This is a genomic window from Hyphomicrobium sp. NDB2Meth4, from assembly GCF_900117445.1.
GTDB lineage: Bacteria > Pseudomonadota > Alphaproteobacteria > Rhizobiales > Hyphomicrobiaceae > Hyphomicrobium_A.
In genome coordinates, this window is the sequence record NZ_FPEJ01000009.1 from 56,373 (window position 1) to 111,531 (window position 55,159).

A 55,159-nucleotide genomic window follows, 5' to 3' on the forward strand; every position below is an offset into this window, starting at 1 on the left:
GCACAGGCTGACCCGCATTAATCAAAAGAATACGCAGCAATCGCCACAATGTGTCCCAACGCCCGCCATGAACGGGGGCAACGATCCCAGAATGAAAAGCGTGTGGAATCATTCCCTGCGCAAGACGAGAAGGCCTCATGCCATGTCGAATTCGGGACCCTTGAGGTTGATCCTTAGAACAACAGCCGATGCTACTGTCGGTCTGCTGTTGTTTCTCACCTTCGCGGTGGCTCTGGGAGCAATTGAACGCAATTCGGTCGCGACGCAGCGCCTGAGCGGACTGCTTTCGGTCAGCTCGAGTGCCGGTGACCTCCTGAAATTCTCGTTGGATGACAACCCGCTGATCGCAGCGGCAGTTGTCGCAACGGCCGTTCCCGTGCCTCAGGCCGCGTCTTTCAGCGCCCCGAGGCAGATCACCCGAAATGTGGCGGTTGGCCTGCTGGCCGCGGTCTTCTCGGCCATGGCTGCACTCAACCTGGCTTTCATCCGACACCTTCGCCGCGAGTACGCCTCCCCGCGGTGAAGTGTCGTGGAGGGGAGACCCTGGTTCTGCTGGGAACCCTTGACGGTCTCCTCTCCACACCTAACATTCTGGTAAGGAAGGGAAGCTGTATTGTACCCTTCTAGGCGCCCGGGTTCGGGCACGGGGCAAGAAAGCGGGAGCACATCATGGGCACGGGCGCACTTCGCAAGAACCTCCCGATCGCCGTTCTGGGTCTTTCGGCCGCCGGTCTGGGCGCTGCCGCGGTGACCTTGGGCAATGGCGAAGCGGTGGTAGAGCGTGGATTTCAGCGCGCGATCGCCAATATGGATGCTGACGCTGGGGCCAAGCGGGCTGCGCCGGTTGTCGCCGGTACCGAAGAATTCTGGCTGACCCACGTTGTCCATGACGCCGGCACCGCAACGGCGAAGCCGGTATCGGTCGGCGATCGCATCACCATTTCCTCGAACGGCACCCAGCGCGTGCTCAACGTCGTTACGGTCGACCGGCTAGACAATCAGGTGTTGCCGGTTTCATCGACGGCTCATCCGACGCCGCTTATCCTTGTGACCTGCCGGGACGAGGCCAATCCTCAGGCGCGCCCGGTTCGCTTCCTGCTGGAGGCGGGCGAGGAGTTGCCGGCATTGTCGGCCGTCAAAGCTGCGCGGACCCTCTGATTTTCCGGTTGCACTAGCTGATACGAGCTCGTCGAGCAGCTAGCGACGATGCACGCGCGGTGAGCGGGCATTTGGCCCGGTGCCCTTCTGGCGTTTCCGACTGCCTCTTCCCAATGTCATCACTCGCGCATGGGCTGCCGTATTGCCTTCACGCTGGGGCCGCATGATAGGATCGCGCCGCGCCCGGAGCGCGCTTTAGCGACTTGGCGGCTGCAAGCGTCGCCGCTGCCAATGGGGGGTTATGCTATGCGTCTCAATCCGCCGACCATCGCCATTTTTCTTATTTCGCTGACGCTGGCGCTGCTGGCGCTTGTGACGAAGCTGGGCTTCGTCGGCGTGCCTCGCTATCTGCCGCACCAGGAATTCTGGCTGGCCATCACCGCCTACATCACACTGATGGTGGGCAATCTGGTGCGCGGGGTGTGACGCTCCATCAGGCGATCACCAGGGGATGGGCGCCTTATCACGGAAGAAGCCGCCGGTTGGCCCGGCATCTGGAAGCGTAGACAGCCAGACGGCCGTTTCGGCGCCCTGCTCGACCGTGCGGGTCGCGTTTGGACCGCCCATCTCGGTTCGAACCCAGCCCGGGCACATGGCATTGACCTTGATCGGGACTGGCCCCAACTCAGCTGCCGTCACGCGTGTCAGCGCATTGAGCGCTGCCTTGGACATTCGATAGGCGGGATAACCCGACTGCATATCGGAGAGCTGGCCGGCGCCCGATGAGACGTTGACGACGCGGCCGTACTCGCCTTTGAGCATGATGGGCACGACCGCCTTTATCATGCGAAGCGGGCCAACGGCGTTGGTGTCGTAGGTCTCGCGCACAAGCTGCGGAGATACGTCGAGCACTTTCGAATCGTCGGGCGACTGCCCTTCCCAAAGCACTCCCGCGTTGTTGACCAGCACGTCGATGCGGCCAAACAGGTTCATGACCTCGTCGACAGCCGCGCTGATGCTCTCGTCGCTCGTCACGTCTAGGGCCACGACCGGGGGTTCCAGCCCTTCCGAGGCGAGCTTGGCGGCCGCCTCACGCCCCTTATCGACGTCGCGCGAGCACAGAACCGCAAGCAATCCGACACGCGACAGTTGCCTCACGATCTCAAGGCCAATGCCACGGTTGGCTCCAGTAACGAGCGCAATTCGCGTTTCGGCCATGGGATCTCCTCGAACGGTTATGGGAACGTCGTTGTCGTGGTGCGAACCATAACTGCTTCAGGTGCGCCCCGAGAAGACAAAGAATGCGCCCAGCGCGATCAGTGCGAAGCCAATGACCTGATTGAGGGTGATCGGCTCCTTCAGATAAAGCACCGAAAAGACCGCGAACACGGTCAGAGTAATGACTTCCTGCATGGTCTTCAGCTCGGCCGCCGAATAGACCGCACTGCCATAGCGGTTCGCCGGCACGGCGAGGCAGTACTCGAAGAAGGCGATCAGCCAGGAGACGAATATGACCAGGTAGAGGGGCTGGTCCTTGAAGCGAAGGTGCCCGTACCAGGCGAACGTCATGAAGACGTTGGAGAGGGAAAGGAGCAGGATCGGGGTCAATTGGGGAGATATGTTCGCAAACGGCATGGGAAGTCTCGCTCCTCCGGATGTCGCCGCGAATAAGGCTTAGCCGCCACGCCTTGTCGAGCGGCAACGCTGCCGCTGCGGCCATCGCGATGCATATGCTCCAGCCGAGCGATGACCGGGAGGCAACACTGGCTGCCCTGCGATCGCACTCGACCTCAGGATGGCTAGTCCAACCATCAGGGCTGGCCTTAAAAGGATTGCACCGGGAATTCGTCGCGTCCCCGGACGACATTTCATCGACGTTAAGCGCGATGCGGGATGCTGCCCCTATAATCTCCGCCTTCCGCGTTGCCGCCCCGCTCACGGCCTTGGGCAAAGGATCGACGACTATGAGAATGCTGCTTCTCGCGACCGTTCTGACGCTCCCGGCCAGCCTTGCCGGCGCCGCGGAAAACATTCACCCGGTCAACGCCGATGCCGCTGCCGGCGTTGCGCAGCCATCGACGGACGACACGGCCAAGGCCGCGCCAGAAGCCAAGCCTGCTATCGACTGCACCGGTAAACTCGGGGTCTCGCGTGTTGCAGAGGTCGACACGACCGGGGGCGGCGATTATGGCGAGCAGTATCCGCCGACGAAGCTGCTAGAGAAGGGCGAGGTGGTCATCACCTTCGACGATGGCCCGCATCCAAAGTTCACGCGTCCGATTCTCGAGGCGCTCGCCGAGCAGTGCACGAAGGCGACCTTTTTCGAGCTCGGAGAGATGATCAAGAACTTCCCCGACATCGCGAAGGAGGTCCAGGCGGCAGGCCATACGGTGGGCACGCACACCTGGTCGCATCGCAACCTCGGCGCAATTTCCCTCGACCGGTCGAAGTCGCAGATCGAAAGCGCGATCAACCTCGCGGAGGCAACGCTGCCCGAGGGCGTCGCGCCGTTCTTCCGCTTTCCGTATCTCAGCGATCCAAAGCGCGTGCGTGACTACCTCGCAAAGCGCAACATCGCCGTCATGGGCATCGATGCCGATTCACTGGACTGGCGCTATCGCTCGCCCGACAGAATGTTCAAGAATATCTTCAATGCGCTCGACAAGTCTGGCGGCGGCATCATGCTGTTTCATGACATCCACCCGCAGACCGCCAAGGTGATCCCAGAGGTTCTCGCCGAACTCAAGAAGCGCGGCTACAAGGTCGTGCACCTGGTGCCAAAGGCGCGCGTCGAGACGGTGGCGATGTCGGAGCCCGAGCCGACGAGCAAGCCGCTCCGCCGCAGCCACAAGCATCGGCGCAGCAGTAAACAGTGATCCCTCATCACGGCCTACGAAGAGCCAGAGGATTTTTCGCGCGGTCGGCGCGGAAAAGAGGTCAGTTTCCGCGATGATGCGGCGTCCGTTCGACGTATCAGAAGACAGACTGGCCTCTCGGTGTCCGACTAAAGAAGAAGACGATTGCCACTGAGCGCGATTGCTCAATTAGGCGCGGGGTGCAGACTCGCAACTCAAGGCAGTAGTCGGCTAACAAGGCTGGCGTATTTCTAGACCATCGCGACGGCGACCGCCGACTTTATCGGCCGACGATCCCGCCGCTCCTTACGAGGAGTCGGAACATGGACGCGGCTGCTCGCAGCCAATTGAAACAGCCGCAGCCAACGTTCGCCGAGCTGTTCACGCCAAAGCTGGTTACGCTGCTGCGCGCTGGCTACACGATGGACGACTTCAGGGCCGATGCGATTGCTGGCCTCACCGTCGCGATCGTGGCTTTGCCGCTGTCGATGGCCATCGCTATCGGCTCCGGGCTGTCTCCCGAGAAGGGGCTGTTTACGGCGATCGTTGGGGGCTTCCTGATCTCGGCGCTCGGCGGCAGCCGCTTTCAAATCGGCGGGCCGGCCGGCGCGTTCATCGTGCTGATCGCCTCGATCGTGGAGCAGCACGGTTATGACGGCCTGGTGCTCGCTACGCTCATGGCAGGCGTCATCATGGTGGCCGCGGGCTTCCTGCGCCTCGGCACCTATATCAAATACATTCCGTTCCCGGTGACGGTCGGGTTCACGGCGGGCATTGCCGTGATCATCCTTGCCAGCCAACTGAAAGAGCTTCTGGGGCTCGACATGGCGAGCGAACCGGCGGCCTTGTTACCGAAGCTCGGCGCGATCTGGGACAGCATCGGCACCGTCAAGCCGGCAACCGTAGCGCTGGCCGGCATCGCCATCGGCACCATTGTGGGCCTGCGCGCTTGGCGGCCGCGGTGGCCGGGTATGCTTATCGCGGTGGCGCTCACCTCGCTGATCGCCGTGGCGCTTCATCTCGACGTCAGCACCATCGGAACGAAGTTCGGCGGCGTGCCGCGAATGCTGCCGGCTCCCACGCTGCCAAGTTTCGACCTGGCCAAGATGCGAGATGTCTTCCCTTCAGCTGTTGCCATCGCGTTGCTGGGCGCGATCGAAAGCCTGCTGTCTGCGGTCGTGGCGGACGGCATGAGCGGTCGCCGGCATCGGTCGAATTGCGAGCTGGTTGCACAGGGTGTCGGCAACATCGCTGCCGTGACGTTCGGCGGCATGTGCGTGACCGGCACGATTGCACGCACGGCGACGAATATACGAGCGGGGGCGCACACGCCTGTTTCGGGAATGATGCACGCGCTGTACCTGCTCGGCTTCATGCTCGTCGCGGCACCGCTCGCGGCCTACATTCCCCTCGCATGTCTCGGCGGCGTGCTTGCCGTCGTGGCCTGGAACATGGCCGAGAAGGAGGAATTCGCCAATCTGCTGCGCGCCTCGTGGGGTGACGCTGCTGTGCTGATGGCGACATTCCTTTTGACGATCTTTGCTGACCTGACGATTGCGATAGGCGTCGGCGTCACGCTCGGCGCCTTCCTGTTCCTGCATCGCATGGCCGAGGCTGTGCAGATCGAGAATGGCGGCGCCCTTGTTACCGAGGACGTCGCGGACGCCACTGGCAGCGCGCGAACAGCTTACGAGCCCGACGCATTCGGCAACAACGTTGCCGTGTACCGGATTTCGGGTGCCTTCTTCTTTGGCGCGACGGCGGCGGTGAGTGCAGTGCTCGACCGCATCGGTGCCCGTCCCAAAGTGTTCGTGCTCGATTTCGCGGAGGTGCCGCTCGTCGACAGCACGGCGGCAAATACGCTGGCAGGCTTCGTGCGCAAGCTGCGAGGCGAAGGAACGACGGTGTATTTCACAGCGGCACGGCGCAGCGTACGTCGCACTTTGCTGCAAGCCGGCTTGCGCCGTCCGCTGGTGGTCTACGCGCCCTCAATCGAGGAGGCCGTGGTCATGAGCCGTGCACCGGGATCGCGCGGCTGAGCTGCACTGCCCTCGCCTTGGTCGCTTCCGCCGTTTTGGGCGAGAGCGCTTCGGGAGGCACGTGCGCAATCGGCGTAGAAAGCTCTACAAATTCAAGGCAATTCATCGCTTCTCCTCAACACGGAACTATCTGGGCTCTCGTTTGTTTGCGGCCTCGGGGACGCTACGCTCGAGGAGAAGACAGATGAAAAGAGCTACCATTCTAACCGGCATCACCGGTGCGTTCGCTGCTTTCGTTCTGACTGTCGCTTCTGCTCCATCCGCGGAAGCCTGCGGCTGGAGGCGAACCTGCGCTTGCGGAGCTGCAGCCGTTGAGGCTCCAGTGCAGTACTACCGGCCGGTTAGGCACTATCGCGCCGCAAGGTACTACAGGCCGGTCAGGTATTACCGTCCTGCGAGATACTACCGGCCAGTGCGGTATTATCGGCCCGTGCGGTACTACCGTCCTTACCGCGCCTACCGCCCCGTAAATTATTACAGGCCCGCGCGCTTCTATCGGGCAGGGCACTGGAACCGCTAGCGGCAGTTCCAGCACAATAACTGCCCAGGCACTACGCGTGCATAGCGCGATGCCGCGATAGAACTCGTGTCTATCGCGGCATCGTGCCGAGCGCCTTTCCGTGACCCATCAGTGTGCTGCTCCAGCTGGCGGAAGGCCCGCCCCGCTGAAAAACCAACGTCTTGCCTACGCTAAAGGCAGTCGGATCAGATTTTGATCAGCCGGAGTGGGTCGATCTTGCGCGCGGTCTAACCGGAGCGACGCAGGGGTGCGACGCAAAAACTCTTTGCAGATCAACCCAGTGCGTTTCTTGTTAACGAAGCCGCTCCCCTCCCCTCGAAACCGGTACGCCCCTTGCACTTAGGTGAAATTACTTGCAGCTCGCGCAAATGCGGCTGGCAGGAGGGTTACCACGCACTCGATAGGTGGGAGAGGCGTATGGAAAATGAAACTACGGCGCTAACAACGCTGTTCACTGAGTTCTACTTCTTCATGACCGTCGTGCTGATGTTCTTCATCCACGTCGGTTTCTGCATGTACGAGGTCGGCGTATCGCGGACCAAGAACCTACAGCACACGCTGCTCAAAAATACGATGGCGATCCCGGTGGTCGGCCTCGCGTTCCTTCTGTTCGGCATGTGGCTCTACATCGCCCTGCAGGGTTGGCCAGTTGCAACATCGAGCGTCAGCCTCGAAACCGGCTTCGAGCCGTGGTCGAAGACACTGGCACCCAACCTCTCTGATCACATCTCGGGCGTCTTCTGGGCGGCGTTTGCGCTGTTCGGAATGACGGCTGCCTCAATCGTCTCCGGCGCCATCATCGAGCGCGCAAAGACGACGGGCTTTCTGATCATCGCGGTTTACGTCGGCGCGGTCGCATGGGTCATTCCCGCAGCCTGGGGCTGGGCCGGCAACGGCTGGATGACACAGTACCTCGGCTTCCATGATCAGTACTGCTCGGCGGTGCTGCACGCGCCCGCCGGCTTCGCCACGCTTGGTGTGCTCATGGCTCTCGGGCCGCGCATCGGCAAGTTTGGGCCTACGGGTCAGCCGCGTGAGATCCCGCTGCACAATCCATGGATGACCACGCTCGGCATCTTCTTCATCTACATCGGGTTCTTCGGCTTCTATGCAGCCTGCCATATCCCGATCGTCAACGTCGCTGCAGAAGGCCAGACGGCATTCTGGACGACCACAAACATCTACGGCGTTCCGATCACGCTGTCGGGTGTCACCCTCAACTTCCTGTTCTCGTTGTTCGGCGGCCTGATCACGGCGTATCTGATCTCCGGCGGCAACTCGTTCTGGACGTACTCGGGTGGCCTTGCCGGCATCATCAGCGCCAGCGCTGGCAACGACTTCTATCATCCGATCCTGGCTCTGGTCGTAGCCTCGGCCGGCACCGCGATGGCCTACACGCTGCACAACTTCGTCGAGCGCCGCTTCAAAATTGACGACGCGGTTGGCGCTGTCGCAGTGCACGGCTACTGCGGTGTGTTCGGCGGTGTCGTTGCGGGCTTCCTGCTGTGGGGTTACCCCGCCGTCATGCCGAGCCCCGGCGCGCTGATCACGCTGTCGGAAGGCGTCGGCTGGTTCGGCACCAACGCCGAAGGTCTGCCGATCGTCACGCCGATGGGCAACATCATCGTGACGCTCGTGTTCGCCCTCGGGTTCGGCCTGATCCCAGGGTACATCCTCGGCCAAATCCTCAAGGGTTTTGGACTGCTGCGAGTACCGGCGCCGGTGGAGGTCAAGGGCCTCGATGGCGAGATCGTACCGCTGACGTACCCGGCCATCTCGGGCACCGAAGCGGAGTTTGATGCGCTCGCAAAAAGCGAAGCCAAAGTCTAAGCGAGCAACGAAGGAGAAGTTCGCATGTCTACCGGATTGTCGTCACTCTCCAAGCTATCGGAGGTCTCCAGCGCCTATCCGTTCGCGGGTATGGAGTACATCTACAGTGTGATCCTGCTTGCCTTCATCATCCTCTTCTTCATGTGGCAAACCATCATGGAGCAGCGGCACATGAAGAAGATTATGGGACAGACGAGCGAGCGGGTGGAAAACCCTTCCTCCGCCCCCGCCTTCTCGCCCGCGGAATAATCTTCTGAGGGTACGCTGCGAAGATGGCCCGGACCTCGTGTCCGGGCCATTTTTTGTTGAACGCTCCAGCTGGGAGGCGGCAGGGTCGCAGCGCCAACTGTCGCGCTGTGTCAAAAAGACCGACATCGATCCGGCTATTATGCGATTCGTCTTGGGGGCCGGTTCCGAACCACGGAGCGCGACATGGAACGGACGTGGAGCTGCTTCGATTGCCAGTTCGAAGGCGCCGAACCGCTGTGCTTCAGCGAGGGGGGCGCGTTCGAGCCGCGGCGGCTCGCGCGCATTCTGCTGAAGATCCCGGCCCCGGGGACAGATCACGAGGAAAAAGGCGAGCGCATGCGCGCCTATGACTGTGTCGACGAAATGGTGCAGACCTCGCCGGAGGCAGCGGTAGTCTTCCTTCTCGTCGCGCTCGATGAATGCAGGACAGGCGAGCAGGTGGCCCTGCTCGGTGCTGGCGCGCTCGAGACCCTGCTCAAGGTGCATGGCCCGAAGGTAATCGGCGAGCTCGATGCGGCGGCGCAAAAGCACGCGAAGGTGCGCTATCTGCTTTCCGCCACGTGGGGTCAATCGTCGATCGTGCCCAAGGTCTGGGATCACCTCGTCGCGGCCGTCGCTCCTGGGCCGGTGATGGATGCTGACCCGCGCACTCCCGCGGCGGGCTTGATCGACAAGGTGCTCGACGCCGAGAGCGTTACCAAGCTGCTTGCCGAACCGATGAGCCGATGAGGCTGATCGCTGGCCGGTTGCGTCACGGTCGGAAACCGCTAAACAGCGATGCGTGAGCGAACTTCTCCCACCCGCGGTCTTTGTCGATGCCGACGCCTGTCCGGTAAAGGACGAGGCGGTGCGCGTCGCTGAACGGCACGGGCTCGTCATCCATTTCGTGTCCAACTCGTGGATGCGGCTGCCGGAAGGGCCACTGATAAAGCGGATGGTCGTTGCGGAAGGACCGGACGCTGCGGACGATTGGATCGCCGAGCGCATCGGAGCGCGGGACATCGCGGTTACCGCCGACATCCCCCTCGCAGCGCGCTGCCTGAAAGCGGGTGCGCAGGTGATCGGCCCAACGGGCAAGCCATTTACCGAAAGTGGCATCGGCATGGCGCTCGCCATGCGCGAGCTTTCCGCGCACTTGCGCGAGACAGGCGAAAGCAAAGGCTACAATGCCAGCTTCACGCGCCAGGACCGTTCCCGATTCCTCGAGGCCTTGGAGCACGCCGTGCAGAAGGCCTTACGAAACAAGGTTTGACCAACTCTGGCGATCCGCCGCATCCCAATGACTTGGTGCCGCCGCAGATATACGTATCGCATTCAGGAGCCAACCCAGCCCCGAGAGGTTATGTGAATCACGCGCTGCCGAGCAACCGCCTCGATCGCCCCGTCGGTGCCAACGATCATACATTGGGGGAAACACAGGCTCCGATCACACTCGTAGAGTACGGCAGTTATGCCTGCCCCTATTGCCGCGCCGCCAATGCGCGCATCGCCGAGGTGCGCGATGAGCTTGGTGATCGCTTGCGCTACGTCTTCCGGCATCGGCCGGTGACGGGAAGCACGCTGGCGCGGCGCGCGGCCGAGCTCGTCGAGCGCGCTCCAGATGCTGACGCCTTCTGGCACGCGCACGTCAAGCTGATGTCGAGGTCCGAGACGCTTACGGAGGACGACCTCAGCGCCGTCGCCGCGGATCTCGGTGTCGACGTGCCGCCGGTCGAGCCTGACGGCGAAGATTGGCGTGCGGCCGCTCGACGCGTTGCGGAAGACGAGCGCAGCGCCCGGGCGAGCGGTGTGATGATGACACCGACATTCTTCATGAACGGGCGGCGCTATGATGGCCCGTGGGACGAAAGCTCGTTTCTCGATGCGATGCTGGGCACGCTCGGTCATCGCGTGAGGTCCGCCGCAGTGGGCTTTGCAAGCTGGGGACCGTCGGCGGGCGTGCTGTTGCTGGTGTCGACCCTCATTGCGATTGCATTGACGAATTCTAGCTTCGGTCACGCCTATGAGGATTTCTGGGAGCAGTACCTCGGCATCTCGCTCGGCTCGGCCACTTTCAAGATGTCATTGCGGCACTGGGTGAACGATGCGCTGCTGACCATCTTCTTCCTGGTGGTCGGTCTCGAGATCAAACGTGAGTTCACGGTCGGGCATCTCGCTAGCCGGCGCTCGGCTGCGCTGCCGATTGCGGCTGCGATCGGTGGCATGGCCGTTCCCGCGGCGCTCTATGCCTTCGTCATACCGTCGGGCCCATGGGCGCACGGCTGGGGCGTGCCGATGGCGACGGACACCGCCTTTGCCGTGGCCCTCATAGTGATGATGGGCGCTCGCGTGCCCGTCGAATTGCGCATTTTCCTGACAGCAGCGGCCATCGTTGACGACATCGGCGCTATCGCTGTCGTAGCCGTATTCTATTCCGGCGCCCTGCATTGGGCATATCTCGCCTCGGGGCTGCTGGTCGTTGCCGGACTTGCGGCGCTGAACAAGGCGCATGTCTATCGCGTGGCGCCGTACGTGCTGCTTGGGATTGTGTTGTGGGCGTGCGTGCATGCAGGCGGATTGCACGCCACGCTTGCTGGCGTGATCCTGGCGCTGTTCATTCCGACGCGGCCGCCGCCGAACCTCGAAGCGCTGACGGCGCAGCTCAACAGTATCGTTGCGGCGGAGGCCGAGCACGGCGTTGAGGTGTTGCGGCATGGTCCTTCGGTTCCGGCGCTCAGAGCGATGGACGCTATCTTCGACCGGTTGGAGTCACCCGCGGATAGATTGTTGCGGCACATGGCGGCGCGATCGAGCTACGTCATCCTGCCGTTGTTCGCGCTCGCCAATGCGGGCGTAACGTTCAGCGGTGGCGTCATTGCCGGACACGAGCAGTTGATGGCGGCGATCATGGCCGGCCTGGTGATTGGGAAGCCTCTCGGTCTCGTGGCGGCGGCGGCGCTGGCGGTGTGGGTCGGCGTCGCTGCGAAGTCCGACGGATATACCTGGCGGCAGCTCGCGGGCGCGGGTGCACTTGCCGGCATCGGCTTTACGATGTCGCTGTTCATCGCCGGTCAGTCCTTTCCAGCGCCCCAAGAGTTCGACGCGGCGAAGATCGCCATTTTCGCAGCGTCCGTGCTTTCCGCGGTGATCGGCGTTGCGATCCTGTGGAAGCCCGCGGCCCGCGAGGATACGACGGCGGCCGATACACGATAGATCAGCGGCGCGCGTAGACAGGAATGGCGAAGCGCGCCTCGAACCTGTGCGGCGGCGGTGCGCCCGCTGCGGGCTTCGGCAGTCGCTCATGGTCGGTGCGAACGGCAAGTACCCACTGGATGCCGGCGCCCTCGTCATCGAGGTCGACCGGCGGTTTGCCCGCTGGCACCGGTACATCGATGGGGATCGTCGTGGTGCCGTCTTTGGTGCGCATGAGGCGACCGGCGTCGATCGGATGGGCCGACGACCAGGCCTTTTCAGTGACGAGCTCCTGCGAACGCTTCCCGTCACGCAAGCGGCGCACCCATAGGCGGCGTTCGCAAATGATCTCTGCTTCGAGTGGAACGAGCGACGGCATGCGCGCGATGACGTGGCCGCGGAATTTGTCGCCGAGATAGCCCGGCAGTGTATCGATGTGCAGCGTCGAAGGACCGTAGCGCCACCAGTTCAAGGTTGCGCCGGCGGCGCAGAGAATGCCGATCAGGCCGCACAGCGGAAAGATGACTGCAGCGGAGGCCTCGAGCCACGACGTATGAAACGCGGCGATGATCTTGTCGTAGTTCACGGTGTAGATGAACGCGCATAGGCCATTCCAGCCGATCGACCAGATCCAGAGAAAGGCGGCCACGACGAGGCTGCCGTGATCGGTAACCTTGCGCTCGGCCCAGGCTTCGTTGAGCAGCCAGGGTGCTTCGGGGTTGCGCTCGGCCTGACGCGCACTCCATGCGTCGCGCTTAGCCACGACGTGATAGCGGAAATAAAAATAGCCGAGGCCGATGACGGTGAGGATAAGACTGAACGCGAATATCAAGATCGCCGTCGGAAGGTCGGCGTCGCCGCGGCGATAGGCGCCGATGATGCCGACCTGCGCCATGATGCCGAGGATGGCGGCAAGAGCGAGACCGGCAACCACGAATATGGTGCCGAAGCCGCTGGCGATGCGCGTCGAAAAGCGACGCGAAGAGCTGTCATTACGCACTGATCGAAATCCCGTCTGCGCCCGATCGTGGGCGGCGGATTTGCTATCCTGTTGCGACGGGATTGGGAAGCGAAAGTGGCGGCTCCGATGACCTAATGCAGCGCGATGCGTCCGGCGCCGAGGATAGCGCCAGGCAATGCGGGCGTGCCTTCCTGGACGAGCACCACGGCGCCGTCGTAATGCGCGTCGGCGGACAGCTTGGTGCGATACTTGACCGGGCTGCCGGACCAGGCGCCGAGCGGAATGATCTCGCGCACGATGTTGGTGTAGGTGATCTTGGTGCCGGAGTTCTCGCCGCGGCCGACGGCAACATCGCGCGAAGCCAGATACGGCAGCACGACGACGGTAGCGGCCGGGCTGCCCGGGCGCGTGCCATCGACGGATACCTCGATGTCATCGCCATTGCGCTTCACGGCAACCGTCAGCTGGGGCGGCTTGGTCGTTTCTGCGGACGCGGCGATGCCGAGCATGTTGGCGCCGTTGGCGTGCTCGCTGCCGTTGACCACCGCTTGCGGCGTATAGACCTGCTGATCACCGCGCATGATGGCATAAGCACGCTGGCGCTCGGTGAAGGCGTGCTTGGCGAAAGTATCCTTCCAGCCGAGCCGATCCCAATAATCGACCGGCAGCGACAGGACGATGAAGTGATCGTCGTGCGCCAGCTTCTCGAACAGGCGGTCGGCGGGCGGACAGGATGAGCAGCCCTGGCTGGTGAACAGCTCCAACACTGTCGGCGGTGCGGCCGCTGCCGAGCCAGCGGCGAAGAACGAGCCGAGAAGAAGCGTTGCGATAGCGCGCGCGTGCATGGAGCCTCCGATGCCGTCCTTACTGCTAGTTCGCAGCGGGCGGGCAACCGTTACGCAGACTATCCTATCGCAAGAACCCCGCGGTCATCTTTTGCGAAAAACGGATTGTGCGCCACTTCCCACAGATGGCCGTCCGGATCGGCGAAGTAGCCCGAATAGCCGCCCCAGAACACCGTCTGGCCCGGCTTGACGACCCGGCCACCCGCGGTGGCGGCGCGCGCGATCATGGCATCGACGTCGGCTGAACTATCGAGATTGCAGGCGAGCGTGATGCCGGCGAAGCCGCTGCCCGCCGCATCGACGGTGGCGTCATCGGCCAGCGCCGCGCGCGAATAGAGCCCGAGCACGCCGCCCGGCATCTGGAAGAAAACGACGTTGTCGTTTCCTTGCGGCGAGGGAGCAAGCCCCATCGCCGTGTAGAACGCGCGCGCCCGGCTCAAATCGGCGACGCCGAGCGTGACGAGCGATAGCCCAAGAGGAGCGTTTGTCATCGATGCGATGCGCCAGGGTTCGCCCAAGATTTGCGATATCGATGGTCAGGTCTTGGCGCGGGGTGTGCGCAATGCGCTGAGCGGCACGCGCGCTGCCCCGATGATGGCGCCGGGCCGCTCGGACGTGCCCGCCTGCAGCAGCACGACGATGCCGTCGTACTGCGCAAAGTCGCGGGCCGACAGCCGCGCCTTCAGCGGTTTGCCCTCCCAGGTGTCGACCGGGATGATGTCGCGCACGAGGTTGGCATAATGCACGCTCTTGCGGCCGCGCATCGGCTCGGTGTGATCCTGCATATACGGCAGCACGGTGATGACGCCGGTCTTGGCGTTGGCGGTGCCCGCACCGCCGACCGATAGATTGATCTGGTCGCCGGCGATCTTCACGTCAACCGGCACCGACAGCACGCCCATCGTCTGCGCGATGCCTTCGCGGATCTCACCCGGATCGGAGCCCATCGCCTCGGCAGCGCCGTTGATCACCGCTTGCGGCGTGAACAGCATGTCCGAGTTGCGCCGCTCGGCATAAGCCGCCTGACGGTCGGTGAAGACGGGCTTCGCCAGCGGGTCCTTGCGCCCCGGCCCGTCGAAGGAGTCGACCGGCATGACGAGGGTGATGAGGTCGGGCTGGCGCGCCAGCTTTGTGAACAGCGCGTCGGCCGGAGGGCACGAGGAGCAGAAGGGGCTGGTGAACAGCTCGAGCACGGCGCGCGGGGCAGCCTCGGCAGCCGCGGCAGTTGCGAGAAGAGCCGCGATCGCCGCGGCGAGAGAATTCCGACGCATTCCAGACCCTTACATTAGAGGCCCCACCCGATGTGCAGTACTCGTCGCAAATCGCGGCCAGGATGGGGCAAAGCTTGGCACGCGAGTGGTTAAGGCCCTGGAACGGCGACGCACAGCGCCTCGGTCGCCCAGCGCTTTGCGGCGCGGGCGTTGATCGGCAGTGCGGAAACCAGGAGCGCGGGCGCCAAACGGCCGCCATCCTAAGTTCAAGTCCGGCAGCCTTTCGGCGCCCGCGTCGGCATTTTTCCATGCCGGGGGAGCGATACTCATCGGCGCGGGCTTACCGTCCCGGTCAGGCGTCCAACGGCCGGACCACATCGTCGGGACGTTCTGCTGCTGCGCTCGCGGAGGGGGCGTGCGCCGCTGCCGATGGGCGTCCGTGCGCGCCGTTGCCGGACATCGCACAGCCCCGATCGATGGCCCCGGAATATGAGGGAGCTACCCTCGCGTCAGACGCCGAGACGGGTCGGCATCTGCCTCAACCAGGCACCGTCTCCCGTCCCGCTTAGCCGCTCAGCTGTTGCGTCCCAGTCGGACAGGAGTGGGGGAAGTGTATGGCGGGCGTTGAGGGCGGGGATTAGTTGGGGGGGACCGGTAGGGCGTCTCTCACAGACGGATTTTCCCAGTGAGGTCAAGTTTCGTTCATTCCTGTTGAATGCATCGCAGGTTGCGCAAGCGAGCGCCCACACTCTGCGGTACACTGGGATTCGCAGAGACTTCGGAGCTGTCCAATGCCCGCTCAATTACCCTACATGGTGGCGCCCGGCCTAATCCCCAAGATACTCACCAAAATTGAGGAAGCGAAGCGTCCTGAGCGCTTCACTCAGGATTTCCTCGGAACCAAACTTGGCTATACAAGCGGCAGCGCGAAGCCCATTATCCCGCTGTTGAAGCGCATGGCGTTCCTCAACTCAGACGGATCGCCCACGGCTCTTTATGATCAATTCCGCAACTCCGTTACGCAGGGTGCAGCTGTTGCCGAGGGGATGCGCAACGCATATTCTGAATTGTTCGAGCGCAACAAAACGCGGGCGACTTGCCCAAAGACAAGCTCAAGTCGCTAATTATGGAAGTCACCGGCGGCGCGCACGACGACAAAACAGTAGAGTCCACCGTTTCCACATTTATAAAGCTCAAAGAGCTTGCAGACTTTGACGCCGACACGGATGCGGTGACAGAACTCCTTCCTTTCACAAAGGGCAGCGGCACCACACTTCCTTCTGAGAATCAAGCACAGCAACGCGTAGCGGAGGAACTAGATAGCGTAGGATTGAACCTAGCCTACACGGTCAACATAGTTCTTCCGGAGACAACCAATCCTGAAGTCTTCAATTCAATCTTCAAATCGCTAAAAGAAAACCTTCTCAAGAGATGAAGCGCGAGCACGCCCTCAGGTTATTTACCTTAAACAACTTGGCTCTAGAAGCTGATTTGCGCCGCGTGGCGACCGAACACAATATCGACATCGGCCGCAGTCGAGCGAGTAACGAAGATGTTGAACAAACTTACTATCCGCAATTCGCAGAGCGACTGCGAACTGAGGCGGCCTCCATGGCCACGCAATATGCTATCTTCTACTGCCTGGAAAATTCAATTCGAGAGCTTATTGTCGAGCGTCTTCAGGAGGTGCATGGCTCAGATTGGTGGAACAAGGTGGTACCTGACGCCGTCAAACAGAGCTGCGACAAGAACCAAAAGAAGGAGCAGGCGGCAGGCATTACTCCTCGGTCCAAGGATTTGATCGACTACAGTAACTTTGGCGAACTTGGTGAGATCATCAAGGCCAACTGGGACATTTTTGGAGATACGTTCCGAGATATTCGCGCGCTTGAGCGTGTCCTAGGGAATCTCAATACCCTGCGAGCACCGATCGCTCATTGCAAGGCGTTAGCAGAAGACGAGGTTACCCGCCTCCACCTAAGCCTCCGAGATTGGTTCCGCCAGATGGGGTGACGCCATCCGTTTTTGGCTCATAACATACTAAGTACCCCCTTGCGGACAGCCCCAACGTTTCGGTTTTATCGATACTCCGCAGCGGTTCTACTCGAACGAACTCGGCGCCCGATTGATCCGCCGTCAGATCGGAGGCAACAAAGGCTTTTCACCAATACCTCAGTCCGTGCATTGCGATTTTTCCGTTGGAGGTAGCAGGCGGCATGCCCGAAGACATTACGAAGTTGCCGACGAACAGCCGCATTGGAGTAGTTGGCGAGTGGTGTCTTCGCGGCGGACACTATAATTCGCTCCTAACTCCTCGGCACAACCAAGATGATCAAGCTCCAGAATTCGAAAGGCTATGCAAAGCCGTTCTCGTATTTGTTGATTTCTTTGCCACATCCGAAAGAGACAGTGTTCACGGATGGATCACCCAACCTGAGGAACGCAAAGGGTTAGAGTTAATATATCAGTTACTCGCAGTTGGACTTCTTAAAGAGATAGACGTGGACACGGCGGCATACAAGGTGCTGGGTTATTCTCCGGGGGAGTGGCCATTTAATGATGGTCTGCCCTCCAACGTTTGGACCTTTGAGCGAGAAACATTCAATGAGACCAAAAAAAAGGTCGCGCTCCTGAATCTACTTATCAACAATCAGCATGAGCCACTATACGTAGGCCGTCCGCTACCAGAATATCCGAACTATCAGCGATTTGTTGTTTGGCGCGCCGTGTTTCACGAATTTCCATTAATTGGCGACCGAGTTCCTTTTCATGACGTTATTTGCTACAAGAATGAGCCCAACACCCGCAAACTAATTCATCGCATCCGGCAATGGGTTGCCAAAATGCAATCATCGATCAATACAGAGCGCGAGCTGCGGGAAGAAATTTCAGACCTGCTTTTTCAGTATGAAGAGCACATTAAACACACGGTCGGAGAAAGGCATCCAGGGATAGTCGAGTTTTTGTTGAATGAAATCGAAACAATCCCGAATAGGCTACTTACCGGCGACTGGTCAACCCTGGGAAACATGATAAAATACAGACGGGAATATAGGTCTGATTTCTACAGAATTGAGAAGGCGGCGCCTGGTGCTGAGTTGGCGATCATTCTGGACGCAAAAAGAACGTTTCCTGCATGACGGCTTCTTATTTGGCCATAAGCAGTTAAAACCTGCGTTGGCGGATGGCCGTCGGAGGGCGCCGCACCTTTTGGGACGTCGGCGTGGATGTCCGTCTCCTGCTCGGCCGAGCAAGATGAGATGCTAGCCTGTCGTTGGGCTTGCCGAAGAAGCCGGCTAAGCTCGGCTGCCATGCGTTGCGGGTCGCCTAACCTATTGGTGGATGAGGCGGTCGATGCTGACGCCGAGGCGCAGGCGCACGATGTCCATCGTGTTGGATGTGTCGATGAAATCGACACCGCCCTCGACCTGGGTGAAGCGCACCGAATCTTCCGATAGGTCGGCGTGAATTGCCCGGCTCCGGCTTCGATGACTAAGATGCGATGCTGGCGTGTCGACGGGGAGGCCCGATGTCGGAGACAGGTTGCCCGGTCTGTGGGTACCCGAATTGTGTCGAGCTGAACGCGGATGGCGAAGCCACGTACGACTTGTGCCCCTGCTGCGGGTTCGAGTCCGGTGTGGATGGCATCGGGCGCGATCGCGAAGAGCGCAACAGCGATCTTCGCCAAAGGTGGCTAGCTGGCGGTGCGCTCTGGTGGTCGTCGGCGAGGCCGGCAGAGCCAGGGTGGAACGCAGCCGATCAACTTCGTGCGGCGGGCCTCACTCCCGACGATGATCCTTCTTGAGAGCGTAGCGGTCGGCGTGGGGCCGCCCGCACCTGAGATCACCAGAAGCGGGTAGGTCGGCGCGACGACGATTGGGACACGCGCGGGGCAAGCTAGTGGGGCGCGGCGGGTTCGGAGGTCACTGTTTCCATCGGCGCCTCGAGCGTCCAGACGAAGCCGCTCGGATCAAAGCGGCATTCGACCGCCGCGTTCAACGCAAAGCGCGGATTGCGGTCGATCATGACGGTGCCGAAGCCGGCTTTTTGCGGTGCGCTGACAGGCGGGCCGCCGGTCTCGCGCCACGACAGGCGGAACCTCTTTCCGCTTTGCTCGTGGCTGGTCGAGCAGGAGATCTGTAGCTTTCCTTCATTCGAGGACAGCGCGCCGTGCTTGGTCGCGTTCGTCGTCAACTCGTGAATGGCGAGCCCGATGGCTTCGGCGGCGGGGGGCGAGAGCATGGTGTCCAGCTCGCCGTCCAAGAGGATCCGCGTGCCGATCAGATCATCGACCGCTGCGAGCTGAGAGATGATGAGATCGCCGACCGTTACGCCGCGCCAGTTGCGGTGGGTGAGGAGGTCCTGGTTTCTCGCCAGTGCGCCCAGGCGCGCGACGAGCTTGGCGGAAGCTTCCTTATCGGTGGTGCGCGTGACGATGGCCTGGATGATCGAGATCATGTTCTTGGCGCGGTGGGCAATCTCGCGCATCAACAGATCGATCTGCTGCTCGCGGTCTCTTTGCTCGGTGATGTCGGTGTTCGTTCCGAACCAGCGCCATACTTTTCCATCGTCGCCGAACAGAGGCTTGGCGCGGGATAGAAACCAGCGATAGTCGCCGTCGCGGCTGCGCAGCGGGAACGTGTCCTCCCACTCCTGACCCGTGCTCCAACTGAGTTGGATGCGCTGCTTCACGCGTTCGATATGGTCGGGGTGGTGCACCGCGGTCCATCCCCAGCCTTGCATCTGCTCCAACGTGGTGCCGGTGTAATCGAACCAGCGGTCGTTGTACCAAAAGATCCAGCCGTCGCCGTCGGCGATCCATGCGAGCTGAGGGATGGTGTTGGCCAGCGCGCGGAACTGGCGCTCGCTTTCTTCCAGGCGCGTGCGCATCTCGACCATCGCGGTCGTATCGTGCGCGATCTTGGACGCGCCGATGATGGCACCGGTCTCATCCACCAGGGGGGAAATCGTGATGGCGACCGGGAAGATGCTGCCGTCCTTCCGGACCCGCATGGTTTCAAACTTCGGTACGATCTCGCCGGCCCGGATGCGCTGCAGAATGTGCTGCTCTTCGTGGAGGCGTCCCGGCGGAATGATGGTCTCGATCGAGCGGCCGATCATTTCTTCCGGAGACCAGCCGAAGATGCGGTGGGCAGCTTCGTTCCAGCTCAATACCGTGCCGGTCAGGTCCTTCGAGATGATCGCGTCGAAGGAGTTCGTGACAATGGATTTGAAATGAGCGGTGTTCATCGAAGCTCGAAGGGAGTCGCGGGAGTCAGGCATAAAGACCTAGAGCCGGCTCGTTAGCTTCAATTAACCTAAGGGCGGACTGGAGTCATCGCCATTCGCCGGCTGACCGGGGTCAGTCCGCGTGCCTTCAGGGAAGCGCGAGGGCGGTCATAAAGTCAAGGCGGGCCCGGATGGGCGCATGCCGACATCGCCACGAGCGCTCTCGACCGCAAGCCAAACTCGATGGGCGGGGCGGGGCGGGCGGCGCGTGGCCGCCCGCAGCCTGGATCACCAGAAGCCGGGTTTACCGGGTTTGGCGGGCTTGCGCCGGCGCTTTTGCTGCTGCTTCTGGCTGGGCTGGCCAAAGAAGCTGAAGAAGCTCGGCTGCCATTCATTTGCAGCAAATGAATCAACCGGCGGCGTGGGCTTGCGCGTCTTGAACCCGCCCTGCGGCTGGTTGCTCAGTACGGCGACGAACTCGGTCCGGTAGTTCGTCTCGCGGCTGAGCGGCTCGTCCGAGATGATGATCGAGGAGCGCGGCAGCGCGGTCGGCCCGATGCGATCGAGCACCTCCTGCGGGATGGTGATGCGGTCGAGCGCTTGCTTGGCTTCATCGCCGTGATCGATGGTGACCGCGCTCCAGCGCAGGCCGCCGTCGCCCTCGGACATGGCGGTGAAAACGTGCGTGCCGATGGGCCGTTCGGGGTCGCGGATGGTGACCGGGACCTCGATGCTCGAATCGAAGACCTCGCCGCCGTCCGACCACGGCTTGCCCGTGTTGCGACGAACGTAGAGCTTCTGCGTGGCGCGGCTGACGTAGATCGAGACCGGGACCAGCGCGAGCCTTGCATCCTCGGCCGCCTTCTCCGTCTCGGTCTTGCGTGCGACCGCTGCCTTGGCGGCATCGGCCGCCTTGGTGGCGGCATCGGCTTTCGACGTCGCGTCGGCGCGGGCGGCGTCGAGCTTGGCGGTCGTCTCCGTTACGCGGGTGGCGGCCTTGAGCTTGCGTTCTTCCGCGCGCGCTTTGGCCTCGTCGTTCTTTGCGGAGGCGATGGCCTTCTCGGCATCGGCGAGCGCTTCGTCGGCTGCCGACTTCTGCCTTTCGAGCTTACGTAGCGTCGACTTTGCAGAGGCCGCCTCGCGCGCGGTGAGCTTGGCCGCCTTCTTCGTCTCGACGACGTCCTTGGCTGCCTCGGCTGCTTCGCGTGCGGTAGCTTCGGCGCGCGCCGGGGCCGCGGCAACCGCCTCGGCGTTCGGCACCGGGAAGGCCGCGTGAGAAAATTCGACGGGCGCTGAATCCTCCGGCGAAATGATCACGCGCATGCCGATGCGCGTCTTGTCGAACATGTTCGCGGCAAATCCATACGGCATGCGCACGCAGCCGTGCGAGGCCGCGTATCCGGGCAGCGGGCCACCGTGCATGGCGATGCCGTTCCACGTGAGGCGCTGCATGTGAGGCATGTGCGCGTCGTCGTAGAGGTTGGAGCGGTGGTCGATGTTCTTCTGCAGGATGGCGAACACGCCGGCCGGCGTTTCGCGTCCTTTGACGCCGGTGGAGACGGGCGCCTTCACGATCCAGCCGTCCGCATCGTAGAAGGTGACCTTCTGGGACTTGATCGAAACGATCGCCATGATCGGCTCGCCAGCATCGCGCTCCGCGACTTCTTCCGCGGAGCGGCCCGATCTCGCCGAAGCCTCGTTCGTGAACGCCATCAGCGGGGCAATCGCCGCAATCGTCAAAATGGCGAACAGTTTCAAACGCCGTACAGTTGAATGCATCATCCTAAATCAATCTACCGTTCCAGTGCCGTGCCCCCTCCCCGGTTGATGCCAGTCCGCGGATGCATCAATCAAGTGTCAAATCGCACCATCTTGGTTAGGCGGCCCGTCGGCCACACCGATGTGCTCTGGGGGGCACTCGTGTCCGATCGATAAGGCCCGAGCAAAAGGCATGGTGCCGCCGCGGCTGAAGCGCGCTGGACAGCCGTAAACCCTGGCTTGAGCGGAGGCGCGCGCAGCGCCATATTCGGGCCATGCCGCCTCCCCCGAAGGACCCCGACAAGACACCCAAGCCGCGCCCCTCGCGCGTGCGCTCCGGCAAGCCGACGCCTCCGCCAGCGGAGACCGCGGCGGGCACGCCAGAGGTGCGCGCGCGCGGCAAGGGTAAACGAGCGGCCGCCAATGCCGCGGACACTGCGCGGGCTGAAGGCGCCGAAGCGCCAGGCCTGGGCGAATCCCCGCAGGCGGTGTTCGACACGCTGAGCGCCATCGCGTTTCCGGGCGGGCGGCCCGCCTACGATGGCGAGGCGGAGCACAAGCCGCTCCCGGCGCTGCGTCAGCAAGGGCCGCGGCCGCCGTTCGGCGGGGAGTCCATCGGGCAATATCTCAACGCCCTGCTGGCCAAACCGGAGCAGCGCTCGGAGCAGGCGCGGCAAATCCTGCTGGCACAGCCGATGCTGGCGGAGCATCCGCTCGTCTCGGGCGACGAACTGGCATTCACGCCGCACCGCCCGCCACGTCCGGAGAAGTCGGAAGGCGGCATCGCGCTCAACATCGTCTCCGAATACGAGCCGAAGGGCGACCAGCCGACGGCGATCCGTGACCTCATCGATGGGATCAACCAGACCGAGCGCAGCCAGGTGCTGCTTGGCGTGACCGGCTCGGGCAAGACATTCACGATGGCGAAGGTGATCGAAGGCACGCAGCGGCCGGCGTTGATCCTGGCGCCGAACAAGACGCTCGCCGCGCAGCTCTACGGGGAGATGAAGAGCTTCTTTCCGGACAACGCGGTCGAGTACTTCGTGTCGTACTACGACTACTACCAGCCGGAAGCGTACGTGCCGCGCACCGACACGTACATCGAGAAAGAATCGTCGATCAACGAGCAGATCGACCGCATGCGCCATGCCGCAACGCGCGCGCTGCTGGAACGCGATGACGTGATCATCGTGGCGTCGGTGTCGTGCATCTACGGTATCGGTTCGGTCGAGACGTATACGGCGATGACGTTCACGGTGCAGGTGGGCGAGCGGCTATCGCGCGACCAGCTCATTGCCGATCTCGTCGCCCTGCACTACCGGCGCAACGACGTGAACTTCGTGCGCGGCACGTTCCGCGTGCGCGGCGACACCATCGAGTTGTTCCCGGCGCATTTGGAAGATCGCGCCTGGCGCATCTCGCTGTTCGGCGACGACGTGGAAAGCATCGTCGAGTTCGATCCGCTGACGGGGCAGAAGGCGGACGAGCTGTCGCTGGTGAAGATCTATTCCAACTCGCACTACGTGACGCCGAAGCCGACGCTGCAGCAGGCGATCAAGTCGATAAAGACTGAGCTGAAACAGCGGCTGGAAGAGTTGTATGCCAATGGCAAGCTGCTGGAGGCGCAGCGGCTGGAGCAGCGCACGCTGTTCGACATGGAGATGATGGAAGCGACGGGATCGTGCGCGGGCATCGAAAACTATTCGCGCTATCTCACCGGCCGCAAGCCGGGCGAGCCGCCGCCGACGCTGTTCGAGTATCTGCCCGACAACGCGCTGGTGTTCGTCGACGAAAGCCATGTGACCGTGCCGCAGATCGGCGCCATGTTCCGCGGCGACTACCGGCGCAAGGCGACGCTGGCGGAGTATGGATTCCGACTGCCCTCGTGCATGGACAATCGTCCCCTGCGGTTCGAGGAATGGGACGCGATGCGCCCGCAGACCGCGTTCGTGTCGGCGACGCCGGGCACGTGGGAGATGGAGGAAACGGGCGGAGCATTCGTCGAGCAGGTCATTCGTCCGACCGGCCTCACCGATCCGGACGTGATCATCCGGCCGGCGAAGACGCAGGTCGATGATCTGCTGTTCGAGGCCAAGGAGACGGCAAAGCGCGGCTATCGCACGCTGGTGACGACGCTGACCAAGCGCATGGCCGAAGACCTCACCGAATACATGCACGAAGCGGGCATCCGCGTGCGTTACATGCACTCCGACATCGAGACGCTGGAGCGCATCGAGATCATCCGCGATCTGCGGCTCGGCGCGTTCGACGTGCTGATCGGCATCAACCTGCTGCGCGAGGGCCTCGATATTCCCGAGTGCGCGCTGGTCGCGATTCTCGATGCCGACAAGGAAGGGTTCCTGCGTTCGGAGACGTCGCTGATCCAGACCATCGGGCGCGCGGCGCGCAACGTGGATGGGCGCGTGATCCTTTATGCCGACAACATGACCGGCTCGATGGAGCGCGCGATTGCGGAGACCAACCGTCGCCGCGAGAAGCAGGTCGCGTACAACACCGAGCATGGCATCACGCCGGCGAGCATCAAGCGCAATATCCAGGACGTGCTGTCCTCAGTCTACGAGCAGGATCACGTGACGGTCGATACCGGGCTCGCGGACGCGCCGATGGTCGGGCACAACCTGGCGACGATCATCGAGGACATGGAGCGGCGCATGCATGAGGCCGCGGCCGACCTCGAGTTCGAGACGGCGGCGCGGCTGCGCGATGAGATCAAGCGGCTTCGCGAGACAGAGCTCGCCGTGTCGGACGATCCGCTGGCGCGGCAGGCCGAGGTGGAAGACAAGGCGGGCGCGTACAAGGGCGAGCGCAAGTACGGCGGCGCGCCGGCCGAAGGCAAGAGCGGCTCGCGCATCAAGACCGAATACGAACCGGTGCAGCCGACGCACGCGCAGCAGAGCGCGGTGCCGATGCCGTCGCGGATCAAGAAGCCGTCGCTGGACGAGATGGGGCCGGGCACGGATCGCGCGATCCCCGCGCCGCGGGCGCCGAAGGTCGATGCACGCGAGAAGGCCGGCGCGTTCGGCGAGCATGTGCGCGGGCCGCACAAGCCGACGCTCGACGAGATGGGGCCGCACGCGATGCTGCCGCCGAAGGGCGGAACGCCGCCGCAGAAGCCGGCACGCACGGTGGAGATTCAGACCGAGGCCGAGAAGAAGAGCCGGCGCGGCCGCCCGCGCAAGACGGGCCGGCCGGGGCATTGATGAATAGGCGCTCAACCCCAGCGGAGCAGCTTGAGCGACAGATCGAGCGGATACATCGTCTTCTAGAGGCTGGCGGAGCAAAGATCACTTGGAACGATAGGATCCCGGATCCAGACAACCCAACCCAACTTCGACAAATCGATGTATCGATACGCCGCTCCGGACACGTGACGATTGTTGAGTGTCGCTTCCGAAAAGAGCCGGAAGATGTCACCTGGATCGAAGAGCTAATCGGGCGAAGAGAGAGCCTACGTTGCGATGCGGTTATCGCTGTGTCGGCAGCTGGCTTCACTCAAGGTGCGATAAAAAAGGCCAATGCGAAGGGGATTATTCTACGTACCCTCGAGAGCTTGTCTGCGGATGAGGTCAAGAATTGGGGCAGACCTACAAAGGTTGAGACATTAACTTACGAATTTTTGGAGTGTGCATTCGAACTCGAAATAGCCTCGCAGCCAGCTGGTGAGGCTCGGCTCAGCTTGAATGACGGCGCTGATGTCAATCTTCTCGACCTGCTTGGCATGGTCATGAACCGCCTTGAGCAAGAAGGCATTCACAGCGGCACATTCGAGACTGCGATAGACCTTGAAGATGCTGTCCTGCTGTCGGGAAGGCGCCCTTCTCGCGCTCTGTTTCTCGCCAAGGGAACCGCCCGAAAGCGAGAACTTCAGCTCGCTTCAGTCGTTGGATACTCCGCCGTTGGCGCTTCGTCCCCAGGATCCTATGCAATCGTGAGACACTTTGACTCTGATACGATAGAGATTATCGACTCTTCTCGCGAGTTAGCCGTCGTCTTGGATCTCAGTGGCGCCGATCTTCATCTCAACGAATATGTTCGAGCCGCCACGTTCGATTTTGGGCCGATCCAAGACGTAAAATGGTTTCACGTCATCGGCGTCGATGGTCTGAAGTTCGTCGGCAATATACCGATGCGTATTCGATTTCCGACAGGAAGCTAGACCATCATCGGCGGCGGAGACCTTGACGCGGCGCTGATCGTTGCGGACGGTTGCGGGAGGGATTCAGGGCTGCGGAGGGAGCGGGCGCGATGGGCAGGGTTGGGCGGATATTTCTGACGGGGCTGATTGCTGCGTTGCCGCTGATGCTGACGATCTTCGTCACGGCGTGGCTGCTGTCGCTGCTCAATCAGTATCTCGGACCGGGCAGCGGGTTCGGCCGATTGCTGGGATCGATCGGCATCGGCACGGGCACCTCGGAACTTGCGTCATATCTGATCGGGCTCGGCATCATCGCGGCGGCGATCTATGCGCTCGGCCTGCTCGTGCATTCGCAGATCGGCACGTGGGTGGCGGAGCTGTTCGACCGGCTAATCCGGCGCGTGCCGCTGATCTCCAACGTCTATGACCTCGCGAGCCGCTTCGTCTCGATCGTCGACACGAAGAACGGCGACAGCCTGAAGGGCATGAGCCCGGCGTGGTGCTTCTTCGGAGGCAAGCCGACTGCGGCCGTGCTGGCACTGCTGCCGTCGAAGACGCCCGTGACGCTCGGCGGCGAGCAATATCTGGCGGTGCTCATTCCGTCGGCGCCGGTGCCGTTCGGCGGCGCGCTGGTGCATGTGCCGGCCGCGTGGATCGAGCCCGCGGAGGGCGGCATCGACGAGCTGATGAGCGTCTATGTGTCGATGGGCATCACGCCGCCGGGAGCGGCGACGGCGAAGGTCACTTCAGCGTAAGCGATTAGATCAGCCTTCGAGGCCGCGCGCGGTCAGCCAGTCGAGCACGATGCGGGCGATGTCGTTGCTGTTGTCGTCAGCCATGAGCGCGTGCGAGTTGCCGGTGATGCCGCGCTGCGGCAGGTCGATGTGCGTGACATCGCAGCCGGCGGCGAGAAGCGCGTCGCGCCAATGCTCCGATGCCGGGCGCGAGCGGCGCCAGAAGTCGTTGTCCTGCCAATTGTCGCCCCAGATGAAGAGGTGCGGGACACCGCACAGGCGCGCGGCGTCGGACGTTGCGGGATCGGGCGCACCGGACGGATCGAGCACGACCACAGCGCGCACGCGCTCGGGGGCGTTGAGCGCTGCGGCGAGCGCGAAGGCGCCGCCTTGGCTGTGCGCGAGCACGATGACGCCGGGATCGAGACGACGAATGAGCGCGTCGTAAGCGGCGAGCGTGCGCGCATCGTTGCAGGCCCAGCGCGGCACACCTTGCGCGAGAAATGCCTCGAAGGCATCGACCGGAAACCGCAAGCCGGGATACGTGCGGCGCTGCGTGGGATCAGGATGCCACGAGCCGCGCGGGCCGAAGCGGAAGGTGTCCTCCCACGCGTCCTTGGCGGTGCGGAAGTACGGTGCCTCGGGATAGATCTGCGGATAGGGCGCCCAGGATGCGCGGCCGCGCTCGACGGCGTCGCAGACGTAGGTGTTAAAGCCGGCGCGCAGGAAGAACGTCTGCCAGCCGGGGCGGCCGTCCGGTGTCGATTCCCAGCAGGCGCCGGTCATGCCGCCGCCGTGCCACAAGAGCAACGGCGCGCGGGCGCGGGGCGATGCCAGCTTGTGGAACTGGACGTACATCTGGCCGGCGACGATCTCGCCGTTCTGGTCGACGTGATAGACCGGGCCGCCGGGGGTGCTGACGCGATCGCGGGGCGGCATGCCCTCGAGTTTGGTGAGGCCTCCGCCGACGTGAAAGCTGCCGATTTCGGCAATCTCTATCCCAGCCACGTCACACCCCGCCACGCGCGCTTCACGCACGCCCGTGGGCGTGCGTGAAGCAAGCTAGCAGCAAGTGCTTTGCGGCTTGCTTAAGGGGCGCAGGCGCGCACGCCGGCGCGTCAGTGGTGGCCGGCGGGGATCGGCTTGCCGAATGTCAGGATGACGATGAGCAGGATCATGGTCGGCGCAAGGACGAGCGCGACGCCGACGGCGAACTTCAGGCCGATGAAGATGCCGCCGAGAATCCAGACCAGAAGGAACGCGCCCAGCGCTGCGCCGAACGGGCTCTCTTTCACGAAGTCGACCAGTGCGGGCACGATGACCGGCATGAAGGGCAGCAGGGCCAGTACCAGCGCACCGACGATGCCGTAGCCGATGCCGAGCGTGAGCGTGCCGACCACGGCGGCCATGAGCGCGTTCGCCACGGCAAGGATGTAGCGGCCGCGCAGGCTGCCATCGGCGAACACAACGCTAGGGTCGGCAACAGTCATCGTCTCGTCTCCAATGCTCGTCGAATGGGATGATGTGGCTAGGCCGCCGAAACGCGGCCTGGCTGGGTCAAGGATTTCGCGAGCGCGGCACTGCGTGCAGCCCTCGGGACGGCGGCAATGGGCAATGACTTGGAGCAGCCGTCAACGAACTAAGACGTCGCATTCGACTTGCGTTTTTTGATTTAGGTCAACGCGGATGGGTGCATGGTTAGCGATCGCGCAAGGCAATCCGTCGCGGGCGCAGGCTGCCGCGACGTGATCGCGCCTACAGAGCGAGGCTGTTGCGTCGAAGGGGGTTAACGCGTTTCGGAAGCGGCGGCGCAGCGGGCGCAGTTGCAGGTCGATGAATGAGCGTGCCCGCCCGCGTGACAGGTGCCGGCTGAATCCCCCAGCGTGGCGGCGGTAGAGGCGGACTGGGATGCAGCAGACGTCGCTGCGGCGGTTTCGGAGGCAAAGGCGACGGCGGGCAGGCTCAGGCACCCGCCCGAAGCAAGGATGGCGCCGATGAGCGCGGACGTGGACGGCTTCATGGTCGATCTCCCGTCTAGGACAATTCGGATGATATAACATCCTGATTGTGGCGCGATTTCAGCGGCGCCCATCTCTATGGACGCCGGAAAAATCGCAGCCGAGCGTTGGCCGGCGTTGCGGGTCAGTCGTCGTAGTGACAGCCTTCGGCGGAGTTCCAGACCTGGCCCTTCGGACACCCTTTGCCCACGGCCTTCCTCTGTTCGCCTGATAGCGGAGCATTGGCGGACGGGGCCTTATAGCCCGGGACGCATTTGCCGCCTTCGGGCCGGAAGCCTGGGCCGCAGTAGGAGACGGCGGAAGTCTTCTTGATGCACTTGCCTTCGATCATGACGCGGCCGCTGGAGCAGCTCTTCGGTTTGCTGGCGGTCTTTGAGGTCTTGTTGCTTTCAGTGCTCTTGGCCTTCTTTTCGGACGGGCACGTCTTATAGACGTCGGGGCGCTCGGTACCGACGGCGCAGAGAATGCCGCCCCACTGGTAGCCTCTGCTGTCGTCCGCATAGGCAATCTTGAACCAGGGATAGCCGTCCTCCATCACGTCCGTGCGCGCCATCAGCGTGACGGACTGGCCCTCCTCCAGGCTGTCGAGCTTCTTGTAGCTTTGTCCGGGACCGGCGCGAACAACGCCGCCCCACGAACCGGCGACGATGGGAAAGTCATCGGTGGGCGGCAGCGCAGCGGCCGGCGGTGGCGCGGGTGTCTCCGCCTGCTGGGAGCCTTCCAGCTTTTTCAGGTATGCGCGCGCCATGTCGGCGTGAAAGCCGGTTGGAAAGTTGGCGAGGTAGGCGTCCCATGCTTCGCGCGTGCCAAGCTCCTTGGCTTCGGAGAACGCTTCTTTTTCGGCGCCACCGGCGTCTTCGGCAGAGGCAAGGCCCGGGTGAGGAAGCCGGAGCGCATCGGGTCCCAATTGCGGATGGGCGAACGCAACGACGAAGGTGCACATCCCAAGGATGCGCGCGAGCGGCAAGCAATACATGAAAATGGATCCCCACAAAAAAGGCCGTGCGCACCTACGCTCACCCGGATTAAGTCTCCGCGCAAGGACGATTTCTGAGAACGCGCGTGTCGATTAAGATGCTGCAGCGGTCCAATGCCGGTGACTTATGTTGAAATTCATTTCGAAGCAGTGGCGCGGGGATGCCCCGTTCTGGCTCAGCGTGCTCGTCATTTCTCTGCTGTTGCCCTGGATCGTCATGCTCGGCGGATTGAGCTGGCTGGGCGACTTCACGATCGGGCAGACACCGTCAAACAGCATGCTCATCGCTGCACTGCTGTTTGCGCTGATCGCGGCGGTGACGGCATGGCAGCTGGTTGGCACCTGGCGTGCAACATCGAAGACGAAAGCGCCAAGCCGCTCCTGGTTCACGCGTTGGATGGGCCGGGCGGTCGCGCTGTCGAGCCTTGCACTAGCTCTGTTCGCTTTTGCAGGACTGCCCGGCAATATGGCCGGCTATTACGCCGAGGCGACCGATGCCGATTGGATCGGACAGCAGGAGCACTCGGTCACTGTCGATGGCGATACGGTCGTCATCACCGGGTTCATGTCATGGGGCCTGCACGACGAATTCGTGGCGGCTTTGCGCGACAATCCCAACATCACGAATGTCGTGCTGGATAGCCCCGGCGGGCACTATGCCGTGGGATTGCGTCTTGGAGATATGATCCGAGCCCGCAATCTGGATACCAGCACGACGTCGATGTGCGGCAGCGCATGCATCTATGCGTTCATGGGCGGCAATCAACGCATACTGGGAGAGGGCGCGAAGCTCGGGTTTCATGCCATGGCTGGCAATACGCAGGTCGCGCTCGACCGTTTACAGGCGCACGCCGCGAACTTGCTGCAGGGCGCCGGCGTGCCGGAAGAATTCACCACGCGCATCTTCGCCACGCCAGCCGATGACGTCTGGTACCCCACTGTGCGGGAGCTGCGCCAAGCGAACGTGATCACGGACGTCGAAGGCTGAGGGGCCGAGGCGCGGCGGCTATCGGGGAGCCGCGGCGAGATTGGCGAGCGACGGCGACACGGTCGTGATGTCGTATTTGCGATCGAGCGTTGCCTGATCGGACGACTTGCGGCGCAGCGAATAGAGAAACTCGTCGACGAACGGACGGGAGACGCCGATCGGGCCGGAGGCTGCTGCATTCGCCTGTGCCTGCATCGTGTCGAGACCAGCCGACAGATGCTCCATGCAGGTGATGCGCGAGAAGATCATGTCCTTGATGTCGGTGCGCGGGCGGCAGGCTTGGCCGTAGCCGTTGGAGACTTTTGCTCCAGCCTTGGCGGGGAAGTAGAGCTGTTCCTTGCGGCCGCCGCGCTTCTTCACGCGCTGATGCTGGCTGCCCCAGAAGCAGATCATGTCCCGGCCGTCGACCTGGCGCTGGCCGAGATACACGACCTGATGGCCGCTTTCGGAAGCGCCGACATTGTCGTTCCAGAACATTTTCAGGAAGTCGCCAGGGCGTGCGTAGGCGAGCTTGTCGTCGCGGAAGCTCATGCCGACGCCGGTGTGCTTGAAGAGAGCGGCAGCGCCCGCGCCATTTGAATTGAAAATCCCGAACAGGCCCTGGCCGTCGACCAGTTGCGTGCCATCGGCGGCGCGCTGCCTGGCGTCCAGCGTGCGCAGCTGATCTGGCGTCAGATTGATCCGGCCATCGTTCTGCAGCGTCGCGACAAGGTGAGCGAACAGCGCGTAAGTGGCGCTGGTGCAGTGTGAAGGATGACCGTCGTAGACGCGCAGCTCCCAGCGACCGTTGCCGACGTTGTGCGCTTGCAGCGTCGGGGCCACGAAATCGGAGCCAATACTGTAGCCGCCGCCCGTAGGCAGTCCGGCAATGATGTCGAGGACCATCGCGTTGTAGTCGACGCCAGCGCAACGACGCGCGCTGTAGGGTCCGGCGTTGGCAATGCCGGCGCATGACACAAGCGCGACGGCTGCAGCCAGTGCGCGTACGACGCGCACGACCGGAAAGCTGGTCCCCATACTGATCTTCCCCCGAGAAATGATCTGTTAACCCCGCTATTGCACCCCTGCTCGCGGCAGATTAGCGGCGCTTTCCCGTGGCGAGTCGTCTCGCATTTGCTCAAATGGAGTTTGGCGCGATCAGTGTGGCCCTAATGCTTCATGAGTAGCGGCGAAAGGCCCGTAAATTGGGGCATGACACGACCGCGAGCGATGGCCGCAATGCTCCGACGATTGATGAAACGCTGGGTGAAAAACGAAAAATCGCCGCGCGAATTGTTCGTGCACGAGGACGATTGGGGCCAGATTGAGGTGCTTCCGGCCTCTTGCCGCGCTTGGTGCGAGGCAGAATTTGCGCGCATCGCACGCTTTGCGACAGCGCATGCAGCGGGCGGCGATGGCGGCTGGACCGATATTTACGTGCGCGCAGAGGCGCCGATGACGCTGGCTTCGCTGCGCCTGTCGTTTGCTGACACCATTACGGCATTGGCGGCGCGGCTGGAGGCGTTCGATATCGTCACGAGCGGCACGTTCTCCGCGCCAGGGCCGGTGGCGCGCGTTGCGGCATTCGGGCCGGAAGGGAGTGTCGGTATCGTCATCATTCCAGATGCGAGCGGTGCCATCGTCGATGCGATGACGCTGGTGTGCAACGGAAGCGAGAGCGCGTGTCGCGAGGTCAGGCGCGCGGTGACGATGATCTCATCTGCGCAGCCGCTGCTGATCGTAGAATGGAACAGGCTCACGCTGTCACTCGACGCGTGAGCCCGTTCGAACGGCGCGTATCGCTCGTCACATCGTCAGGCTGCACCGATAAGCCGCTTGGCGCGCAGCCATCCGCTCTTCTGCTTCGCGGGCTGCGGCTTGCTCGGCTCTTGGGGCTTTGCCAGCGTTCCATGGATGAGATCGTGGACGTACTGGAGCTTGGCAATGGCCGGCTCGGAAATGATGAAAGGATAAAGGTCGGGCTGACCCATGCTTCGATTGAGGCTGTTGACCGCAAAGGTGATCGGCAGCCACGCCTCCATCAGCGCGGTGACATTCGCTGCGCGATAGGGATTGTGATCGACAGTGGCGCTCGGCGCTTCCTCGATGCGCGGATTTACCGACAGATGGAACGCGTACGCCATCTCCAGCGTGTCGACGATGTGCAGATAGTGCGCCCAGGTTTCGGCGAAGTCCTCCCAGGGGTGCATCGTCGCGTATGCGGAGACGAAATTGAGCTGCCAGTTCGGCGCCGGGCCGTTGTCGTAATAGTGCTGGAGCGCGGCGGAGTAATCGGAGCTCTCGTCGCCGAAGACGGCGCGGAAGCTCTCCAACTCGCCACCATCGCGCACAAGCCGATCCCAATAATAGTGCCCGACCTCGTGCCGAAAGTGACCGAGCAATGTGCGGTAGGGTTCGTGCAGGAACGTGCGCGTCTGTTCGCGCGCTACGTCATCGGCCTCGCGCAGCGAGATGGTGACGATACCATCATCATGGCCCGTCATGATCCGCTGCTCGGGAGCGTCGGCGAGGAAGTCGAACACCAACGGTGACTGTTCACCGCTCGCCTGCGAGGGCATCGGAAGCTTCAGCTTGATGAGCGAATAAACGAGGCGGCGCTTTGCCTGTTCGATCCGCTGCCACAAAGCGTGGTGCGAGGGATCTGAGATATCAGGAATGGTGCGGTTGTGCTGGCAGGCGCGGCAGTGCGTGGCGCCGCTGTCGGTGCGCACGAGCCAGTTACAGGCATGCACCTCCCAGTTGGCGCAGAAGCGGTAACGCTTGCCGGGATCGGCTAGTGCGATCCACTTGTCTGCGTCCGGCTTTACCGCGCTTATGACTTCGAGCTCGGGAATGTAGCCGGTGTTATGCTGACAGCGCTCGCAGCGCGTGTTTTCAAAGTAGAGCGGGTTACCGCAATTCTGACAGGCGAACAGCTTCATGGGGCTCCCGCTGCAATCAATTCCTGGCGCGTCTAAAGTCGCCCCGAGCCTACCCTTGCTCAGTGCGCGGCATATAAATCTCCTGGAGCGAATTTGGTTCTCAGGCGAAAAAATAAAATCGGAGATTGCCCATATTTTCAGCGAAAGCCCCGCTCATCAGGGCTATTCGACCGGAAACTGGGGCGTGTCGGACAGGTGATCGATGATCCTGTAGTTCCATAACGGGACCGCCATCCCTGCAGCGGTGCCGGCGAGGTAGACCTCCATGTAGTCGGCATGCTCGAGGGCATCGGTGTCGAGCCAGACGGTGCCTCCGATGGGAACCCTTTCACCTTTGCGGTGACAGGCCACGGCAAAGCTGACGATCTCGTCTGGAGCCAGTTCGCCGGTCGCATTCTTGAAGATGCGCAGCACCTGGCCCTCGACCAGGCAAGTGCCGGGTTCCTTGTTCGGCGCGTCGACCTTGGTGATGGCGATCTGCACATGATAGGGCGCGCCTTCCCGCGCCTTGCGATAGACCTCGGGAGGCATCATGGCGTTGGCGGTTCCAGCGAGAAGAAGAAGCAGCAGAGCTGAACGCAGAATGGCACGCATTGGACCTCGCAATGAGGGCTATGTCTGAAGGCGTCACGCTCGTCTCCGACGTTGAGGTGATTGTCCCACGACGGGTGTTCAAGGTCACCAGCGCTGCACGGGCAGTGCCCAATCCATTTCTTTCGAACATTTGAGATCGGAAAAGTCAGGCGCGCCGGGCGCCCTTTGATGCAGCACAAGCGAGGGATCGGCTCGGCTGGCTAATGTCTCTGAACAGAGCGGATTGTCCGAGATGCGCGCATTCGGTGCCTGATCTTGGTGCGACGCTTTGTCTTGCCTCGCGTGCAGCGTGCGCATACGGTGAATACAAAGGAAACGCCATGGGGGATGCCATGATGTCAGAAACATGCACCCGTGAAATCTCCAAAGCCGACGTGGAGCGATTTCTGTTCGGCAAGCACATTACCGCCTGCCCTGCTTGCGGCAGGTTCCGGTCCCAGTGCGATCTCGACGTGCAGTCGATCACCTGCCAGCGGGCGCCGGCCACGGCGACGAGCCTGCCGACCGATGCGGCTCCAGTGGACGTGTTGATGGTGGTCTGCCAGAACTGCGGGGCCATTCAGTTCCACGACCGCACGGTCGTCGCTAAGTGGCTGGACTGCCAGCGCCGCGCGAAGTAACTGCGGGCGTTAGGAACTCATCGGAGGAAACGTATGGCCGCTTTATCGCGTCGGGGCGCCGCTGTGGCCCTCGCGCTCATTGCCCTGCTCGGCGTCTCGATGACCGCCGCGTCCACTCCCACGCTTGCACAAGGAGCCCCTACCGTGACGGATTCCGGACTGATCCTCGCCGATAGCAAGGTCGGCACCGGCGCCGAAGCAAAGGCCGGCAAGCTGTGCGTCATGCACTACACCGGCTGGCTGTATAACAATGGCACGAAGGGCACGAAGTTCGACTCCTCGGTCGACCGGGGCGAGCCTTTCTCGTTCCGCCTTGGTCAGGGCCAGGTGATCAAGGGCTGGGACGAGGGTGTTGCCGGCATGAAGGTGGGCGGTAAGCGCACGCTGATCATCCCTGCCGCTCTCGGCTATGGCGCGCGCGGTGCAGGCGGTGTGATCCCGCCGAACGCGACGCTGATGTTCGACGTCGAGCTGCTCGACGTGAAGTGAGCGCTCACGGTTTTTGAATCAGACTGACGCCGTCCGGCAGATCGCGGGGCGGCGTTTTTTTGTTGCGTCAAGGCAGACCGTGCGTCCGGCGTTGGACAGCACAAACGCGAGATGCACGGCCTCAAGAGCCGTGCAGCAAGGATTTCGTCGAATCAGGGAACGGAGACGCCCGGCTACTTCAGCGGGGCCTGCTCGCAGTTGTCCTCGCAGCCGATCGGATAGCCCCACGCGGGGTAGTACGGCGGCTGGATGTAGTAGGGCCGCGGCTGACGCATCTCGGCGGCCGGGCGCCAGTCTCCCGAGTTGTAGTAGGGATAATAGCGCGGCGTTTCGTAAACGTAGGGATAGCGATCCGGCGCGTCAGGATCCCTGTCGCGATGGAACCAGCCCGCGCTTGCAGGCGCGGTGGCATAAAGGCCCGCCGTGAGAGCTAGACCGAGAATGGCTGACGCTGTGTTCAATCGCATGGAGCACCCCTGAATCACTTAAGGTTAGGCGATTCACGTCAAGCCGCACAATGACCGGGGGGCCGCACCCCCGCAGGAAAATAACGCCATGAAAGACCTCAATTTTGCGGGTGGCCCGGCCGGACGCTCCCCGTTTGCGGGTAGCTAGAGGATGATCAGGGCCGCCAAGATCGCCGCGGCGGCGAATATGACGACTGGCTCGGTGAGGTTGGCGAGGGCGCCGGCGTAGAGCGCCGAGTGGCTCAGTCCGGCCCGCTCGATGGTCAGCAGCGCACGGTCGCGTTCGTCGATTTCGGTCATGATGGCCTGGACCTCGGCGACCGTGCATGCCCCGGCAAAGTGCACGCGGAGCGGAACGAAGACGTAGCGTGTGCCGCGGAGTGCAGCGTCGAGGTCAAAGCCTTGATCACAGGGGACGCCGCGGAAACGGCTGCGGGTCGCGGGGCTCGGAATGTACCGGTGATGGACGGTGACGAAGGCGCGGTATAGTTCGACGAAGCCGGGCTTATCCTTGCGAGCGATGTCGGCTGCAACGCGTTCGCAACCGCCGTTCCACAACGGCGATTCCGGGTCGGGCTCGCACGTCATGCGCACGGCGTAACCTGATGGAATGTCGAAGCGGCCTTGGCGATCGCTGGCCTCGATGGCCGCCCAAATCACACCACCGGCTATTATGGCGCCCAGCAGGAAGCGCCAATTGCGCCTTGCGTTGCCCGCGAGTCCAGCGAGCGCTTCCCGGCTCCGTCTCAGGTTTTCTTTTGCAGTCATTGCGTTCCCTCGAGGCGTCCCCATTACCTCATGACGGGTGGGGCCTCCACGCAAGAGCAGCCGAGTCCTGCAACATACGCACGACTTATGTACTATATTACCTGTTTTGCAGTGGCCGTCGTTCAACAAAAGTGCAATAGAGATCGCGGTGTGCACTGACAATCCGCCAATTCCTGCGGTCGATATTAGCTCACCGCCTGTCGGCGTCGTCCGGCGCTTGCATGTAAGCACTTTTTTAGGGTGACGCGACGTACCCGCCATTCCTGCCTCCGTCGCGACGGGCTGCTCATGGACACTGCTGAGCTACTCCAAAGCTTCTATCGGCATTACCGCGAGCGGCGTCTCGCGGATGCTGTGGCTCACCTTGGTGACGACTTTCTCTTCAAGGCGTACCTGCCGAACGACCCAGTCGATCCGGAACGTCCGCGCAGCCGTGCGGAATTCACCCTCATCTGTCACAAGTTTCTGGACGAATACGACATTCTCGTTTTCGAGCCGGGCCGGTTCAGTTTCGACGGCGATGTCGCGTCGGTTGAGGTGCGCGCCACCTTTTGCCACAAGCGCTCGGGCAAGATCCTCGACACGACCTTCCACCACCTGTGGCGCCTGGCGGACGGCAACGTGATCGAGCTTCGGCAGGAGCACGATTCCGACCTGCTGCATGATTTTCTCAAAGATCTGGAAGATCTGGACCGGGCGGCTTCGTAAGGCCGTTCTCCGGAGCTGGGGCGGCCCCTTGCCTACAGACTCTTGGCTGGCTCGGGTGCTGCCATGCAGCAAGACCATTGGCCAGACGCCCGAAATTGAGCAAACTGAGCCCCGCGGCGACGCTGCGCCCCGGCGCAGGCTGGTGCGTTTCTGCTATCTTCGTGCTAGCCAGCGGCGACGCGACTTAAGACCCAGCCAGAAAGGTTCAAGGCGAAGGAATGACAGGGCTTCCCGACTTCACGAAAATTGCCCTCGACAGCGGCTCAGCGGGTTCCGGGACGGCACCTGCCAGCGACGAGATCGCGTGGGAAACGCCCGAAGGGATCGGCATCAAGCCCGTCTACACCGCCGCCGACACGGCCGATCTGGACTTCCTCGGCACCTTCCCTGGCATTCCGCCGTATCTGCGCGGGCCGTACCCGGCCATGTACGCCCTGCAGCCGTGGACGGTGCGCCAGTACGCCGGCTTCTCGACGGCCGAGGATTCCAACGCGTTCTACCGGCGCAACATCCGCGCTGGCCAGAAAGGCCTTTCGGTCGCCTTCGACCTTGCGACCCACCGCGGCTATGACTCCGACCACCCGCGCGTGCGCGGCGACGTCGGCATGGCGGGCGTCGCGATCGATTCCATCTACGACATGCGCACGCTGTTCTCCGGCATCCCGCTGGAGCAGATGTCGGTGTCGATGACCATGAACGGCGCGGTGCTTCCGGTACTGGCGCTCTTCATCGTCGCGGGCGAGGAACAGGGCGTGCCGCCGGAGAAACTGTCCGGCACGATCCAGAACGACATCCTCAAAGAGTTCATGGTGCGGAACACCTATATCTATCCGCCCGAACCTTCGATGCGCATCATCTCGGACATCTTCGGCTACACGTCGAAGAATATGCCGAAGTTCAACTCGATCTCGATCTCCGGCTATCACATGCAGGAGGCCGGCGCGACCGCCGACCTGGAGCTCGGGTATACGCTCGCCGACGGTATCGAATATGCGCGCGCCGGCGTCGCGGCCGGTCTCGACATCGACGCCTTCGCGCCGCGCCTGTCGTTCTTCTGGGCGATCGGCATGAACTTCTACATGGAGATCGCCAAGATGCGCGCCGCGCGTCTTCTCTGGGCGAAGCTCATCAAGGAAGAGTTCAACGCCAACGACCGCTCGCTCAGCCTGCGCACGCACAGCCAAACCTCGGGCTGGTCGCTGACGGCGCAGGACGTATTCAACAACGTCACGCGCACGTGCGTCGAGGCCATGGCGGCGACGCAGGGGCATACGCAGTCACTGCACACCAACGCGCTGGACGAAGCTATCGCGCTGCCGACGGACTTCTCGGCACGCATTGCCCGCAACACGCAGCTGCTGTTGCAGCAAGAGACCGGCACGTGCCGCGTCATCGATCCGTGGGGCGGCAGCTATTACATCGAACGGCTCACCTATGAGCTGGCGCAGAAGGCGATGGCTCACATCGAAGAAGTCGAGCGGCTCGGCGGCATGGCCAAGGCAATCGCCGCCGGCATTCCGAAAATGCGCATCGAGGAGGCCGCCGCACGCACGCAGGCGCGCATCGACAGCGGCAAGCAGACCATCGTCGGCGTGAACAAGTATCGCGTCAGCGACGAAGCGCAGATCGACATCTTGAAGGTCGACAACAAGAGTGTGCGCGAGCAGCAGATCGCCAAGCTGCAGCGTCTGCGCGCGGAGCGTAACGAGAAGGAAGTGCAGGCGGCCCTGCAGGCGCTTACCGAAGGCGCCGCCGGCAACGCCAATCTGCTCGACCTCGCCGTGAAGGCGGCGCGCGCCAAAGCCAGTGTCGGTGAGATTTCCGACGCGATGGAAAAAGTGTTCGGCCGTCACCGCGCCGAGATCCGCGCCATTTCCGGCGTCTACCGGTCGGAGGCCGGAAGCATGAACGCAAACGTCGCCAAGGTTCTGCAGCTCGTCGAGACGTTCGACAAGAACGAGGGCCGGCGTCCGCGTATCCTGATTGCGAAGATGGGCCAGGACGGCCACGACCGCGGCCAGAAAGTGATCGCCTCGGCATTTGCCGACCTCGGCTTCGACGTTGACATCGGGCCGCTGTTCGCGACCCCGGACGAGGCCGCGCGCCAAGCGGTAGAGAACGACGTGCACATCATCGGTGTGTCGTCGCTGGCTGCCGGGCATCTGACGCTGGTGCCGGACCTCAAGGCCGCCCTCGGCAAAGAAGGGCGCGATGACATCATGGTGGTCGTTGGCGGCGTCATCCCGCCATCAGACTACCCCGCGCTGTTCGAAGCGGGTGCTGAGGCCGTGTTCGGTCCGGGCACCAATATCCCGGAAGCGGCGACGGACCTTATCAACAAGCTCAACGTGAAGCTCGGGCACGCCGGGCAGGCCGCGGCGGAGTAAGCTCCGCCGGCCCCGCCGGATCGATCGCCGCTGCACCGACGTTCGGCTTTGCGCAACAGTCCTTTAGGACGGTGCGGCGCAACCTCTGCTTGCCCCGAGCGTTCTGGAGACAGAAACTCGCCACGGCTTTGACGGATGGCGCAACCTGCTGGAGGAATGATGAGCGAACCACTCGAAATCGGCCTCATGGTATTCCTTGCCGAGGGCCAGGAAGGCATTGGCGCCGTGCGCGAGACTTCGCCCGACCACATCATGGTCTACGTCGAGAACAACGGCGAGTTTCGCGTCCCCAGGTCCGCCATCCGCAGCATCCATGATGGCAAGGTGCTTCTCGATCCCAAGCAGGTGGACAAAGCGCTGCTGACGGCCGTCGGGCACGCGCACGACAACGAGGATCCACGGCTCGTCGGATGATCGGCGCCCCAGCGCTGTTGTGCCAACAGGAACAGCGCCCGGGGAAGCCACCTGCGATATTGCCTCCGATAACGGCTGGCCGCCACGCCTATAGCGATGGTGGGCGGTGCGATGCTCGGGGCCATGCATGCCAACGACGTTGTTTTCCATTGTCGGACTGGTCTTTTCGGCGCTGTCGCTTTTCAGCTTGAGCTTTCTTGCAAGCGTCGCCGCCGACATCGACAGCCGGCGCGAAGCTTACGGAGATCTGGCACGGGAGATAACGCACGCGTTGGCGAGCGACTGGAAACTTGCGAGCGTCGCGCCTTACTGCTCGCAGGAGGCTCTGGAGGAGCTGTCACCGCAGGTCGCGGGCGATGGCTCGGTAGCGCGGTCGCTGGGGCCGCTCGTGCGCATCGAGACCGTCCGGGTCGAGCCGCTGTGGAAGCTTCCTGTCGGCAATCCATCGATCGGGAAGCTGGCGGATCGGCTAGCCGCGCTGATTAACAGATCGGTCAGCGTGCGGTTCGTGGCGAGATTTGCTTCCGGTGACGCCAATGTGACAGCCGGACTTAAGGCCGAGGGCGGCCGGATGAAATTGTGGCGCCTGCGCATCGAGTATCCGAATGCCGCCCCTCCCCGCCAGGACCGTCCGGTGCGGCGGGCCATAAGCTACGCGTGAGGGTGAACGGACCGGCGGTGCGTCGGCGACAAGCCCGCGCCAAACGGATATGCCTCATTGCCGCTTACTGTTGCGCCTGTCGCGCAAGCAGCGTAGGAAGCCGCGGAAGGAAGCCCCGTTGCGCCGGAGAATGCGCGCATGATGACCACCTACGAGTCGAACGGGCGGGTGTTGACCACCCATCAGCCGGGCGTGCCGCTGACTGGCAATAGCGTCTGGATCGACCTGCTACAGCCGACACCCGAAGAAGACAGGTTCGTCGAAGAGGCTCTGTCGATCGATGTTCCGACGCGCGCTGAGATGCGCGAGATCGAGCCGTCGAACCGGTTCTATCAGGAGCGCGGCGCCTACTTCATGACGGCTTCGATCGTCTATGACATCGAAGCGCAGGTTCCGAAGACGACGCCCGTCACATTCATTCTGGCGGGCGACCGGCTGGTGACGGTGCGCTATGCCGAACCCAAGGCCTTCCCGCTTTATCTGCAGCGCGTCGAAAAGGGCGATGCCCCGTGCACGACCGGCGCGACCATCATGGTGGGGCTGATCGATTCCATCGTGCACCGCATGGCCGACCTCATCGAGCGGATCCAGGATGAGGTGGAGCGACTGGCGCAATCGGTGTTCGACCTGCGCGGCGGAAAGCATACGCGCGACCGGCGCCTCGACGTGATGCTGAGGCGGATCGGCAAGTGCGGTGACATCACCGCGCGTGCCGAGGACAGCGCCACCTCCGTCAGCCGCCTGCTGCACTATCTGATGCAGGCAACGAAGGACCGCGGCGATGATCCCCGCACGCGGCAGCGCATCAAAGGTGCGCAGCGCGACATCGCTTCGCTGATGGAGCACACGAAATACCTGTCGCAGCGCATCGGCTTCATTCTCGACGCCACGCTCGGCATGATCAACATCGAGCAGAACCAGATCATCAAGCTGTTTTCGGTGATGGCGGTGGTGTTGCTGCCGCCGACGCTGGTGGCTTCGGTCTATGGCATGAACTTCCGGCATATGCCGGAGCTCGAATGGACGCTCGGGTATCCATGGGCGCTGTTTCTGATGGCCGTCGCGGCGATCGGGCCGATCATCTATTTCCGGCGCAAGGGCTGGCTGTAGGGCTCAGGCGAGCGAGAGCCAGATCAGCGCTGCGCCGGCGCAGACCGCGAGCGTCTCGACGATGCTGCGGCGCAGCCCGAAAATGAGCACGACGGCGAGCGCCGACAGGGTCAACGCGACTGGATCGAGGCTCGAAGGCTGCGGCACGAAGAGGCGCAATGGCCCGACGTGCACCTCGTCGATACGCGTGAACAGCACGTGGAGCGCAAACCACAGGGACAGGTTGGCGATGACGCCGACCACTGCGGCCGTCACCATGCGGAGAGACGAAGCAAGGCGCGGCGAATGCGTCAGGCGCTCGACGTAAGGCGCGCCGACGAAGATGCACATGAAGCTCGGGGGGAACGTCGCCCATAGCGTCACCAGTGCGCCAGCGATGCCGAGCGCTATGCCACCTGCGCGCAACGCTGCGATGTAGCCGACAAACTCGGTGACGAGGATGAGCGGGCCGTTGGTGGTCTCGGCAAGACCGAGACCGTCCAGCATTTCACCCGGGGTGAGCCAGCCGTATCCGCTGACGACCGCCTGAGCCATGTAGGCGAGAATGGCGTAAGCGCCGCCGAAGGTGACAACGGCGAGCTTGGAGAAAAACCACGCAAGCTGCGAGAGGACATGATCGGAGCCAAAGACGACTGCGACGAGCAGCAATGGCACGATCCATATGGCGAGCCATAGCAGCAACGTCCTTGCCGTCTGTGCCGGCATTACGGATGGCAGCGGCGCGGCGGTCTCCGGAGGCGCGCCACTGGAGAGGAAATAGCCTGCCGCGGCAGCGCCCGCGATGACGAGCGGGAACGGCAGGTTGAAAAAGAAGATGGCGATGAACGCCGCGGCGGCGACCAGCCAGTCGGTGCTCCCCTTAAGTGCGCGGTGTCCGACGCGGATGAGCGCCTGAAGGACGATGGCAAGCACCGCGGCTTTCACGCCGACGAACAGCGCGGCCATTGTCGGTGTGTGCCCCAAGGCGCCGTAAAGGATGGACAGCGCCAGCACGAGCGCGGCACCCGGCGCGATGAACAGCAAGCCTGCAGCGAGGCCGCCGCGCACACCATGCAAGCGCCAGCCAGCGTAAGTTGCGAGCTGCATTGCCTCGGGGCCCGGCAACAGCATGCAGAAGCTCAACGCGGAGAGAAAGCGCCGCTCATCGAGCCAGCGATGCTCGTCGACGAGTTCACGGTGCATCAGCGCGATCTGCGCCGCAGGACCGCCGAAGGACAATAAGCCGATTTTGCCGAAAACAGCGACGAGGTTGCGAAACGATGGCGGACCGGACGGTGGTAGATCGTCATGATCCGGACGCGCGTACATGCGTTGCCTCCAAGGCAATGGAGACGGCGCTCCGATTATGTCACGAGTGGCAACGCGTCATACCGCGCGGACAAAATACGCGTGGTGCGTGAACGCGGCAACGTCAGCCGATGCAAACGCGCCTCCACCTGCGGCGCGCGGTCGCGCCTGGATGACACCGCGGAGCAGCTAACTCCTTTCAGCATCAGCATTCCTTAAAATGTTGCGAAACTGTCTCTCAAATTGAAGCATTGACCGCCACAATTAGCGATGGTCCGTAGCGCGCACCAGAACGGGGGGCACACCCCAAGACATCGCGAGGGCGGCTGAACGGGTTCTGGTGTTCGGCTCCGGACGGTCACACAGAAGCAGTTCCACCCACCAAAAGCAGCGCCACTGAAAAGAGCGCCTCCAGCGGGTCCTGATGCGACGCGCTGGTCCCAGGAACGCCTTTGTCCCGAGCCCGCCGCCCGCCAAGAGGAGTAGAAGAATGCGGACGATTGTTATTTCCGCGCTAAGCATCGCCACGCTCGGTTTCGTGGCAGCCGCGCCGGCCAACGCCGAAAACGCGCCGTGGGAGTGCATGAGCCCGGCGTTTGCCTGCGGCGGTGCGCCGACCGCGAAGACGTATCGCTCTTACGAATACACCGGCGAGCGCAAGCATCATCGCCACGCCAGCACGAAGCGCAAGTCGCCGCGCGTCGCCAAGCTGGACGAGGGCACGTCGAAGCCTGCAAAGAAGCGCAGCGAAGCCAAGGTCGTGCTGCCGGAGAAGAAGCAGCAGGCCGCTGTCGAGGCTCCGAAGCCCGAGAAAAAGCAGCAGCAGGCTTCCATCGCCAAGGACAGCGCCAAGCCGCGCGCTTCCGAGAAGAAGGCCGAGATCGCCGTCCGCAAGGTCGAGACCGAGACGACGGGGCGCGTGACGTCCACGCAGAGCGGCATGGCTTCCTACTACTGGCAGGGCCAGATGACCGCGTCGGGTGCGCGCTTCAACCCGGGCGCCATGACCGCCGCCCATCGCACGCTGCCGTTCGGCACGAAGGTGCGCGTCACCAACAAGCGCAACGGCAAGTCCGTGGTCGTGACGATCAATGACCGTGGTCCGTTCATTCGCGGCCGCATCATCGACCTGTCGAGCGCGGCTGCCGGCGTGATCGGCATGAAGTCGGCCGGCGTCGCTCCGGTCACTGTCGAGCGCATCGCAAAGAACTAAGCGCTTCTACGAAGACAAATGAAGGGGCGGCTGGTGAACTCACCGGCCGCCCTTTTTGTTGCGAAGGCCGCACCCGTCAGCCGATGACGAGGCTCTGCAGGGTGGTGGCAAAATTCGGGATCAGGCTTGCGAGGTCGAACTCGGGGATGCTGATCAGCAGCATGGCTGCGACGACGACCGCTGCACCTCCCAAGGCGACACAGACCGCCGCGCACGGGCTGGCGAGATGCTTCAGGTCGCTCTCGATGGAATGGCTCTCGATAGCAGAGACCGGGGCCTTCATGACGTTGAGCTCCTATGGCAACGACGCGCCCACCGCGCGCCGATACGAAACCACTTCAACACTGCCCTCACCCCATCGGAAAGACGAGGTGCCCAACCCCCAACATCAGGGAAACGCAGCTAGCGCGTGGTTCCGTTTGCCCAGGACAGAGAATTGCCGGTAAATTCCGGCAAATTCAGTTCGCAACAGCGACCAATCCGAGGCAGAGCCCGTCCATGAAGGTCAACGTGCCCCGATCTGTGCGCGATTCCGCTCTCGCCCAGATCAAGACCGCCATGATCGAAAAAAAGCTTACGCAGGCACAACTTGCGGACGCGGCGGACTGCCACGAGAAGACCATCCAGAACCTGCTGAGCGGCCGGTCGGTGCGCGACCAGACGCTGTTCGACGTGTGCATGGTGCTGGGGCTCGACTTCGACAAGCTGAGGGACAGCTGGAACGGGCCAGGCGCCGTCAGCGCCTCGGGTCCACCTGAACTGCAGGGCGAGAACGGCAGCGAGGTGGCGCCGCTCTACATGGGCGCCTATACGCGCGCCGCGGTCGATCACTACATCGGCAGCTACGTGACGTTGCGCTCGTCGTTTTCGCGGCCGGACTGCATCGTTGCCTATCGCACCGACATCACCTGGGACCCCGAGTGGCCGAGCCTGCTGTTTCAGGAGCGCGACCGGCCGGACGCGCCCTATTCGCATCGCGGACGGCTCTACGTGCCGTCGTCGTCGATGTTCATCCACCTCGTCTCGCTCACCAAAGGGGCGATGCGGATGATCGTCGTCTCGCAGGTGGATCGCTTCGGTGAGATGCGCGGGATCATCACCACCATTCACAAGCATGGCGCCATGCTGGTGCCGGTGGCGACACCAATCGTGTACGCCAAGCGGGAGAGCTTCGACGGCAACCTCGGCGACATCACGCCGGCGCACGCCAGCTATGACGCTTACAAGAAGCTGATCGACGAGACGATGGCGCAGGGTTATGCGCGACTCGTGGGCTGACGATGCGAAGGCTATGGGCCTGCTGTGTAATGGCGATGAGTATGACGGGGCTGCTCGCGGCCGCGGCGATGACTGAAGAACGCGTCGTCGAAGTGCCGGGACCGGCCGGGCCGTTGCAGGGCACGTTGCTTCTGGCGCAGGCGAAAGCGCCGGTCGTGGTGATCGTGCCGGGCTCGGGGCCCACCGACCGCGACGGCAACAATCCGCTGGGTGTCGCTGCTTCTACGTATCGGCTGCTGGCGCAGGCGCTGGCGGCGCGCGGCATCAACTCGTTGCGCATCGATAAGCGCGGGATGTTCGGCAGCCGGCACGCGATCGCCGATCCCAACAAGGTGACGATCGGCGAATATGCCGACGACGTGCGCGCGTGGGCGCGGAAGGCGCGCGCGGAGAGCGGCACGGATTGCGCGTGGGTGCTGGGGCATAGCGAGGGTGGCCTCGTCGCGCTTACGGCAGGCGATGATAAGAGCATCTGCGGGCTTATTCTCGTTGCGACGCCGGGCCGACGGTTCGGCGATGTGCTGCGCGAGCAGCTACGCAGCAATGCCGCCAATGCGCCGCTGCTGGAGCCAGCGCTCGATGCGATATCTACGCTCGAGGCTGGCGGCAGCGTCGATGTGGGGAAGCTCGATCCTGCGCTGCTGCCTCTATTCGCACCGGCAGTGCAGGGCTATCTGCGTGACGTGATGGCGTATGATCCGGCCAAGCTGCTCGGTGGCATCGATAAGCCCGTGCTGATCGTGCAGGGCGCGCGGGACATACAGGTGACATCGGCGGACGCCGATCGGCTGAAGGGTGCCAGTGCGCACGCGCAGCTCGTGCTGCTGGCGGACGTCAATCACGTGTTGAAGGTCGTCGCCACGGATGACCGGGCGGCGAACCTTGCAACGTATGCAAACGCAGCTCTCCCCATCGCGCCCGGAGTTGTCGACGCGGTGGGCGCGTTCATTCTGCAGGCGCCGGCTAAGCGCTAAGGCGTGCTGCGGCCGGCGTCGGGCTTGGTCAATCCTTCGGAACCTGGCGGCAGCTCCGGTTCAGCCTGGGGGGCTGGATCTGACTCAGGCTCACTGCTGACCGTAGCCGGTTCGATCGAAAGCACGGTCTGTGCAGCGATGGCGGATTCGCTAAACGTGACGCGATGCTCGGCCTCGGGCGCCATTCGCTGGGAGATGCGCCAAAGAACATAGCCGATCAGCACGATGTGCACGGACGCGGTGAAAAAGAACAGCGAAGGCGCGCCGGCAACTTCGCGGCCGACCGAGGCAAGCAGCGGGCCGATGGCCGCTCCAGCGCTGTAGACGAGCAGCAAGCCGCACGACACCTCGACGGCTTCGGATGCATCGGCGAAGTCGTTGGCGTGGGCGACGGCGAGGGTATAGAGCGGAAAGGCACCGGCGCCGAATACCGCCCCGCCGATCACCATAAAAAGCTTGTCGGGTGTATCGACGATCATCAGCAGAACGGCGGCGAGAGCGGCAATCGCTGCTGCGGCGACCATGACGATGCGTCGATCCATGCGGTCGGACAAGCTGCCGAGAGGCCATTGCGCCAGCGCGCCGCCCAGCACGACAGCGCTCATGAACGCAGCGATTTCACTGATGGTGAAACCTTCGTTCTGCGCGAAGATTGGCCCCAGCGCCCAGAATGCACCGTTCGCCAAGCCGACCGCGAAACAGCCCGCAACGCCGACGGGTGAAATACGAAACAGCTTGGCGATGCGCGGGTGCACGGATTCAGGCTGCTCAGGCGACGCGGAACCGGTGAAGGCGATCGGCAGTGCCGCGAGCGATACGAGAATTGCAGCGAAGGCGAACAGCGTGAAAGATTGCGGGTCGGCGAGCACCAGCATCATCTGTCCGACAGTGATGACGGTGAGATTGATGGCGGTGTAGACCGAGAACACCGTGCCGCGTGTCCGGTTATTGGAACGCGCGTTGAGCCAGCTCTCGATGACGATGTAGAGAACCGCGAAGCAATAGCCGCTGGTAGCGCGGAGCACCCACCAGGCGACAGGTTCCACGTAGAGCGCGTGCAGCAGCGCCACGACTGCCGCGAGCGATGTCATTGCCAGATAGGCGCGGATGTGACCGGAGCGACGCACGAGCCGCGTGCCGTGCATGCAGCCAATCATGAAACCGAGGAAGTAAGCCGTGCCGAGCAGACCCAGATCGACGCTGGAGAAGCCCGCCATGTTGCCGCTAACGGGGAGAAGCGTGCCCTGAAGGCCAATGCCCATCAGCAACAGGGAAACACTGAACAGCAGCGCTGCAATCGGCGCCAACATCGTTATCAGCAGATCATCCGATTGCTGGGGATCTACTGCCGTTTCCGCAGGCCGATGCTGCACGAGCCCTCCTTTGTCTTCGCCTCATTCGAGACATAACACATTCACTGCGCAATGGTTGCGCTGCGGCGTGGCCCGCGCTGTGGCAGGCCGATGCGCTCATATGGCTGCGAAAACTCTAGGAGAGCAATGCGACGCTCTTGATCTGCGCGTACACTTGCGAGCCTGGCTCCAGCATCAGCACATCGCGCGATTTGCGGGTAATGCGCCCGACAATGCGCGCGCCAGTGCCATCTTCACCAAGCGCTGCGACAAGATTGAGCTGCGGGTCGTCGCCATTGGGCGGTGTGATCGAGACGATGCGGACGGGCAGATAGTTGAGGACCGAGGTTTCAGGAACGGGCCCGCGCACAAAGGCAACGTCGGACGCGCTGATGCGAATGCGGCAACGCTTGCCCAGTTTTCCACGCCGGCCGGGCACGACAAGGGTTCCGCCGGCGATGTCGAGGCTCGTCAGAGCGTAATTCTCGTCGATGGCAGAGATGCGCGCTTCCAGCATGACGGCGGCTTCGGGCATGCGCAGGAGTGGCAGCGCCGGATCCGATTGCAGCTCCGAGAGGGGACCCAGGGCTGCGACGCGTCCCTTGTCGAGCAGCACGAGCGTGTCGGCGAGGCGCTCGACCTCGCTCATATCGTGGCTGACGTAGAAGATCGGAATGGAGAGATTTTCGCGCAGCGCTTCGAGATACGGAAGGATCTCTTCCTTCGTCATCCGGTCCAGCGCGGCGAGCGGCTCGTCCATGAGAAGCACGCGCGGGCGCGACAGCAAGGCTCGGCCGATAGCAACACGCTGGCGCTCGCCGCCGGAGAGGGCGCCGGGCGCGCGGCCGAGCAGATGGCCGATACCCAGCATCGCCACAACGTCATCGAAGCTGATCGGCGCGGGGCCATCCTCCTTGGCGCGCTTTGACCCGTACAGCAGGTTTTCGCGCACGGACAAATGCTGGAAGAGACTTGCCTCCTGGAAGACGTAGCCGATACGGCGCTGGTAGGTCTTGAGGAAGGTGCCGCTGGCATCGTCCTGCCAAAGCTCTCCGTCGACGCGCAGCTTCCCCGAGAGGCGGTTGAGGCCGGCTATGCAGCGCAGGACCGTCGTCTTGCCGCAACCTGACGGACCGAAGAGGCCGGTGACGCCGTAACCGGGCGCGGTGAATGCCACGTCGATGTGGAAGTCGCCGAGTGGGCCGTAAAATTTTGCTTCGATGGCGGCTCTGTCGGCCTTCATTTGCCTACGCGCCCAAGCCGCTTTTCAAACAGCATCACGGAGAGGATCACCGCGAAGGAAAACACGAGCATGCCACCGGCGAGGACGTGCGCCTGGGTCCATTGAAGCGTTTCTACGTAGTCGTAGATCGCGACCGACAGCACTTTTGTTTCGCCCGGAATATTGCCTCCGATCATGAGGACGACGCCGAACTCGCCCACGGTATGGGCGAAGCCCAGGACCGCGCCGGTGAGGAATCCCGGGCGGGCGAGCGGCAGGGCGACGGACCAGAACGCATCCCAATCAGAGGCGCGCAGCGTGGCGGCGACCTCGAGCGGGCGATCGCCGAATGCTTCGAAGGCATTGCGGATCGGCTGGACCACGAACGGCATCGAGTAGATGACCGAGCCGATGACCAAGCCTTCAAACGTGAAGGCCAGCGAGCGCAAACCGAAAAGGCTGCCGATGGAGCCGCCGGGGCCGTTCGGTCCGAGCAGCAGAAGAAGATAGAAGCCGAGCACTGTCGGCGGCAGGACCAGCGGCAGTGCGACGACAGCAGCGACCGCTTCTTTCCACGGCGCACGGGAGCGCGCGAGCCACCAAGCGATGGGTGTGCCGACGCACAGGAGGAGGATGGTTGTCAGCGTTGCCAGCTCGAGCGTGAGCTTGATCGGCGACCACAGGTGCTCGAATTCAGGCATCGCTGATCAATCCAGCCGGCTCACGGTGTCGGCGCCAATTCTTTGTGCTTGGCTACCGAAGCCACGACGCCGGTGCCATAGCCATATTTCTCCTTGACGGCACTGGCCTCGGGTCCCTTGAGGAAAGCCAGGAAGGCCTTTGCCGCAGCGTTCTCTTCGCCGCGCTTCAGAAGTACAGCGTCCTGCGCGATGGGGGCGTAAAGATCATCGGGAACGACCCAGCGCGATCCGTCGTCCTTCCTGATGATCTGCGAAAGAGCCACGAAGCCTACCTCGGCGGTTCCGGTGTCTACGAACTGATATGCTTGAGCGATATTGTTACCCTGCACAATCTTTGGTGCCAGAGCATCGTAAACCCCGAGTTTCTTCATCACCTCGACGGCTGCGGCGCCGTAGGGCGCGGCGGCGGGGTTGGCGATGGAGATCTTGTCGAACTTGCCGGCTTTCAGCGTGTCCTCGCCCTTCACGAGGTCCTTGCTCTTGCTGAAGAGAACGACGCGGCCGGTGGCGTATGTGTACAAGCTGTCGGCGACCGCCAGTCCCTCGGCGATGGCTTTCTTGGGAGTCTTCTGGTCGGCGGAGAGAAAGACCTCGAACGGGGCTGCCTGAGTGATCTGTGTGAAGAGCTGGCCGGTGGCACCGAAGCTGAAGACCACCTTGTCGCCGCTCGCCTTCTCGAACAGCGCGCCGATCTCTTTTGCGGCCTCGGTGAAATTAGCTGCGACAGCGACTTTCACCTCGGCAGCCGAACCGGGTAGTGCAGTTGCCGCCAATGCCGTCAGTATGGTGAGGGCATAGACTGCGGCATGCGCAAGCTTGGTCGGGACAGAACGCAGCATAGTTGCGACTCCAATGGCGGGACTTTCCGAAGGGCGAGCGCTCGGGACGGTCTGAAACGAACGGCGCGGCGAACGAGGAGGAGACGTCGCATCATGCGTGTGTGGCCCGCTGATGCAGGTCAGACAGGCCGCGGAATACTGGCCGCTGATTTGCGTTTGCAGGCCGTGGCACATGACGCGCGCGCACTCCAACTTTCGCTGGGCATGTTAGCCACGCGCCTGCGTCACAGTCGAGCGCTATATTCAGTCGGTCACATCGGCCGCAGCACTTAGCTTCGCTTTAACGGACCCGTGTTTGCCGGCAGTATCCGCCGAAGCATCGCCCTCGCGCTCGGGGTTGAGAAAGTGCTCCTTGAGGTCCACCGTCGAGCGGCGGCCGATGCTGGAGCGGTGGCGACTGAGCCACTTTTCGGCTTCATCGCGGCCTGCGCCGAACAGCTGGCTAAGCAGCGACCAGTCCGGCTTCATGGTGCTCTCGGGGCTGAGCGACGCGGTGTGCCGGCCTGCCTCGATGAGGTGGAAGCGATGCGTTGCCAATCGTGCGTACGGGCCGCGCGGTCCGCCGAACCGGCCCTGCTGGCATTCGCGCACCGTTTCGATCAACTCGATCTCGCGCACAAGCGGCGCGTTGAAAGCAATACGATTGACGTGCAGCGCTATCTCGCGCACGCCGGTCGGCAGGCCCTCGCGCACGAGCGGGCTGAGCTGGACGATGATCGTGTCCTCGACCGGGCTCTCCATGGCCAGTGTCTTGATATCGGGGTTGGACGAGAAGCCACCATCCCAATACGCGACACCGTCGATCTCGACCGCGTGATGCAGCGTCGGCAAACAGGCCGAAGCGAGGACGCTGTCGACGGTTATCTCGTGACGGCGAAAGATGCGCGCGCGTCCGTTGGACACCTCGGTTGCGGCGATGAGCAGCTCGATGGGCGAAGATGAGCGCAGCTTTTCAAAGTCGATGCTGTCCGACAGCAGACGACGCAGCGGATCAAAGCCCAGAGGGTTGAACTCGTATGGCGACCACAGACTGGCCATCTGCGCCATGTGCGGCGCGCGCGACAGCGAATAAAGAAACGGGTTGAGCCGCATGAGATCGGGAACGCCAGCTTTGTGCACGGCTTCCCAAACGCTGCGCAGTTTGTTGCGCGCAGATGTCTTGCCGCCCTCGCTGAGGCCTGACGCCAAGGCGACTGCGTTCACCGCGCCGGCGCTCGTTGCGCTCACCCAATTGATCTCGAGCTCGTCGTCCTCGAGCAAACGATCGAGCACGCCCCAGGTGAATGCGCCGTGCGCACCGCCGCCCTGAAGCGCGAGATTCAATCGGATATTTCGTCGGAACAACCGCACTTGCATCCGCCCCGCCTGACACGGGGCGCTCCATCGGCCTCTCACCCCGTAGCCGTATATAGTGTCACGATGAACGAGGAATGGGGAGAACCGCTCAATATGCACGTCAGCGTGCATGCGTGACATTGGCGCCATAGATTTGGGCAAGACGCCGAGCGGGTAACTGTTATTGCGCACGCATTATGCAGCGACAGTCAAAGCGCGGCTTTTGCGGCGGAATTTGCACTTCTCCATGCGACAACAAAGCGCGCCAACGTCGTGCTGAGAACGGCGCAATGCACGCGTTGGCGTGGAGATCAGGTCAACAGCTTGCGTTCGATTTGCACGACTGCGTTGCCGCCCACTGCAATGCCGCGCGTGGTGCACTCGATGTGCGGGCGTCCATCGATACGTCCAATGCGCAGCAAGTTGTAGCGGCCGAGCGGCTCGTGCTTGTGCGTACGTACCGCCGATCCCGATGCAATGCCAATGACGGGCACACTGGCGCCGCCCATCTCGGGGAGACGCGCGAAGTCCATATGGCTGTCGGTGTGGTTATGGCCATGCAGCACCAATTCGGCGCCGCGACGCGCGAGGATTTGCGACAGCGCTGCAGCATCGCGCAAGGCACGGCGTGGCGGCGCCTGGCCGGGCAGCGGGGGATGATGGATCAGCACGACGCGGATCATGCCTTCGGCTTCGAGCTGGGGCAGCAGCGCATCGAGCGCTGCGAGCTGACGTGCACCCAATTCGCCGGCGGCGACGAACGGCGGTGTCTCGACGGCGGAGTTCAATCCGACGAGCGCGACAGGTCCGACGCGCCGCACGAATGGAAAGGCGAGCTCATTCCGGGTCGCCGAAGTGTACTTCGCGCCCCAGGCGTCGGCGTTCATGTAGTCGGCCCAGCGCATCACGCCCGGGTCGTTGCGCAGCGTGGTGTAAATATCGTGGTTGCCGGGTATGACCGTCACGTCTTGCGGCGTGCCGACGCTATGCAGCCAGGCTGCTGCCGTCTCATATTCGGCAGGCAAGCCTAGATTGATGAGGTCGCCCGTGACGGCAATGTGATCGGGCGCATTCGCCTTCATGTCGGCCATGATCACATCGAGCACGTCGCGATGATGCGTCTGCTGGCGCTTGCGCCGCCAATTGACGTAGCCAAGGCCGCGTTTGACGTTGAGGTGGCGCAGCGTCAGCCCGGCGACAGGCGAAAGATGCACATCCGACACGTGGGCGAGCGTTATCGTTTCGGTCATCGGTCCATAGTGGTCGGCCAGTGTTAATCTGCGATTGGCAGAATAGCGCGCGGGAGCCTAACACGGGCCGCGCGAATACCACCCGGTGCAGCGTGCGCGAAAAGTCGCGCAAAAGGAGCAGTGCGTTGCTGCCAACGAAGGTCGTTACTAAAATTTTGCAGCGCTACTGGCGGCTGTCGCGTGGACTGACATTCGGTGTGCAGGCCGTGCTGATCGATCCGCAAGGGCGCATTCTTCTCATACGCCACACCTATCGCAAGGGCTGGCACTTTCCGGGCGGGGGCGTGGAGCGTGGCGAGACGGTCGACGAAGCGCTAGAGCGTGAAGTTGGAGAAGAGGCCGGCGTTGCTCTGACGGGGCCTCCGGAGCTGTTCGCCATCTACTCGAACGCCAGAGTATTTCCGAACGATCACGTGGCGCTGTTCATCGCGCGTGACTGGCAGCAAACGCGCGTTCCCGAACCCAACCACGAAATTGCCGAGCAGCGGCGTTTCGCGCCCGATCAGTTGCCGGAGGATATCAACCCGGGCACCGGGCGGCGGCTGGATGAGATCCTCTTAAACATGCCGCGCAGCCGCATGTGGTGAGGGCGGGCGCCGACGCGAGCGCGGGCGCTGAGACCTCAATGCCGCTAGACCCTTTTCCTGCCCCATGCTAAACGGCGCCCATGATGCTGAGATGGCTCCGAGGCTGTGAATTGCGACGAGGCGGTGCGCTTATGCGTTCCGCCCGTGCCTGATTTCCTTTGCCGCAACTGGGCCAAACGGCTGATGCCGGACGGCTCGCCTCGAAGGCTTCGACGCCCATGTCACCTCAGTTCACCAGCCGGTCTGTGACACCGGCCGATCTTCCCGCCATCTCCGAGCTACACGCCAAGACGTTCGGTCCCGGTCGTTTTGTGCGCACGGCTTATCGCGTGCGTGAGGGCACACCGGCGATCTCGCGTTATTGCCGGGCGACATACCTGGGCGACCGGTTGATCGCAGCCGTGCGCATGACTCCCATCTCCATCGGTGGTGCGGAGGGCGCGCTGCTGCTCGGACCGCTCGTGGTCGATCCCGATTTCGCCGGACAGGGCTTTGGAAAGCGTCTCATTGCCGAGGTGATCGAGGCAGCGAAAGTCGACGGCCAGCGCCTGGTGCTGCTGGTCGGCGACGAGCCCTATTACGGGCGGTTCGGATTTCGTCCGGTGCCGCCGGGACAGATCGCGATGCCTGGGCCGGTCAATCCGCAGCGCCTGCTCGCGGCAGAGCTGGCGGATGGTGCGATGGCGGAGATGTGCGGGCTGGTAGCCGGCGTTCCCGGCTAGTTTTCGATCTTCTTCATTCCACCGCCTCTAGTATCCTGCCGATCAAATTCGAGCGGGAGCGGTGCCATGGACAGACGGACGTTGCTGGGTGGAAGCGGTGTGCTGCTGGCGGCGCAGGCGCTTAGTCTCAAGACCGAGGCGCGTGCGGTGATGACACCGGTGCTGGCCGAGGATCAGCACTTCATGCAGCTCGCCATCGAACAGGCCAAGCTGGGCGACTTTCCATTCGGCGCGGTGATCGTCCGCGATGGGAAGGTCGTTGCCGAGGGCTTCAACAGCGGGAAGCGGCTGCACGATCCGACCGCGCACGGCGAGATGATGGCCATACGCCACTTCCTCAAGAACCACAGTCCTCAGGAGTTTCAGGACGCGACGCTCTATACGTCGGGCGAGCCGTGCGTGATGTGCATGGGGGCAATCATCTGGTGCCGCTTCAAGCGCATGGTATTTGCGGCGTCGATCAGCGAGCTGGCGACGCGCATCGGGCAGATCGACATCACATCGGCGCAGATCGCCAAGGCAACGCCTTTCCTAGCGATTGAGATCACAGGCGGCGCATTATCGGCCGAAGCGATGCAGCTTTTCCCCGAGAAGCAATAGCAAGCCGGGATCGCGCTCGTTA

At 62.9% G+C, this 55,159-nt stretch carries 58 protein-coding genes; 33 read left to right on the forward strand and 25 right to left on the reverse strand.

Annotated elements, in window-relative coordinates; genetic code table 11:
• Window positions 1–91 precede the first annotated feature (91 nt).
• From NDB2M4_RS13580 to NDB2M4_RS13590, 3 genes are all read left to right on the forward strand, one after another.
• The gene (locus NDB2M4_RS13580; protein WP_139247278.1) at window positions 92–523 is read left to right on the forward strand and encodes a hypothetical protein; all 432 of its coding nucleotides are present in this window, start codon (window positions 92–94) and stop codon (window positions 521–523) included.
• 146 nt (window positions 524–669) lie between these two features.
• On the forward strand, window positions 670–1,158 hold the full coding sequence (locus NDB2M4_RS13585) for a sortase family protein (RefSeq protein ID WP_072376007.1): 489 nt from the start codon (window positions 670–672) through the stop codon (window positions 1,156–1,158).
• Between the two features lie 246 nt (window positions 1,159–1,404).
• Complete coding sequence (locus NDB2M4_RS13590; protein WP_072376009.1) at window positions 1,405–1,584, forward strand: hypothetical protein; 180 nt, start codon at window positions 1,405–1,407, stop codon at window positions 1,582–1,584.
• A gap of 15 nt (window positions 1,585–1,599) precedes the next feature.
• Here the strand turns inward: NDB2M4_RS13590 and NDB2M4_RS13595 are convergent, their stop codons facing one another.
• A complete protein-coding gene (locus NDB2M4_RS13595) occupies window positions 1,600–2,316 on the reverse strand; it encodes an SDR family oxidoreductase (RefSeq protein ID WP_072376012.1) in 717 nt (238 codons plus the stop codon).
• A 57-nt stretch (window positions 2,317–2,373) separates the two neighbouring features.
• Window positions 2,374–2,733, reverse strand: coding sequence for a DMT family protein (locus NDB2M4_RS13600; RefSeq protein ID WP_072376014.1), 360 nt, complete (start codon window positions 2,731–2,733; stop codon window positions 2,374–2,376).
• Window positions 2,734–3,062: 329 nt separating this feature from the next.
• Here NDB2M4_RS13600 and NDB2M4_RS13605 point away from each other — a divergent pair, with 329 nt between their 5' ends.
• From NDB2M4_RS13605 to nhaA, 7 genes are all read left to right on the forward strand, one after another.
• On the forward strand, window positions 3,063–3,974 hold the full coding sequence (locus NDB2M4_RS13605) for a polysaccharide deacetylase family protein (RefSeq protein WP_171988104.1): 912 nt from the start codon (window positions 3,063–3,065) through the stop codon (window positions 3,972–3,974).
• Between the two features lie 302 nt (window positions 3,975–4,276).
• The gene (locus NDB2M4_RS13610) at window positions 4,277–5,992 is read left to right on the forward strand and encodes a SulP family inorganic anion transporter (RefSeq protein ID WP_072376016.1); all 1,716 of its coding nucleotides are present in this window, start codon (window positions 4,277–4,279) and stop codon (window positions 5,990–5,992) included.
• Window positions 5,993–6,929: 937 nt separating this feature from the next.
• The gene (locus tag NDB2M4_RS13620) at window positions 6,930–8,342 is read left to right on the forward strand and encodes an ammonium transporter (protein WP_072376020.1); all 1,413 of its coding nucleotides are present in this window, start codon (window positions 6,930–6,932) and stop codon (window positions 8,340–8,342) included.
• Between the two features lie 24 nt (window positions 8,343–8,366).
• The gene (locus NDB2M4_RS13625) at window positions 8,367–8,591 is read left to right on the forward strand and encodes a hypothetical protein (RefSeq protein WP_072376022.1); all 225 of its coding nucleotides are present in this window, start codon (window positions 8,367–8,369) and stop codon (window positions 8,589–8,591) included.
• A gap of 183 nt (window positions 8,592–8,774) precedes the next feature.
• Window positions 8,775–9,320, forward strand: coding sequence for a DUF6869 domain-containing protein (locus tag NDB2M4_RS13630; protein WP_072376024.1), 546 nt, complete (start codon window positions 8,775–8,777; stop codon window positions 9,318–9,320).
• 52 nt (window positions 9,321–9,372) lie between these two features.
• Window positions 9,373–9,843: a YaiI/YqxD family protein gene (locus NDB2M4_RS13635; protein ID WP_072376026.1), complete on the forward strand. Its 471-nt coding sequence runs from the start codon at window positions 9,373–9,375 to the stop codon at window positions 9,841–9,843.
• A gap of 92 nt (window positions 9,844–9,935) precedes the next feature.
• On the forward strand, window positions 9,936–11,783 hold the full coding sequence (gene nhaA / locus NDB2M4_RS13640; protein ID WP_072376028.1) for a Na+/H+ antiporter NhaA: 1,848 nt from the start codon (window positions 9,936–9,938) through the stop codon (window positions 11,781–11,783).
• 1 nt (window position 11,784) lies between these two features.
• On the opposite strand, the gene NDB2M4_RS13645 is transcribed toward nhaA, so the two are convergent.
• From NDB2M4_RS13645 to NDB2M4_RS13660, 4 genes are all read right to left on the reverse strand, one after another.
• Window positions 11,785–12,762, reverse strand: coding sequence for a hypothetical protein (locus NDB2M4_RS13645; protein ID WP_072376030.1), 978 nt, complete (start codon window positions 12,760–12,762; stop codon window positions 11,785–11,787).
• Between the two features lie 92 nt (window positions 12,763–12,854).
• On the reverse strand, window positions 12,855–13,568 hold the full coding sequence (locus NDB2M4_RS13650; protein ID WP_072376032.1) for a DUF1223 domain-containing protein: 714 nt from the start codon (window positions 13,566–13,568) through the stop codon (window positions 12,855–12,857).
• A 59-nt stretch (window positions 13,569–13,627) separates the two neighbouring features.
• Window positions 13,628–14,059, reverse strand: a complete 432-nt coding sequence (locus NDB2M4_RS13655) for a VOC family protein (RefSeq protein WP_072376355.1) — start codon at window positions 14,057–14,059, stop codon at window positions 13,628–13,630.
• Window positions 14,060–14,104: 45 nt separating this feature from the next.
• Window positions 14,105–14,839 carry a DUF1223 domain-containing protein gene (locus NDB2M4_RS13660; protein ID WP_072376034.1) on the reverse strand — a complete coding sequence of 245 codons (735 nt, stop codon included), beginning with the start codon at window positions 14,837–14,839 and terminating at the stop codon, window positions 14,105–14,107.
• Between the two features lie 731 nt (window positions 14,840–15,570).
• On the opposite strand from NDB2M4_RS13660, the gene NDB2M4_RS19830 reads away from it, so the two are divergent.
• From NDB2M4_RS19830 to NDB2M4_RS20040, 4 genes are all read left to right on the forward strand, one after another.
• Entirely contained in the window at window positions 15,571–15,903 is a 333-nt protein-coding gene (locus NDB2M4_RS19830; RefSeq protein WP_139247279.1) for a DUF5343 domain-containing protein, read from the forward strand.
• A complete protein-coding gene (locus NDB2M4_RS19835) occupies window positions 15,876–16,214 on the forward strand; it encodes a DUF5343 domain-containing protein (protein WP_139247280.1) in 339 nt (112 codons plus the stop codon). Before NDB2M4_RS19830 ends, NDB2M4_RS19835 begins: the two co-directional genes overlap by 28 nt.
• Entirely contained in the window at window positions 16,211–16,792 is a 582-nt protein-coding gene (locus tag NDB2M4_RS13670; RefSeq protein WP_072376036.1) for a Swt1 family HEPN domain-containing protein, read from the forward strand. Before NDB2M4_RS19835 ends, NDB2M4_RS13670 begins: the two co-directional genes overlap by 4 nt.
• Before the next feature lie 203 nt (window positions 16,793–16,995).
• On the forward strand, window positions 16,996–17,919 hold the full coding sequence (locus tag NDB2M4_RS20040; protein WP_139247281.1) for a hypothetical protein: 924 nt from the start codon (window positions 16,996–16,998) through the stop codon (window positions 17,917–17,919).
• Between the two features lie 757 nt (window positions 17,920–18,676).
• Here NDB2M4_RS20040 and NDB2M4_RS13685 read toward each other — a convergent pair.
• Window positions 18,677–20,029, reverse strand: a complete 1,353-nt coding sequence (locus NDB2M4_RS13685) for a PAS domain S-box protein (RefSeq protein ID WP_139247282.1) — start codon at window positions 20,027–20,029, stop codon at window positions 18,677–18,679.
• A gap of 267 nt (window positions 20,030–20,296) precedes the next feature.
• The gene (locus NDB2M4_RS13690; protein ID WP_072376044.1) at window positions 20,297–21,790 is read right to left on the reverse strand and encodes a L,D-transpeptidase; all 1,494 of its coding nucleotides are present in this window, start codon (window positions 21,788–21,790) and stop codon (window positions 20,297–20,299) included.
• Window positions 21,791–22,095: 305 nt separating this feature from the next.
• Between NDB2M4_RS13690 and uvrB the strand changes: the two genes are divergently transcribed.
• The 3 genes from uvrB to NDB2M4_RS13705 all read left to right on the forward strand — a co-directional run bounded on the left by uvrB (window position 22,096) and on the right by NDB2M4_RS13705 (window position 26,677).
• Window positions 22,096–24,987, forward strand: coding sequence for an excinuclease ABC subunit UvrB (uvrB, locus tag NDB2M4_RS13695; protein WP_348533042.1), 2,892 nt, complete (start codon window positions 22,096–22,098; stop codon window positions 24,985–24,987).
• Window positions 24,987–25,943, forward strand: a complete 957-nt coding sequence (locus NDB2M4_RS13700) for a restriction endonuclease (RefSeq protein WP_139247283.1) — start codon at window positions 24,987–24,989, stop codon at window positions 25,941–25,943. Before uvrB ends, NDB2M4_RS13700 begins: the two co-directional genes overlap by 1 nt.
• An 89-nt stretch (window positions 25,944–26,032) precedes the next feature.
• Window positions 26,033–26,677, forward strand: coding sequence for a DUF502 domain-containing protein (locus NDB2M4_RS13705; protein ID WP_072376050.1), 645 nt, complete (start codon window positions 26,033–26,035; stop codon window positions 26,675–26,677).
• Between the two features lie 9 nt (window positions 26,678–26,686).
• On the opposite strand, the gene NDB2M4_RS13710 is transcribed toward NDB2M4_RS13705, so the two are convergent.
• From NDB2M4_RS13710 to NDB2M4_RS13725, 4 genes are all read right to left on the reverse strand, one after another.
• Window positions 26,687–27,664 (reverse strand): alpha/beta hydrolase, encoded by a 978-nt coding sequence (locus NDB2M4_RS13710; RefSeq protein ID WP_210186549.1) that lies wholly within the window; start codon window positions 27,662–27,664, stop codon window positions 26,687–26,689.
• A gap of 110 nt (window positions 27,665–27,774) precedes the next feature.
• Complete coding sequence (locus NDB2M4_RS13715) at window positions 27,775–28,146, reverse strand: hypothetical protein (RefSeq protein ID WP_072376054.1); 372 nt, start codon at window positions 28,144–28,146, stop codon at window positions 27,775–27,777.
• A gap of 296 nt (window positions 28,147–28,442) precedes the next feature.
• Window positions 28,443–28,676, reverse strand: coding sequence for a hypothetical protein (locus NDB2M4_RS20045; protein WP_139247284.1), 234 nt, complete (start codon window positions 28,674–28,676; stop codon window positions 28,443–28,445).
• 122 nt (window positions 28,677–28,798) lie between these two features.
• Entirely contained in the window at window positions 28,799–29,650 is an 852-nt protein-coding gene (locus NDB2M4_RS13725) for an SH3 domain-containing protein (RefSeq protein ID WP_072376058.1), read from the reverse strand.
• Window positions 29,651–29,777: 127 nt separating this feature from the next.
• Between NDB2M4_RS13725 and NDB2M4_RS13730 the strand changes: the two genes are divergently transcribed.
• Window positions 29,778–30,638 carry a COG3904 family protein gene (locus NDB2M4_RS13730; RefSeq protein WP_072376060.1) on the forward strand — a complete coding sequence of 287 codons (861 nt, stop codon included), beginning with the start codon at window positions 29,778–29,780 and terminating at the stop codon, window positions 30,636–30,638.
• Window positions 30,639–30,656: 18 nt separating this feature from the next.
• Here the strand turns inward: NDB2M4_RS13730 and NDB2M4_RS13735 are convergent, their stop codons facing one another.
• On the reverse strand, window positions 30,657–31,655 hold the full coding sequence (locus NDB2M4_RS13735) for a hypothetical protein (protein WP_072376061.1): 999 nt from the start codon (window positions 31,653–31,655) through the stop codon (window positions 30,657–30,659).
• A 228-nt stretch (window positions 31,656–31,883) separates the two neighbouring features.
• Here NDB2M4_RS13735 and NDB2M4_RS13740 point away from each other — a divergent pair, with 228 nt between their 5' ends.
• The gene (locus tag NDB2M4_RS13740; protein WP_139247285.1) at window positions 31,884–32,396 is read left to right on the forward strand and encodes a hypothetical protein; all 513 of its coding nucleotides are present in this window, start codon (window positions 31,884–31,886) and stop codon (window positions 32,394–32,396) included.
• Window positions 32,397–32,431: 35 nt separating this feature from the next.
• Here the strand turns inward: NDB2M4_RS13740 and NDB2M4_RS13745 are convergent, their stop codons facing one another.
• Together NDB2M4_RS13745 and NDB2M4_RS13750 are read right to left on the reverse strand one after the other, a co-directional pair.
• Window positions 32,432–33,559 carry a zinc-binding metallopeptidase family protein gene (locus tag NDB2M4_RS13745; protein ID WP_072376064.1) on the reverse strand — a complete coding sequence of 376 codons (1,128 nt, stop codon included), beginning with the start codon at window positions 33,557–33,559 and terminating at the stop codon, window positions 32,432–32,434.
• Between the two features lie 162 nt (window positions 33,560–33,721).
• A complete protein-coding gene (locus NDB2M4_RS13750; protein WP_072376065.1) occupies window positions 33,722–34,153 on the reverse strand; it encodes a hypothetical protein in 432 nt (143 codons plus the stop codon).
• 11 nt (window positions 34,154–34,164) lie between these two features.
• Between NDB2M4_RS13750 and NDB2M4_RS20600 the strand changes: the two genes are divergently transcribed.
• The 3 genes from NDB2M4_RS20600 to NDB2M4_RS13765 all read left to right on the forward strand — a co-directional run bounded on the left by NDB2M4_RS20600 (window position 34,165) and on the right by NDB2M4_RS13765 (window position 35,262).
• Entirely contained in the window at window positions 34,165–34,287 is a 123-nt protein-coding gene (locus NDB2M4_RS20600; protein WP_280173536.1) for a hypothetical protein, read from the forward strand.
• A 186-nt stretch (window positions 34,288–34,473) separates the two neighbouring features.
• Window positions 34,474–34,773, forward strand: coding sequence for a hypothetical protein (locus NDB2M4_RS13760; RefSeq protein ID WP_244536176.1), 300 nt, complete (start codon window positions 34,474–34,476; stop codon window positions 34,771–34,773).
• A gap of 33 nt (window positions 34,774–34,806) precedes the next feature.
• Window positions 34,807–35,262: an FKBP-type peptidyl-prolyl cis-trans isomerase gene (locus NDB2M4_RS13765; protein WP_072376067.1), complete on the forward strand. Its 456-nt coding sequence runs from the start codon at window positions 34,807–34,809 to the stop codon at window positions 35,260–35,262.
• A gap of 173 nt (window positions 35,263–35,435) precedes the next feature.
• Here the strand turns inward: NDB2M4_RS13765 and NDB2M4_RS13770 are convergent, their stop codons facing one another.
• Together NDB2M4_RS13770 and NDB2M4_RS13775 are read right to left on the reverse strand one after the other, a co-directional pair.
• Window positions 35,436–35,729: a hypothetical protein gene (locus NDB2M4_RS13770; protein WP_072376068.1), complete on the reverse strand. Its 294-nt coding sequence runs from the start codon at window positions 35,727–35,729 to the stop codon at window positions 35,436–35,438.
• Window positions 35,730–35,873: 144 nt separating this feature from the next.
• On the reverse strand, window positions 35,874–36,497 hold the full coding sequence (locus NDB2M4_RS13775; RefSeq protein WP_072376069.1) for a hypothetical protein: 624 nt from the start codon (window positions 36,495–36,497) through the stop codon (window positions 35,874–35,876).
• 288 nt (window positions 36,498–36,785) lie between these two features.
• On the opposite strand from NDB2M4_RS13775, the gene NDB2M4_RS13780 reads away from it, so the two are divergent.
• The 5 genes from NDB2M4_RS13780 to NDB2M4_RS13800 all read left to right on the forward strand — a co-directional run bounded on the left by NDB2M4_RS13780 (window position 36,786) and on the right by NDB2M4_RS13800 (window position 41,777).
• The gene (locus tag NDB2M4_RS13780; RefSeq protein WP_072376070.1) at window positions 36,786–37,205 is read left to right on the forward strand and encodes a nuclear transport factor 2 family protein; all 420 of its coding nucleotides are present in this window, start codon (window positions 36,786–36,788) and stop codon (window positions 37,203–37,205) included.
• A gap of 218 nt (window positions 37,206–37,423) precedes the next feature.
• Complete coding sequence (scpA, locus tag NDB2M4_RS13785; protein WP_072376071.1) at window positions 37,424–39,592, forward strand: methylmalonyl-CoA mutase; 2,169 nt, start codon at window positions 37,424–37,426, stop codon at window positions 39,590–39,592.
• A 159-nt stretch (window positions 39,593–39,751) separates the two neighbouring features.
• Complete coding sequence (locus NDB2M4_RS13790; protein WP_072376359.1) at window positions 39,752–40,006, forward strand: hypothetical protein; 255 nt, start codon at window positions 39,752–39,754, stop codon at window positions 40,004–40,006.
• Between the two features lie 127 nt (window positions 40,007–40,133).
• Entirely contained in the window at window positions 40,134–40,667 is a 534-nt protein-coding gene (locus NDB2M4_RS13795) for a hypothetical protein (protein ID WP_072376072.1), read from the forward strand.
• A 138-nt stretch (window positions 40,668–40,805) separates the two neighbouring features.
• Window positions 40,806–41,777: a magnesium transporter CorA family protein gene (locus NDB2M4_RS13800; protein ID WP_072376073.1), complete on the forward strand. Its 972-nt coding sequence runs from the start codon at window positions 40,806–40,808 to the stop codon at window positions 41,775–41,777.
• A gap of 3 nt (window positions 41,778–41,780) precedes the next feature.
• Here the strand turns inward: NDB2M4_RS13800 and chrA are convergent, their stop codons facing one another.
• On the reverse strand, window positions 41,781–43,085 hold the full coding sequence (gene chrA, locus NDB2M4_RS13805) for a chromate efflux transporter (protein ID WP_072376074.1): 1,305 nt from the start codon (window positions 43,083–43,085) through the stop codon (window positions 41,781–41,783).
• A 469-nt stretch (window positions 43,086–43,554) separates the two neighbouring features.
• Here chrA and NDB2M4_RS20500 point away from each other — a divergent pair, with 469 nt between their 5' ends.
• A complete protein-coding gene (locus NDB2M4_RS20500) occupies window positions 43,555–44,277 on the forward strand; it encodes a septal ring lytic transglycosylase RlpA family protein (RefSeq protein ID WP_083556356.1) in 723 nt (240 codons plus the stop codon).
• A 76-nt stretch (window positions 44,278–44,353) separates the two neighbouring features.
• Here NDB2M4_RS20500 and NDB2M4_RS13815 read toward each other — a convergent pair whose 3' ends face one another.
• Window positions 44,354–44,560 carry a hypothetical protein gene (locus NDB2M4_RS13815; protein ID WP_072376075.1) on the reverse strand — a complete coding sequence of 69 codons (207 nt, stop codon included), beginning with the start codon at window positions 44,558–44,560 and terminating at the stop codon, window positions 44,354–44,356.
• A gap of 215 nt (window positions 44,561–44,775) precedes the next feature.
• On the opposite strand from NDB2M4_RS13815, the gene NDB2M4_RS13820 reads away from it, so the two are divergent.
• Entirely contained in the window at window positions 44,776–45,555 is a 780-nt protein-coding gene (locus NDB2M4_RS13820) for a helix-turn-helix domain-containing protein (protein WP_072376076.1), read from the forward strand.
• A gap of 41 nt (window positions 45,556–45,596) precedes the next feature.
• Complete coding sequence (locus tag NDB2M4_RS13825; protein ID WP_244536177.1) at window positions 45,597–46,529, forward strand: alpha/beta hydrolase; 933 nt, start codon at window positions 45,597–45,599, stop codon at window positions 46,527–46,529.
• Here the strand turns inward: NDB2M4_RS13825 and NDB2M4_RS13830 are convergent.
• The 6 genes from NDB2M4_RS13830 to NDB2M4_RS13855 all read right to left on the reverse strand — a co-directional run bounded on the left by NDB2M4_RS13830 (window position 46,526) and on the right by NDB2M4_RS13855 (window position 53,228).
• Window positions 46,526–47,902, reverse strand: a complete 1,377-nt coding sequence (locus NDB2M4_RS13830; protein ID WP_210186550.1) for an MFS transporter — start codon at window positions 47,900–47,902, stop codon at window positions 46,526–46,528. The two genes, NDB2M4_RS13825 and NDB2M4_RS13830, sit on opposite strands and share 4 nt — an antisense overlap.
• Window positions 47,903–48,017: 115 nt before the next feature.
• Window positions 48,018–49,124, reverse strand: a complete 1,107-nt coding sequence (modC, locus tag NDB2M4_RS13835) for a molybdenum ABC transporter ATP-binding protein (protein ID WP_072376078.1) — start codon at window positions 49,122–49,124, stop codon at window positions 48,018–48,020.
• Complete coding sequence (modB, locus tag NDB2M4_RS13840; protein ID WP_072376079.1) at window positions 49,121–49,804, reverse strand: molybdate ABC transporter permease subunit; 684 nt, start codon at window positions 49,802–49,804, stop codon at window positions 49,121–49,123. The genes modC and modB overlap by 4 nt, the downstream gene beginning before the upstream one ends.
• Before the next feature lie 20 nt (window positions 49,805–49,824).
• Window positions 49,825–50,643 carry a molybdate ABC transporter substrate-binding protein gene (modA, locus tag NDB2M4_RS13845; protein ID WP_072376080.1) on the reverse strand — a complete coding sequence of 273 codons (819 nt, stop codon included), beginning with the start codon at window positions 50,641–50,643 and terminating at the stop codon, window positions 49,825–49,827.
• A 243-nt stretch (window positions 50,644–50,886) separates the two neighbouring features.
• Window positions 50,887–51,966 (reverse strand): patatin-like phospholipase family protein, encoded by a 1,080-nt coding sequence (locus NDB2M4_RS13850; RefSeq protein WP_072376081.1) that lies wholly within the window; start codon window positions 51,964–51,966, stop codon window positions 50,887–50,889.
• A gap of 323 nt (window positions 51,967–52,289) precedes the next feature.
• A complete protein-coding gene (locus NDB2M4_RS13855) occupies window positions 52,290–53,228 on the reverse strand; it encodes a metallophosphoesterase family protein (RefSeq protein ID WP_072376082.1) in 939 nt (312 codons plus the stop codon).
• A gap of 125 nt (window positions 53,229–53,353) precedes the next feature.
• Here NDB2M4_RS13855 and NDB2M4_RS13860 point away from each other — a divergent pair, with 125 nt between their 5' ends.
• From NDB2M4_RS13860 to NDB2M4_RS13870, 3 genes are all read left to right on the forward strand, one after another.
• Window positions 53,354–53,815 (forward strand): NUDIX domain-containing protein, encoded by a 462-nt coding sequence (locus NDB2M4_RS13860; RefSeq protein WP_072376083.1) that lies wholly within the window; start codon window positions 53,354–53,356, stop codon window positions 53,813–53,815.
• A 218-nt stretch (window positions 53,816–54,033) separates the two neighbouring features.
• Entirely contained in the window at window positions 54,034–54,537 is a 504-nt protein-coding gene (locus tag NDB2M4_RS13865; RefSeq protein ID WP_072376363.1) for a GNAT family N-acetyltransferase, read from the forward strand.
• Between the two features lie 66 nt (window positions 54,538–54,603).
• On the forward strand, window positions 54,604–55,137 hold the full coding sequence (locus tag NDB2M4_RS13870; RefSeq protein ID WP_083556362.1) for a nucleoside deaminase: 534 nt from the start codon (window positions 54,604–54,606) through the stop codon (window positions 55,135–55,137).
• Window positions 55,138–55,159 lie beyond the last annotated feature (22 nt).

Bases quoted from the DNA above. Each gene is read 5' to 3' on its own strand.
- NDB2M4_RS13700 (WP_139247283.1), top strand. From the start codon at position 24,987: ATGAATAGGCGCTCAACCCCAGCGGAGCAGCTTGAGCGACAGATCGAG.
- NDB2M4_RS20600 (WP_280173536.1), top strand. From the start codon at position 34,165: ATGAGGGCTATGTCTGAAGGCGTCACGCTCGTCTCCGACGTTGAGGTG.
- NDB2M4_RS13655 (WP_072376355.1), bottom strand. From the start codon at position 14,059: ATGACAAACGCTCCTCTTGGGCTATCGCTCGTCACGCTCGGCGTCGCC.
- NDB2M4_RS13625 (WP_072376022.1), top strand. From the start codon at position 8,367: ATGTCTACCGGATTGTCGTCACTCTCCAAGCTATCGGAGGTCTCCAGC.
- NDB2M4_RS13725 (WP_072376058.1), bottom strand. From the start codon at position 29,650: ATGTATTGCTTGCCGCTCGCGCGCATCCTTGGGATGTGCACCTTCGTC.
- NDB2M4_RS13605 (WP_171988104.1), top strand. From the start codon at position 3,063: ATGAGAATGCTGCTTCTCGCGACCGTTCTGACGCTCCCGGCCAGCCTT.
- scpA (WP_072376071.1), top strand. From the start codon at position 37,424: ATGACAGGGCTTCCCGACTTCACGAAAATTGCCCTCGACAGCGGCTCA.
- NDB2M4_RS13855 (WP_072376082.1), bottom strand. From the start codon at position 53,228: ATGACCGAAACGATAACGCTCGCCCACGTGTCGGATGTGCATCTTTCG.
- NDB2M4_RS13590 (WP_072376009.1), top strand. From the start codon at position 1,405: ATGCGTCTCAATCCGCCGACCATCGCCATTTTTCTTATTTCGCTGACG.
- NDB2M4_RS13620 (WP_072376020.1), top strand. From the start codon at position 6,930: ATGGAAAATGAAACTACGGCGCTAACAACGCTGTTCACTGAGTTCTAC.
- NDB2M4_RS13745 (WP_072376064.1), bottom strand. From the start codon at position 33,559: ATGAAGCTGTTCGCCTGTCAGAATTGCGGTAACCCGCTCTACTTTGAA.
- NDB2M4_RS20040 (WP_139247281.1), top strand. From the start codon at position 16,996: ATGCCCGAAGACATTACGAAGTTGCCGACGAACAGCCGCATTGGAGTA.
- NDB2M4_RS13660 (WP_072376034.1), bottom strand. From the start codon at position 14,839: ATGCGTCGGAATTCTCTCGCCGCGGCGATCGCGGCTCTTCTCGCAACT.
- NDB2M4_RS13760 (WP_244536176.1), top strand. From the start codon at position 34,474: ATGGGGGATGCCATGATGTCAGAAACATGCACCCGTGAAATCTCCAAA.
- NDB2M4_RS13765 (WP_072376067.1), top strand. From the start codon at position 34,807: ATGGCCGCTTTATCGCGTCGGGGCGCCGCTGTGGCCCTCGCGCTCATT.
- NDB2M4_RS13670 (WP_072376036.1), top strand. From the start codon at position 16,211: ATGAAGCGCGAGCACGCCCTCAGGTTATTTACCTTAAACAACTTGGCT.
- NDB2M4_RS13690 (WP_072376044.1), bottom strand. From the start codon at position 21,790: ATGATGCATTCAACTGTACGGCGTTTGAAACTGTTCGCCATTTTGACG.
- NDB2M4_RS13790 (WP_072376359.1), top strand. From the start codon at position 39,752: ATGAGCGAACCACTCGAAATCGGCCTCATGGTATTCCTTGCCGAGGGC.
- NDB2M4_RS13685 (WP_139247282.1), bottom strand. From the start codon at position 20,029: ATGAACACCGCTCATTTCAAATCCATTGTCACGAACTCCTTCGACGCG.
- NDB2M4_RS13795 (WP_072376072.1), top strand. From the start codon at position 40,134: ATGCCAACGACGTTGTTTTCCATTGTCGGACTGGTCTTTTCGGCGCTG.
- NDB2M4_RS13735 (WP_072376061.1), bottom strand. From the start codon at position 31,655: ATGGGGACCAGCTTTCCGGTCGTGCGCGTCGTACGCGCACTGGCTGCA.
- NDB2M4_RS20500 (WP_083556356.1), top strand. From the start codon at position 43,555: ATGCGGACGATTGTTATTTCCGCGCTAAGCATCGCCACGCTCGGTTTC.
- NDB2M4_RS13770 (WP_072376068.1), bottom strand. From the start codon at position 35,729: ATGCGATTGAACACAGCGTCAGCCATTCTCGGTCTAGCTCTCACGGCG.
- modB (WP_072376079.1), bottom strand. From the start codon at position 49,804: ATGCCTGAATTCGAGCACCTGTGGTCGCCGATCAAGCTCACGCTCGAG.
- NDB2M4_RS13715 (WP_072376054.1), bottom strand. From the start codon at position 28,146: ATGACTGTTGCCGACCCTAGCGTTGTGTTCGCCGATGGCAGCCTGCGC.
- NDB2M4_RS13825 (WP_244536177.1), top strand. From the start codon at position 45,597: ATGACGGGGCTGCTCGCGGCCGCGGCGATGACTGAAGAACGCGTCGTC.
- NDB2M4_RS13650 (WP_072376032.1), bottom strand. From the start codon at position 13,568: ATGCACGCGCGCGCTATCGCAACGCTTCTTCTCGGCTCGTTCTTCGCC.
- NDB2M4_RS20045 (WP_139247284.1), bottom strand. From the start codon at position 28,676: ATGAAGCCGTCCACGTCCGCGCTCATCGGCGCCATCCTTGCTTCGGGC.
- NDB2M4_RS13800 (WP_072376073.1), top strand. From the start codon at position 40,806: ATGATGACCACCTACGAGTCGAACGGGCGGGTGTTGACCACCCATCAG.
- NDB2M4_RS13780 (WP_072376070.1), top strand. From the start codon at position 36,786: ATGGACACTGCTGAGCTACTCCAAAGCTTCTATCGGCATTACCGCGAG.
- NDB2M4_RS13870 (WP_083556362.1), top strand. From the start codon at position 54,604: ATGGACAGACGGACGTTGCTGGGTGGAAGCGGTGTGCTGCTGGCGGCG.
- NDB2M4_RS13705 (WP_072376050.1), top strand. From the start codon at position 26,033: ATGGGCAGGGTTGGGCGGATATTTCTGACGGGGCTGATTGCTGCGTTG.
- chrA (WP_072376074.1), bottom strand. From the start codon at position 43,085: ATGTACGCGCGTCCGGATCATGACGATCTACCACCGTCCGGTCCGCCA.
- NDB2M4_RS13600 (WP_072376014.1), bottom strand. From the start codon at position 2,733: ATGCCGTTTGCGAACATATCTCCCCAATTGACCCCGATCCTGCTCCTT.
- NDB2M4_RS13610 (WP_072376016.1), top strand. From the start codon at position 4,277: ATGGACGCGGCTGCTCGCAGCCAATTGAAACAGCCGCAGCCAACGTTC.
- NDB2M4_RS13580 (WP_139247278.1), top strand. From the start codon at position 92: ATGAAAAGCGTGTGGAATCATTCCCTGCGCAAGACGAGAAGGCCTCAT.
- NDB2M4_RS13815 (WP_072376075.1), bottom strand. From the start codon at position 44,560: ATGAAGGCCCCGGTCTCTGCTATCGAGAGCCATTCCATCGAGAGCGAC.
- modA (WP_072376080.1), bottom strand. From the start codon at position 50,643: ATGCTGCGTTCTGTCCCGACCAAGCTTGCGCATGCCGCAGTCTATGCC.
- modC (WP_072376078.1), bottom strand. From the start codon at position 49,124: ATGAAGGCCGACAGAGCCGCCATCGAAGCAAAATTTTACGGCCCACTC.
- NDB2M4_RS13595 (WP_072376012.1), bottom strand. From the start codon at position 2,316: ATGGCCGAAACGCGAATTGCGCTCGTTACTGGAGCCAACCGTGGCATT.
- NDB2M4_RS13630 (WP_072376024.1), top strand. From the start codon at position 8,775: ATGGAACGGACGTGGAGCTGCTTCGATTGCCAGTTCGAAGGCGCCGAA.
- NDB2M4_RS13775 (WP_072376069.1), bottom strand. From the start codon at position 36,497: ATGACTGCAAAAGAAAACCTGAGACGGAGCCGGGAAGCGCTCGCTGGA.
- NDB2M4_RS13865 (WP_072376363.1), top strand. From the start codon at position 54,034: ATGTCACCTCAGTTCACCAGCCGGTCTGTGACACCGGCCGATCTTCCC.
- NDB2M4_RS19830 (WP_139247279.1), top strand. From the start codon at position 15,571: ATGCCCGCTCAATTACCCTACATGGTGGCGCCCGGCCTAATCCCCAAG.
- NDB2M4_RS13730 (WP_072376060.1), top strand. From the start codon at position 29,778: ATGTTGAAATTCATTTCGAAGCAGTGGCGCGGGGATGCCCCGTTCTGG.
- NDB2M4_RS13820 (WP_072376076.1), top strand. From the start codon at position 44,776: ATGAAGGTCAACGTGCCCCGATCTGTGCGCGATTCCGCTCTCGCCCAG.
- NDB2M4_RS13750 (WP_072376065.1), bottom strand. From the start codon at position 34,153: ATGCGTGCCATTCTGCGTTCAGCTCTGCTGCTTCTTCTTCTCGCTGGA.
- NDB2M4_RS13585 (WP_072376007.1), top strand. From the start codon at position 670: ATGGGCACGGGCGCACTTCGCAAGAACCTCCCGATCGCCGTTCTGGGT.